This window comes from Endozoicomonas sp. ALE010 (genome assembly GCF_049310165.1).
Lineage (GTDB): Bacteria > Pseudomonadota > Gammaproteobacteria > Pseudomonadales > Endozoicomonadaceae > Endozoicomonas.
Genome location: NZ_JBLYNV010000011.1, coordinates 57,672 through 105,429, shown reverse-complemented (window position 1 = coordinate 105,429; position 47,758 = coordinate 57,672). Strand labels below are relative to the sequence as shown.

At 50.4% G+C, this 47,758-nt stretch carries 36 protein-coding genes and 2 tRNA genes; 14 read left to right on the top strand and 24 right to left on the bottom strand.

Annotated elements, in window-relative coordinates; all coding sequences use genetic code 11:
* The 3 genes from ACO6UY_RS07300 to purE all read right to left on the bottom strand — a co-directional run.
* A partial coding sequence (locus tag ACO6UY_RS07300; RefSeq protein ID WP_422489501.1) for a hypothetical protein occupies positions 1-2,789 on the bottom strand: 2,789 nt, incomplete at its 3' end.
* Positions 2,790-3,109: 320 nt separating this feature from the next.
* On the bottom strand, positions 3,110-4,258 hold the full coding sequence (locus ACO6UY_RS07295) for a 5-(carboxyamino)imidazole ribonucleotide synthase (protein ID WP_422448285.1): 1,149 nt from the start codon (positions 4,256-4,258) through the stop codon (positions 3,110-3,112).
* A gap of 11 nt (positions 4,259-4,269) precedes the next feature.
* Positions 4,270-4,752: a 5-(carboxyamino)imidazole ribonucleotide mutase gene (purE, locus tag ACO6UY_RS07290; RefSeq protein WP_101749099.1), complete on the bottom strand. Its 483-nt coding sequence runs from the start codon at positions 4,750-4,752 to the stop codon at positions 4,270-4,272.
* 299 nt (positions 4,753-5,051) lie between these two features.
* Here purE and ACO6UY_RS07285 point away from each other — a divergent pair, with 299 nt between their 5' ends.
* On the top strand, positions 5,052-5,681 hold the full coding sequence (locus ACO6UY_RS07285; RefSeq protein WP_422448287.1) for a hypothetical protein: 630 nt from the start codon (positions 5,052-5,054) through the stop codon (positions 5,679-5,681).
* 522 nt (positions 5,682-6,203) lie between these two features.
* Entirely contained in the window at positions 6,204-6,428 is a 225-nt protein-coding gene (locus ACO6UY_RS07280; RefSeq protein WP_422448289.1) for a hypothetical protein, read from the top strand.
* Positions 6,429-6,488: 60 nt separating this feature from the next.
* Here the strand turns inward: ACO6UY_RS07280 and ACO6UY_RS07275 are convergent.
* A tRNA-Val gene (locus ACO6UY_RS07275) sits at positions 6,489-6,564 on the bottom strand.
* An 81-nt stretch (positions 6,565-6,645) separates the two neighbouring features.
* Positions 6,646-8,658 (bottom strand): excinuclease ABC subunit UvrB, encoded by a 2,013-nt coding sequence (gene uvrB / locus ACO6UY_RS07270; protein WP_422448291.1) that lies wholly within the window; start codon positions 8,656-8,658, stop codon positions 6,646-6,648.
* A 309-nt stretch (positions 8,659-8,967) separates the two neighbouring features.
* Between uvrB and ACO6UY_RS07265 the strand changes: the two genes are divergently transcribed.
* Together ACO6UY_RS07265 and ACO6UY_RS07260 are read left to right on the top strand one after the other, a co-directional pair.
* Positions 8,968-10,116: a pyridoxal phosphate-dependent aminotransferase gene (locus ACO6UY_RS07265; protein WP_422448293.1), complete on the top strand. Its 1,149-nt coding sequence runs from the start codon at positions 8,968-8,970 to the stop codon at positions 10,114-10,116.
* 86 nt (positions 10,117-10,202) lie between these two features.
* Positions 10,203-10,278, top strand: a tRNA-Asn gene (locus tag ACO6UY_RS07260).
* Between the two features lie 249 nt (positions 10,279-10,527).
* Here the strand turns inward: ACO6UY_RS07260 and lapB are convergent.
* The 11 genes from lapB to ACO6UY_RS07205 form a co-directional block, all read right to left on the bottom strand.
* On the bottom strand, positions 10,528-11,700 hold the full coding sequence (lapB, locus tag ACO6UY_RS07255; protein ID WP_422460770.1) for a lipopolysaccharide assembly protein LapB: 1,173 nt from the start codon (positions 11,698-11,700) through the stop codon (positions 10,528-10,530).
* On the bottom strand, positions 11,693-12,052 hold the full coding sequence (locus ACO6UY_RS07250; RefSeq protein WP_422448297.1) for a hypothetical protein: 360 nt from the start codon (positions 12,050-12,052) through the stop codon (positions 11,693-11,695). The genes lapB and ACO6UY_RS07250 overlap by 8 nt, the downstream gene beginning before the upstream one ends.
* A gap of 15 nt (positions 12,053-12,067) precedes the next feature.
* Positions 12,068-12,367 (bottom strand): integration host factor subunit beta, encoded by a 300-nt coding sequence (gene ihfB, locus ACO6UY_RS07245; protein WP_209199672.1) that lies wholly within the window; start codon positions 12,365-12,367, stop codon positions 12,068-12,070.
* 340 nt (positions 12,368-12,707) lie between these two features.
* Entirely contained in the window at positions 12,708-14,387 is a 1,680-nt protein-coding gene (rpsA, locus tag ACO6UY_RS07240; protein ID WP_101749090.1) for a 30S ribosomal protein S1, read from the bottom strand.
* Positions 14,388-14,643: 256 nt separating this feature from the next.
* Positions 14,644-15,339, bottom strand: a complete 696-nt coding sequence (gene cmk, locus ACO6UY_RS07235; protein WP_101749089.1) for a (d)CMP kinase — start codon at positions 15,337-15,339, stop codon at positions 14,644-14,646.
* Positions 15,332-17,692, bottom strand: a complete 2,361-nt coding sequence (locus tag ACO6UY_RS07230) for a bifunctional prephenate dehydrogenase/3-phosphoshikimate 1-carboxyvinyltransferase (protein ID WP_422460774.1) — start codon at positions 17,690-17,692, stop codon at positions 15,332-15,334. The genes cmk and ACO6UY_RS07230 overlap by 8 nt, the downstream gene beginning before the upstream one ends.
* A gap of 11 nt (positions 17,693-17,703) precedes the next feature.
* A complete protein-coding gene (hisC, locus tag ACO6UY_RS07225) occupies positions 17,704-18,819 on the bottom strand; it encodes a histidinol-phosphate transaminase (RefSeq protein WP_422460775.1) in 1,116 nt (371 codons plus the stop codon).
* A 185-nt stretch (positions 18,820-19,004) separates the two neighbouring features.
* Positions 19,005-20,192 (bottom strand): ankyrin repeat domain-containing protein, encoded by a 1,188-nt coding sequence (locus ACO6UY_RS07220; protein WP_422489502.1) that lies wholly within the window; start codon positions 20,190-20,192, stop codon positions 19,005-19,007.
* Positions 20,193-20,226: 34 nt separating this feature from the next.
* Positions 20,227-20,385 (bottom strand): hypothetical protein, encoded by a 159-nt coding sequence (locus tag ACO6UY_RS07215; RefSeq protein ID WP_422460777.1) that lies wholly within the window; start codon positions 20,383-20,385, stop codon positions 20,227-20,229.
* Positions 20,386-20,645: 260 nt separating this feature from the next.
* Positions 20,646-22,163, bottom strand: a complete 1,518-nt coding sequence (locus tag ACO6UY_RS07210) for an ankyrin repeat domain-containing protein (RefSeq protein ID WP_422460779.1) — start codon at positions 22,161-22,163, stop codon at positions 20,646-20,648.
* Between the two features lie 78 nt (positions 22,164-22,241).
* A complete protein-coding gene (locus tag ACO6UY_RS07205) occupies positions 22,242-23,177 on the bottom strand; it encodes an ankyrin repeat domain-containing protein (RefSeq protein WP_422460781.1) in 936 nt (311 codons plus the stop codon).
* A gap of 362 nt (positions 23,178-23,539) precedes the next feature.
* Here ACO6UY_RS07205 and ACO6UY_RS07200 point away from each other — a divergent pair, with 362 nt between their 5' ends.
* On the top strand, positions 23,540-27,010 hold the full coding sequence (locus ACO6UY_RS07200) for a hypothetical protein (protein ID WP_422489499.1): 3,471 nt from the start codon (positions 23,540-23,542) through the stop codon (positions 27,008-27,010).
* A 179-nt stretch (positions 27,011-27,189) separates the two neighbouring features.
* Here the strand turns inward: ACO6UY_RS07200 and pheA are convergent, their stop codons facing one another.
* The 3 genes from pheA to gyrA form a co-directional block, all read right to left on the bottom strand.
* Positions 27,190-28,275, bottom strand: a complete 1,086-nt coding sequence (gene pheA / locus ACO6UY_RS07195) for a prephenate dehydratase (protein WP_422448311.1) — start codon at positions 28,273-28,275, stop codon at positions 27,190-27,192.
* Positions 28,275-29,405: a 3-phosphoserine/phosphohydroxythreonine transaminase gene (gene serC, locus ACO6UY_RS07190; RefSeq protein WP_422489497.1), complete on the bottom strand. Its 1,131-nt coding sequence runs from the start codon at positions 29,403-29,405 to the stop codon at positions 28,275-28,277. The genes pheA and serC overlap by 1 nt, the downstream gene beginning before the upstream one ends.
* Positions 29,406-29,527: 122 nt before the next feature.
* Entirely contained in the window at positions 29,528-32,131 is a 2,604-nt protein-coding gene (gene gyrA / locus ACO6UY_RS07185; RefSeq protein WP_269673938.1) for a DNA gyrase subunit A, read from the bottom strand.
* A gap of 382 nt (positions 32,132-32,513) precedes the next feature.
* On the opposite strand from gyrA, the gene ACO6UY_RS07180 reads away from it, so the two are divergent.
* The 6 genes from ACO6UY_RS07180 to ACO6UY_RS07155 all read left to right on the top strand — a co-directional run bounded on the left by ACO6UY_RS07180 (position 32,514) and on the right by ACO6UY_RS07155 (position 38,507).
* Entirely contained in the window at positions 32,514-32,927 is a 414-nt protein-coding gene (locus ACO6UY_RS07180; protein WP_422489495.1) for a hypothetical protein, read from the top strand.
* 189 nt (positions 32,928-33,116) lie between these two features.
* Positions 33,117-34,016 (top strand): hypothetical protein, encoded by a 900-nt coding sequence (locus ACO6UY_RS07175; protein WP_422448318.1) that lies wholly within the window; start codon positions 33,117-33,119, stop codon positions 34,014-34,016.
* 349 nt (positions 34,017-34,365) lie between these two features.
* Entirely contained in the window at positions 34,366-35,082 is a 717-nt protein-coding gene (gene ubiG / locus ACO6UY_RS07170; RefSeq protein ID WP_422449556.1) for a bifunctional 2-polyprenyl-6-hydroxyphenol methylase/3-demethylubiquinol 3-O-methyltransferase UbiG, read from the top strand.
* A gap of 60 nt (positions 35,083-35,142) precedes the next feature.
* On the top strand, positions 35,143-35,853 hold the full coding sequence (locus ACO6UY_RS07165) for an HAD family hydrolase (RefSeq protein WP_422448320.1): 711 nt from the start codon (positions 35,143-35,145) through the stop codon (positions 35,851-35,853).
* 49 nt (positions 35,854-35,902) lie between these two features.
* A complete protein-coding gene (locus ACO6UY_RS07160) occupies positions 35,903-36,646 on the top strand; it encodes a YciK family oxidoreductase (RefSeq protein WP_422448322.1) in 744 nt (247 codons plus the stop codon).
* 211 nt (positions 36,647-36,857) lie between these two features.
* Positions 36,858-38,507, top strand: a complete 1,650-nt coding sequence (locus ACO6UY_RS07155) for an HAD family acid phosphatase (protein ID WP_422460790.1) — start codon at positions 36,858-36,860, stop codon at positions 38,505-38,507.
* A gap of 174 nt (positions 38,508-38,681) precedes the next feature.
* On the opposite strand, the gene cydC is transcribed toward ACO6UY_RS07155, so the two are convergent.
* Together cydC and cydD are read right to left on the bottom strand one after the other, a co-directional pair.
* A complete protein-coding gene (gene cydC / locus ACO6UY_RS07150; protein ID WP_422489493.1) occupies positions 38,682-40,373 on the bottom strand; it encodes a heme ABC transporter ATP-binding protein/permease CydC in 1,692 nt (563 codons plus the stop codon).
* Positions 40,366-42,180, bottom strand: a complete 1,815-nt coding sequence (cydD, locus tag ACO6UY_RS07145; RefSeq protein WP_422489491.1) for a heme ABC transporter permease/ATP-binding protein CydD — start codon at positions 42,178-42,180, stop codon at positions 40,366-40,368. The genes cydC and cydD overlap by 8 nt, the downstream gene beginning before the upstream one ends.
* A gap of 192 nt (positions 42,181-42,372) precedes the next feature.
* On the opposite strand from cydD, the gene trmJ reads away from it, so the two are divergent.
* Together trmJ and ACO6UY_RS07135 are read left to right on the top strand one after the other, a co-directional pair.
* On the top strand, positions 42,373-43,113 hold the full coding sequence (trmJ, locus tag ACO6UY_RS07140; protein WP_422489489.1) for a tRNA (cytosine(32)/uridine(32)-2'-O)-methyltransferase TrmJ: 741 nt from the start codon (positions 42,373-42,375) through the stop codon (positions 43,111-43,113).
* Positions 43,106-43,552, top strand: coding sequence for a GNAT family N-acetyltransferase (locus tag ACO6UY_RS07135; protein ID WP_422489487.1), 447 nt, complete (start codon positions 43,106-43,108; stop codon positions 43,550-43,552). Before trmJ ends, ACO6UY_RS07135 begins: the two co-directional genes overlap by 8 nt.
* On the opposite strand, the gene ACO6UY_RS07130 is transcribed toward ACO6UY_RS07135, so the two are convergent.
* Positions 43,443-43,703, bottom strand: a complete 261-nt coding sequence (locus ACO6UY_RS07130; RefSeq protein ID WP_422489485.1) for a S4 domain-containing protein — start codon at positions 43,701-43,703, stop codon at positions 43,443-43,445. The genes ACO6UY_RS07135 and ACO6UY_RS07130 overlap by 110 nt on opposite strands.
* Positions 43,704-43,760: 57 nt before the next feature.
* Here ACO6UY_RS07130 and ACO6UY_RS07125 point away from each other — a divergent pair, with 57 nt between their 5' ends.
* Positions 43,761-44,561, top strand: coding sequence for a type IV pili methyl-accepting chemotaxis transducer N-terminal domain-containing protein (locus ACO6UY_RS07125; RefSeq protein WP_422489483.1), 801 nt, complete (start codon positions 43,761-43,763; stop codon positions 44,559-44,561).
* A gap of 48 nt (positions 44,562-44,609) precedes the next feature.
* Here the strand turns inward: ACO6UY_RS07125 and mazG are convergent, their stop codons facing one another.
* Positions 44,610-45,416: a nucleoside triphosphate pyrophosphohydrolase gene (gene mazG, locus ACO6UY_RS07120; RefSeq protein WP_422489481.1), complete on the bottom strand. Its 807-nt coding sequence runs from the start codon at positions 45,414-45,416 to the stop codon at positions 44,610-44,612.
* A 77-nt stretch (positions 45,417-45,493) separates the two neighbouring features.
* Entirely contained in the window at positions 45,494-47,746 is a 2,253-nt protein-coding gene (relA, locus tag ACO6UY_RS07115) for a GTP diphosphokinase (RefSeq protein WP_422489479.1), read from the bottom strand.
* Between the last annotated feature and the right edge of the window lie 12 nt (positions 47,747-47,758).

Below are 47,758 nucleotides of genomic sequence, written 5' to 3'. Positions count from 1 at the left end.
TGCTCAAGCCTGTCCTGCCTTTGTTCCAGCCCATATTCCTGATATATTCTTGGTCCGTTCCACACATCCCTTGTGTAGTTTTGCAGATGCAGCACATTCTCCCTGGCTCCAGTCAGGCCGCTGCCGGTCATAAAATGGGGAGTAGTAGCAGCATCACCAGCAGCAGTGATCATCACTTGACGGGAGCCTGATTTTTTCTTTATCACATTTCGCCCAACCCGGCGTTGCTGTAAATAGAATACCGCCACCGATGAGTCATCAATCATTTCCTGAGTAACACCCAGCGACTGGTCAATACCATAGCTGTGTGCCACTGTTTGGAACCAAGCCTTGGAAAGCGCTTTCTGCACCTTGGCTACGCGCTGATTACGCCAAGCTTTCTGGTCGGCTGCTGATCGTTTATCGCCATTTTGATCCAGATCTGGCACCGGTAATGCAGCTAACTTTTGCTTAACCTTATGGCAGAATTGAGTAAATGCTTCAGGCAACTCCATCCCGATATAAACCAGGTTGTTATTGTCAAAACACCGGGTCTTCATCACTCTTCCATGGATGGATGACTGCAGGCTGCGAACACCGCTGGACTGCTCATGGGTTTGCTGGCCAAGCAATCTTCGCTCATCTGAACTCAGCCCCTCAATCCTTTCCACCTGAGATAGCATCTGCTCCTGGAAAAACTGCTGAAACTGTTGATTAAGTACCACCACCCCGCGAAAATCCGGAAAAGTTTCCAGCCGATCATTTTGCAGGGGCTGGTCCTTTGGGCCTTCCCAGGAACAGACACCATAGCTTCGGGCAGACGTTACGGCCCTGTCCCGCATATATTTATTACGCAGCTGACTATGTTTACCCCCGGCGCAAATCACTAAATCCACAGGACGGGTTACCGTTGCTTCAGGTTTCTGATAACCGGCAGGTGGCTTTTTCTTGCCGCTGGCAAAGGGAGAGGGATCATTCCCGGGGTGATATTTAGCCTGTACTGTATAGCCTTGTTCACCGGCCTCTACCCTGGTCATTTCATAGGCAGCTAACCGCTCCAATCGGTTTTTCTGCGGGTCATCACGCTGGGAAGTATGATCGTAATTGCGTGCCATCAGGTCAGCCAGTCTATGATTCAGAGCCTCTTCCAGCCGGTGAGTGACAATTTCGCCTGCCTTTTCTCCCAAACCATCCGTACGAACCATACCCTTTCCAGCCTGTCCATTTTCACCGAACAGGTCGTAGTAATGTTCTCCAAGATAAAATTTCAGCATATCCATCCATTTAGGGTCCAGTCGAACCACTTGCACCCGGTTATATGCAGTGCTCCGTTTCTCAAACACTGAGACATTGGCCCCCTCCTGAAACTGGGTGAAAGCCAGCATCAGCCCTGTTGGCCCAGCGCCTTCAATGGCAACATTCGGATGTCTGTTGGCTTTCTTGTTCTGCGCTATGATCCAGTCCAGCTGGGCTAAATCCACTTGTGGTCCTCTTAACTGAGCCAAATCCAGCAGCTTTTTGAACATCTGCTGATTGTGTTCAGAATCAGTACCATAGATATTGGCCTTTCCTATACCTTCTAATAACAGATTTAACTCCCAGAGCCGCCCTTGAGTCAGCTGAACATGCAATAATGCCGCCCGACCCTCTGCTATCAAGGCCCGATGTGTTTTGCAACGGGCTTCGAGTGCTTTAAATTCCTGGTCTTGTTCCTGTTTTTCTGCGGACAAAGTGCTCCTTAAGGACTCATACTGCTGAAAGTCTTGTTTAACCCGGTCCAGATCAAGCGTTCTCAATTCACTGGGTAATCGACTTATTCTGGCCGCTACAGCACGACCGTCGGCAAACAGATTTTCCTCTAGCCGGTGTACTCGCGAGTAACGAAAAAATAGCCCCTGATAGCTATCTTTAAGCAAGGCCAGATCCCTGGCAGAAACCAACTCCCGTGGATGGCCCTGCACAGACGAACTACCCAGGCCATTACCAAAAATCAGGTTAAGTGCATTCCGCAAAGCCCGCTTACGAGGGGAGTATGGTTTGGTAAATACATTACCGATTCGTTTCGTTAATTGTTGATACTCTGCAAGCGACAGCTCCTCCCGAATGTCATGTAAAACGGACAGGGCGATGGTATCTTTCAGGTCAGTAAAACCAACCGATTGCCGGGTATTACGAAAATGCTTTTCCAGCTTTCTGAAAGCTTTGTGAGCTTTATGCTCATCCGGTAACAATTCCGGTGACAGAATAATGAGTTTATAATAGGCTTTCAGCACTTCTCTGCTATCATCCAACGTCACCCGGGGTAGGCGAGACAACAATCTGGAAAGTTCTTTTTTCAGAAATCCAGCGGCTTCACGGAAAATTTTACGTTCTTTCGGGTTAATTAGAATGGTATCCTGACTACTGACTATCGCTTTATACTCTGATTCTTTAAGAAAAGGCAGAACGCCATTTTCCACGGCCTGTATGACCTGTTTTTTTAGAATGTAAGGCGTTTTTTCAGTTTGGAGTAATTCCCATAACTGACCACGGAATAAAGCAGCCGCTTCATGATTTTGTCGGCGTTGCTTACGACCCTCTGTTGTGAAAAGGCTTAAAAAACGTTGCTGCAAAGAGGTATCAGATTGAACTACCTTAACTTTTCGATGCCATACCTCGCCCTCATGAGGATCGCCAGCGTGTTTCAATTCAAGGGAAATGTTCAGTTCTGCCAATTGATGATTCTTATGAATTGCTTCAAATTCTGCCAGCGTGTTTTTGATATAAGTATAGGATTCATTTAATAATCCTGGGGGTCTGCTGGTATCCATTACATTTCACCTTGTATGTTAAAAACTGTCGGACAGGTTCTATTCAGATCATTGGCTAGTTAACAATGTGCTTTTATATAAATCACTAACCGATTTGTCAGTTGTACTAACATCCTATGACTAACCCTGTGGAAGTTGTTCTGTTTCGATATTAATGGAGAATGGGTTGAAGTTATGCTTGATTGCAGTTCCTGATCAAAAAGCATCTTGCTTGAATAAAAAATGATAAGAGAGAATCAAGCCAAACTTCGGTAGATAATAGAGAAGCCGACATAACCATTCAGTTACATCGCCCCCGGTTTGAAAGGAAAATCTTTGAATTAGTCCAGTGATAAATCCAGACCTCGCCGGGCAACCCCGGGATAGTCATCTTCAGGTAAAAACGCAGAGAGAGCCACCAGCATTTCACCCAGCGCCTCTTCTGACTCAGCCACCAGATTGATGTGCCCCATTTTACGACCGGGGCGCTGGCTTTTGCCGTACCAGTGGCTGGTGACATTGGCAACGGACAACACTTCAGCGGGAATATCAGGCTGACCCAGAACGTTAATCATGGCACTGGGGCCAATGGCTTCAGTGGTGCCAAGGGGTAAACCGGCAATGGCCCTGAGATGGTTTTCAAATTGACTGCACAGGGTTCCCTGCTGGGTCCAATGGCCGGAGTTATGCACCCGGGGGGCTATCTCATTCACCATCAGCTGGCCATCCACATCAAAAAACTCGATGGCCAGGACCCCGACATAGTCCATTTCAGCAGCCAGCTTGCTGAAGGCGTCCACCGCCTGTTGATGAATCCCGGTAGAGATGGATTTCGCAATAGATAGCGTCAGAACCCCATTGGTATGCTCATTCTCAGTGACCGGATAAATAGCCATATTACCCTGTTTGTCCCGGGCACCAATGACCGACACCTCGCGCTGAAAGGGAATCATTTTTTCGGCAATAATCGAGTGGGGTGAATGTTCACTGCCAACAGCCAGAAATTCTGACATTTCCGACCAGATCTGCTCAATATCACTGTCTGACCAGACCCGCCACTGCCCTTTACCGTCATAGCCGGCCTGACAGGTTTTAATAACCAGTGGCAGCCCAAGCTTCTTGATGACTGCATCAAAGTGAGAACGATCGGTGATCAGCTGGTAAGGCGCACAGGGCACACCGGTTTTATCCAGTAACGCTTTCTCCATGCTGCGATCACCGCCGACTTTAATGGCCTGCTTACCAGGATAAAACTTTCCGGAGGCAGCACACAGAGTCAGCACATCGTCAGGAATATGCTCAAACTCAGCGGTGATGGCGTCACATTCAGCAATAGCCTGTGAAAGGGTTTGATCGCTGACCTGAAGCGTCAGGGGATGCATCAGCTTTGTGGAGCCGACATCATAGGAGAGGATATTGATATTCAGCGGTGCGCCCGCAAGACTCATCATGCGTGCAAGCTGGCCCGCGCCTAACACTAGAATATTCATACTGCTTTTTATCACTCGGCAGGATCAGGATTCGCTAATACAGTTTCGGTTTGCAGCTTCCTGAAATCATCAATTCTGGCCTGCAACTCTGGCTGCTGACAACCAAGAATCTGTGCTGCCAACAGACCGGCATTGGCCGCCCCGGCATCGCCAATGGCCAGAGTACCGACTGCAACACCTTTGGGCATTTGGCATATAGACAATAACGAGTCGATACCGTTCAATGCCCTGGATTTAACAGGAACCCCCAGCACCGGCAGGCTGGTAAAGGCGGCAGCCATTCCCGGCAGGTGTGCAGCCCCCCCGGCACCGGCAATAATCACTTTGATTCCCCGGGCAGCAGCCTGAGAGGCATAATCTGCCAGTAGTTGTGGAGTGCGATGGGCAGAAACAACCCTTGTTTCGTAGTCGATGCCGAAATTTTCCAACATTTCAGCTGCATGCTGCATCGTGGGCCAGTCGGACCTGGACCCCATTATAATAGCAACGGTCATAACCACTCCTTTATTCTGAGCGGCAATAATAGCACATATAACCCGTTTGCCTTCAGGGAAAACAGACCAAGTCGTGGCCAGCAGGCTTGCAAAAGAATGGCTCTGCAATTTACAGACAAGGCATCCTGGCAGCCATCCGTCACTTTTAAAACTGAAAGCAACCACCTGATTTAATATAATTCTATATAGATCAATAGATTAGCTTATTTTTATAGAGAAATGATACTAAAGTATAATTTTACCTTTACTCATTATTCCATATATTGACGAAAAAATTGGTCTAGAAAGGAGTACGGACTATGTTTGTTTTTTTCAAGGGAACAGGGCATACACCACCGACGCAGCCTCAATTTGAAAATCGTGGGGCTAGACTCGGAAAAACAAATAAACAATCTAAAGAATTTAAAAATAGCGCTGCATCATTTGCTCAAGCCGCTAGTGAACTTAACAATAAAATCGCTGGAAAAGCTGAAAAAGCTGAAAAAGCTGGAAGAGCTGGAAAACCTAAAGACACTAAAAAAACTGGAAGAGGTAAAGCATTTGACCGAGAGACTGAACAAGTACATGCTAAAAGAGCACCTCAACCAGGCAAGGTTGAAATTGGCGGAAAAGATCTTTCCAAGCGTAAAATTGTCTGGCTAGAAAAGTTTAAACATTACTTTAAAATATTTACTTGCAATGTGAGTTTAACACTTCACTTTTATCGTAGTCAGGAAGCACGAGCAGCCCTTAAAAAATCCAGAGATGAATCAAAATCAGAGTTGGCTATCCTTACAAACGAAGAAGCAATGAGGACAAATACCTCAAAGATGAAGGAAGAGCTAGCGGATGGGCAATACTTACAGGCAGCTAAGAGAGCCGGGGCTGCTAGTGAAGCTGCTTTTAAAGCAGGAAAAGGTCGAATTGAAAGTTGGTGGGCACGTGTTTAAGCTGATGCTTATCAGACTGAAAATTTAAATCCTTTTCAGGAAAATATAAGTTTACTGTCGTAAAAAAAGCATGAAATGCTGCCTTAAACCCTGGGCAGCAATAAATCTTCTTTTACTATCCATCGATCAATCTCATGGTACCCTCCAAAGAGCCATTATTGACATAGAACTCATCTTCACTGATGGACCATCTTGATCAGATGCAGCCGATCGCGTTAACGCAAAGTCTCCCCCAATATCTGCCGTGCTATCTACTGGCGAAGTCAGGCTGACCTGCGGTCGAAGGCAGTTCAGTCCCCTGGTAAAGTCAATTCCTGATAAGCCGATGTAAACTGTTCAGCGCAAACAGGCTGGATAGTCTAAATATGAATAGTTCCCAAGGAATGTAATAGCTTGTTTCACGCCAATGAAACCGCTTTGAGAAACCCGATATATTATTTATAGTCTCAGCAGTCAGCCTTACAGGCAATACAGCAACATGCGAAGTCGATTACTAAACCAGGTAAATATCAGAAGTCTGCCATGAAAATGCCTTTTCAGCCTGGAGACCAGGTGACCACTCATTTTTATCCGGTCCAGAAAAACCGCCGCAGAACCGTCATCCGCTGCTATCGTTCTATTGACTGCCCATCTGGCTGGCTGGTTGATACAAAAGACGACAGCGGAAAACTGTTGAAAGCACTGGATGCGAAGTGGTATCAGCTAATGGAAATGGAAGAGGCACCTGACCCAGAGACCACCCGGTAGCAAAAAAAAAAATTTGTTTAGGAGTGAACGAGGGAGCAGGAATGCAGGATGAAGAAAAAATGGTAGTCGGTACTGGACTTGAACCAGCGACCCCCACCATGTCAAGGTGGTGCTCTACCAACTGAGCTAACCGACTGAAGTGGTGCGTATATTATCAATGCAGCTAAAAAATGCAACACTTCAATCAGCTTAATTCTAACAGTGTAAATACCTACTCTCAGTGTTTTAAAACCTGCTCTCTGAGCAAGACAATTTCATCCCTGACAGCAGCAGCCTGTTCAAACTCCAGGTTACGGGAGTGCTCCATCATTTTTGCTTCCAGCTTCTTGATGGTCGCGGCCATGACGTCCGGGGTCATGGGAACCTGATACTCAGTTCCCGGCTCTGCCACTGCTCTATGAGCTTTAGTGCCTTTCTTCCGTCCGGGCACAACAGCCCCTTCAAGGATATCAGCCACCGATTTGACAACACCTTTTGGCGTAATATTGTGTTTCTTGTTGTAGGCCATCTGCTTTTTGCGACGCCGCCTGGTCTCGCTGATTGCCCGCTCCATGGAGCCGGTCATCCGATCACCATAGAGAATTGCCCGGCCATTAATGTTTCGGGCGGCACGGCCAATGGTCTGAATCAATGAACGGTCAGAACGCAGAAAGCCTTCCTTATCGGCGTCGAGAATAGTGACCAGGGAGACCTCTGGCATATCAAGGCCTTCCCGCAGCAGGTTGATACCCACCAGCACATCAAAGGCACCAATACGCAAGTCACGGATAATCTCTACCCGTTCCACCGTATCAATATCTGAATGCAGATAACGTACCCGGACACCCTGCTCATGCAAAAACTCAGTTAAGTCCTCGGCCATACGTTTGGTGAGCACCGTGACCAGCACCCGCTCCTCTTTGGCAACGGTTTTATTAATCTCCATCAGCAGATCATCCACCTGGGAGGAGGCCGGTCGGACCTCAATTTCCGGGTCCACCAGACCGGTAGGCCTGACCACCTGATCAACCACCTGCCCCTGGTTCTCTTCCTCGTACTTACCCGGTGTCGCAGAGACAAAAATAGTCTGCGGCCGTCGTCCTTCCCACTCTTCAAATTTCATAGGACGGTTATCCAGGGCAGAAGGCAGGCGGAAACCATACTCCACCAGTGTCTCTTTTCGAGAGCGATCCCCTTTATACATGGCACCGATCTGCGGCACAGTCACATGGGATTCATCAATCACCAGCAATGCATTATCCGGGATGTAGTCAAACAGGGTTGGCGGTGCCTCGCCGGGTTTATTGCCGGAGAGATAGCGGGAATAGTTTTCAATGCCGGTGCAGTAACCCAGCTCAATCATCATTTCCAGATCAAACTGCGTGCGCTGTTCAAGTCGCTGAGCTTCCACCAGCTTGTTGTTATCGCGCAAGGCATTGAGCCTATCCACCAGCTCAACCTTAATGGCTTCCACTGCATCCAGGATGGTCTGTCTGGGGGTCACATAGTGAGTTTTTGGATATATGGTCGCCCTGGGCAATTTTCTCAGAACCTCGCCAGTCAACGGATCAAACTCGCTGATGGCTTCCAGTTCATCGTCAAACAGCTCCAAACGGACCGCCTCTTTTTCCGATTCAGCGGGAAAAATATCAATAACATCACCACGAACACGGTAAGTGGCCCGCCGAAAATCCGCATCGTTGCGCGTGTATTGCAATTCCGCCAGGCGACGCAGAATGGTTCGCTGATCCACCCTGTCTCCACGGTCCAGATGCATCATCATTTTCAGATAGGACTGTGGATCACCCAGACCATAAATGGCCGAGACCGTTGCCACAATAATCGCATCCTGTCGTTCCATCAGGGCCTTGGTGGCAGAGAGACGCATTTGTTCAATATGTTCATTAACCGATGCATCTTTCTCGATATAGGTATCTGACGTAGGTACGTAGGCTTCTGGCTGGTAATAGTCATAGTAGGAGACAAAATACTCCACGGCATTGTCTGGAAAGAACTCCTTGAACTCACCATAGAGTTGTGCGGCCAGTGTTTTGTTGTGGGCCATGATGATCGTCGGCCGCTGTATTTTTTCGATCACATTGGCCACCGTGAAGGTCTTGCCGGAGCCTGTTACCCCCAGCAATGTCTGGCAGGCAAGGCCAGCATCAATGCCCTTGACCAGCTGTTCAATAGCAACCGGTTGATCACCGGCAGGACCGAAGCGGGAAGAAACTTTAAACGATCGACTCATGCTACCCTTCCATCTGGAGCAGAAAAATTTGCCAACGGTAACCGACAAACGCATACCAACGGTACATCGTATTGTGTATGATGCCTTCTGTTGGTCGCATGACGGATAATTGCTACTCATCACCGTTATAGTACAGCTATTGGTAGATAGTTTCCGCCACAGGAAGTCTAACCAAACCAGCAGAGAGCTTACACAGACTCCGGGAGAACTTCTCCAGCCAATAGCGGAAGGCAAACAGCATTATAATTCTCAGTGTTACAACCATAAATGAGGAAAACTGTGACTGGTCATCCATCCCAACGCGTGCAAATGGTCAAGCCATCTCCAACTCTGGCAGTCACCGCCAAGGCTGCCGAACTGAGAGCTGCCGGACATGACATTATTGGCCTGGGTGCCGGAGAGCCCGATTTCGACACTCCGGAGCATATTAAAGCCGCAGCGGTCAAAGCCATCGCTGAAGGGAAAACAAAATACACTGCCGTGGATGGAACCACCGAGCTGAAACAGGCCATTATTGATAAATTCAAGCGGGATAATGGCTTTGAATACAGCCAAAGCCAGATTCTGGTTTCCTGCGGCGGCAAACAGAGCTTCTTCAACCTGGCCCTGGCACTGCTGAACAAAGGTGATGAGGTCATTATTCCAGCCCCTTACTGGGTATCTTACCCGGATATGGTGGTCATCGCCGAGGGTGTGCCGGTTATCGTAGAAGCCGGTCTGGAAAACCGCTTCAAAATCACTCCCGGGCAACTGGAAGCCGCCATCACTGACAAAACCAGACTGGTGGTACTCAACAGCCCCTCAAACCCGACCGGAACCGCTTATAACCGCAAAGAGCTCGAAGCGCTAGGCAATGTGCTGAAAAAGTACCCGGAGGTAATGATCGCCACCGATGATATGTATGAGCATATCCTCTGGACTGAAGAGCCTTTCTGCAACATCCTGATGGTCTGCCCTGAACTCTATGACCGCACGATTGTTCTGAACGGCGTCTCCAAGGCTTACTCCATGACCGGCTGGCGGATCGGTTACGCTGGCGGGCCAGAGTGGCTGATCAAAAACATGAAAAAAATCCAGTCCCAGAGCACCTCCAACCCCTGCTCTATCGCCCAGGCTGCTGCCGTTGAGGCACTGAATGGGTCACAGGATTGCGTGAAAGCGATGGTCAAGGTGTTTAAGAAGCGCCATGACTACGTTGTTGGCCGATTGAATCAACTGCCGGGCGTGAGCGCTATTGAGGGTGACGGTACTTTCTACGCTTTTGCTGATTTCAGTGAAGCAATGAAAAAGCTGGGCTTTACCAAGGATACGGATCTGGCAGCTCTCTTCCTGGAAAAAGGCGTTGCCCTGGTTCCCGGCTCTGCCTTTGGTTCTGATGGCTGCATGAGACTATCATTTGCCACCAGCGATGAAGCGCTGGAAAAGGCTCTGGACAGACTTCAAGCGGCCCTGACCTGACCGACTATTTTTACTGAGTACCAGCTTCTGGTACTCAGTAACTTGACAGGCACAACAAGCAAGGTATCATTCACCTTATCTTTTGATCCCCGATAGCTCAGTTGGTAGAGCAAATGACTGTTAATCATTGGGTCGCTGGTTCGAGTCCAGCTCGGGGAGCCACACTTCTATCAGTACACTGCGCTCTACCCTTATGGTTCATCAAAAGTGAACTTTACCTCGTTGGAACTATCCAGTTAACTTTCTTCCCTGGTCAACCCGGTCCCTTCCAAAAAAACGTGATGCGCCGTTGGCAGTCCTGAGTCTGGTTCAAAGCTAGAATAACGTTTTGAAGTCCTGTCAAAACAAGAAGGGATTAACAGAAATTCTCAAGAAACATATTCAGACTAATACAGTAAATAAATACTGGAGCTACTCTCCCTCAAAACCCTGAATCGGTTTCACTGTTCCCCAATGATGACAGCGGGGACATTGCCAGTGCATTTCTTTCCCGGAAAAACCACATCGACCACAGGAAAAAACCGGTTTAAACTCAAGCATCCGCGCCGTAAGATGGTGAATCAATTCCAGTACATTGTCCGACAGGTCACCCTGAAACTGACGACGAAGACCAATCAGCTCATTCAAGCCTCTCAGTGTAGGATGACGCTCAAGTTGCGCCGTTAGAAAGTTAACAGCCTGAGACTCCCCTGACTCCCTGAGCAAAAGACGAGTCATTGCAATGATAACCGCAGTACCGGGACGCTCATTCAGGCAACGGCCAAGATAAGCGCCAAGCCCTCTCACACTTCCCGTATGCTCAAAAGATTTCTCCAATAATGGCAGCGAGAGGGGCATGAAGCTGATATCCTGAACCGATATTCTCTGCAACACTTTAATTGCCTCTTTGTAGCTGCCTTCGTCAAATTCCATTTGACCCAGCAAAAGGCTGGCCCTGACACTGTTCTTATCCCGGGAAAACGCCTGACGTATCAGGCGGCGTGCATTTACCCGGTCATTCTGCTTAAGGGCTGTTTCGCTCTGCTCGCAGTAATAATGTGCCAGAATGACAGCAAAGTGCTCTCCCCGGCCCGGCCTCAACCTTTCTGCAACTTCTGCTGCCTTAACCCACTCCCGTTCCTGTTCATAGACACGCAACAATTGCTGCAAGGCCTGGTCCCGCAGCTCATGATTCTGACGACTGAGATCAATCAGAATGGATTCAGCACGATCCAGCAGACCAGCAGAAGAGTAGTTTTGAGCCAGGGCAAGCTGAACCTGGAAAGACTGGATGGACGTCAGGCTTGGGCGCGCCAGCAAGTCCTGATGAACACGGATGGATTTTTCCACTTCTCCGCGCTTGCTAAACAGGTTTCCCAGCGCCAGATAGGTATCAACGGTGTCATTATTGATATCCAGGGCTTTGATAAAGACATCAATAGCTTCATCCGTCTGCTCATTAATCAAATAATTCAGACCAACAAAATAGTCCTTCGACAGCTGGCCAGAGCTATTCACCCGCCTTCTCTTCTGATCACGCCAGCCCAGAAAATAACCAATGACGATTGCAGCTAGAATAAGGCCCAATAACGCAATATCAGGCATCCGTTAACCCTTTCAGGGCACTGGATCTCAACTTCTGGAGTTCGGCGTCACGCCGCGCAAGCTTTCTTCTCAGGCTGGCATTAGCCAGTCGCAAACGGATAACCAGCATCAGGGAAACCAGCAAACCGGCAAAGCCACCCAGTACAAAGGGCACCATAACCAGCGTGGAACTGCTTACGGTCGGCATCATTAACCCACCCATTTCAAGGCTGATCTGCTCGGTATTGGAGAGGGTAAAGTTGACGAAAAACACCAGTAAAACAACAAACAACGCCAAAACCAGAAGACGTTTGAACCACACGACTATTGTCGTAAAACTGCTCTTGACAAGAGGCAACTCGTAGCTCGCCATAAACTTAATTCACGATCAATCCATTTCTGCCTGTAAGCCACGATTCACCCTTTCCCGCAGCTCTTTGCCCGGTTTGAAATGGGGAACATATTTGCCATCAAGGCTCACAGCTTCACCGGTTTTAGGGTTACGCCCGACTCTTGGGGCACGATAATGAAGGGAGAAGCTACCAAACCCCCTGATCTCAACCCGCTCGCCATTGGCCAGCGAATCGGACATTTGCTCAATGATAGCCTTTACAGCTAACTCAATATCCTTGATAGAGAGCTGCGGTTGCAACTCGGCAATCCGCTCAATCAGTTCAGACCGGGTCATCGTCGTTTTTCCTTTCCCTGCCATTCCCGGAATGTCTAAAAGATCCTGCAGACCTTCTTAGACACCGCTTATTGTTTAAATGCGCCTTAAATAACCAGACTGTTTCTACACTAGCTAACCCACACCGAGAAATCAAGCAACCCTTTGATTAGCCCACACATTTCATAAGAATACCTGCCACTTCCTGTTCCCGGCTGAGAGCGAAGCAATACAATGGCTAAATCTCACACAACCTTTTGATCAAAAAAAACCGCGAGGCAAAAGCACTCGCGGTTTTCTTTGCTATCAGTGGCAGTTTTTCAAACAAAAGCACCCCTTGAGCAATCAGGAACAGGATGGATTATTTGTTTTCCATCTGCGCCTTGATCAGATCACCAATGGTGGTCGGACCGGCAGCTTCTTCGTCCTGCTTGGTACGCAACTCTTTCATCGCTGCTTTTTCATCGGCCTGGTCTTTCGCTTTGATCGACAGGCTGATGTTGCGGTTCTTGCGGTCGATGCTGATGATACGAGCTTCGACTTCTTCACCTTCTTTCAGGACGTTAGTTGCGTCTTCAACGCGGTCAACACTGATTTCAGAAGCTTTCAGGGTAGCCAGAACGTCTTCCGCCAGCTCGACAACAGCCGCTTTGGCAGTGACTTCCTTAACGATACCCTTAACAACAGAACCTTTTTCATTCAGGCCAGCGTAGGCATTGAACGGATCTTCAGACAGTTGCTTGATACCCAGGGAGATACGCTCACGCTCAGCGTCAATCGCCAGGATAACCGCTTCTACTTCGTCGCCCTTACGGTACTGACGAACAGCTTCTTCACCGGTTTCGTTCCAGGAGATGTCAGACAGGTGAACCAGACCGTCGATACCACCGTCCAGACCGATAAAGATACCGAAGTCAGTGATAGACTTGATCTTGCCAGCCAGCTTGTCGCCCTTGTTGAAGGAGCCGGAGAAGTCTTCCCATGGGTTGGTCTTGCACTGCTTGATACCCAGAGAAATACGACGACGCTCTTCGTCAATGTCCAGAACCTGAACTTCAACTTCGTCACCCAGGTTAACAACCTTGGATGGGTGAATGTTCTTGTTGGTCCAGTCCATTTCAGAAACGTGTACCAGACCTTCAACACCTTCTTCCAGCTCAACGAAGCAGCCGTAGTCAGTCAGGTTGGTTACGCGGCCAGAAGCACGGGCACCTTCAGGGAAGCGCTTGGTGATAGCAACCCATGGATCTTCACCCAGCTGCTTGAGACCCAGGGATACACGGTTACGGTCACGGTCAAACTTCAGGACCTTAACGTTGATTTCGTCACCAACGTTAACGATTTCGCTAGGATGCTTGATGCGTTTCCAGGCCATGTCAGTGATGTGCAGCAGGCCGTCGACGCCGCCCAGGTCAACGAAGGCACCGTAGTCAGTCAGGTTCTTGACGATACCCTTAACTTCCAGACCTTCCTGCAGAGAGCCCAGCAGCTGCTCACGCTCAGCGCTGTTTTCAGCTTCCAGAACGCTGCGACGGGAAACCACCACGTTGTTACGCTTCTGGTCCAGCTTGATAACCTTGAACTCAAGCTCTTTGCCTTCCAGGTGCGCCGTGTCGCGAACCGGACGAACGTCTACCAGAGAGCCTGGCAGGAACGCACGGATAGTCGCCACGTCAACAGTGAAGCCACCCTTGACCTTGCCACTGATAACACCCTTAACAACGTCTTCAGCTTCGAAGGCTTTTTCCAGTTCCTTCCAGGCTTCCATACGCTTGGCTTTTTCACGGGACAGACGGGTCTCACCGAAACCGTCTTCTACCGCGTCCAGAGCTACCTGGACTTCATCACCAATAGCGATGGTCAGTTCACCGTTCTCATCCTGAAACTGAGCCTTGGGAATAACACCTTCAGACTTCAGGCCAGCATGAACAGTTACCCAGTCACTGTCGATATCAACCACAACACCACTGACAATGGCGCCTGGCTTCATTTCGATTTCTTTCAGGCTCTCTTCAAACAGTTCTGCAAAGCTTTCGCTCATGATTTTTCCTGTGACAGTGTACGCATCTGCAAAGTCCCTGCCTTATCAGCAAAAACCAGCCAATGATAACCGGATAACGTACACTGGTTGTCATCCACACCGCCAGCCGGAGTGGGTTACTTTAATCAGGTTCGAATCTGCAATGCTGGCTTAACGCCAGAAACGAACCTCCAGATAATGTTGAGTGCAACTTATGGCGCACTCAGGTTTGCTGAAGTGGCGAACCCACTTCCCTGGCAGGCTGTCAGGAAAATCCCTAAACCAGCCCTCTCAGGCGCATCTGTTCCAGCACCTTATTGAATACCTCCTGGATACTCATGCGGGTACTGTCGAGAATGATGGCATCATCGGCAGGCTTGAGCGGCGCTACAGCTCTTTGACTATCTCGCTCATCTCTGGCCTGAATATCTGCCAAAAGGCGATCAAAGCTAGCATCAATCCCTTTTTGATGCAACTGGTCATAACGTCTTTTGGCCCGCTCTTCGGCGCTGGCGGTCAGGAAGACTTTCAGCGCCGCATCGGGAAACACCACCGTCCCCATATCACGGCCATCAGCCACCAGACCCGGCAGCTCGGCAAAGTCGCGCTGGCGTTGCAACAGTGCCGCCCGAACACCCGGCAGTGCCGCAACCCTGGAAGCCATGGCACCCACCTCTTCCGTGCGCAGACTGGCACCCACCCGCTCACCTTCAAGAATGATGGTCAGACCTGCGCCTGATTCTGATGGTAAGAACTGAACATCAAGGTGGCCTGCCAAAACCTCCAGGGATGACTCATCGGCAAAATCAACCCCATGATTCATCGCTGCCAGGGCGGTTAACCGATACAACGCCCCACTGTCCAGCAACCTCCAGCCAAGCTCTCTGGCCAGCAGGGCTGCAATCGTTCCCTTGCCAGACCCGCTGGGACCATCAATGGTGACCACTGTCACTGGTGTCTGAGACTCACTCACTGGTATTTACCTTTACCACAATACGCATACCGGCTCGATTGGCCAGGCCTGCAAAATCCGGGAATGAAGTCGCCACATTTGCACAGTCAAGAATGCGAATATCGTCCTTTGCCCGCAGTGCAGCTACTGCGAATGACATGGCAATCCGGTGATCGCCATGGCTGTCAATAGTGCCACCGTTAAATACAGGCTTCCCCTTCTTTTCAGAAGCAGCATTACCGGAACCATTGATCATCATACCATCAGACAATGGTTGTGCATCAATACCCAGGGCAATCAAGCCATCGGCCATGGCCTGAATCCGGTCACTCTCTTTCACCCGAAGCTCACGGGCACCCGTGAGCAGCGTTCTGCCTTCTGCACAGGCTGCTGCAACAAAAAGCACCGGAAATTCATCAATGGCGATGGGCACCAGACGCTCAGGAATATCAATACCCTTCAGCGGCGCGGAACGCACCACCAGGTCGGCCACGGGCTCGCCACCCACAACGGACTCGTTTTCAAGGGTAATATCCGCCCCCATCAGCTGCAGGATCTCAACCACACCAGAACGGGTCGGGTTCATGCCAACATGGCAAAGACGAACCTCTGACCCCTCGGCGATTGAGGCTGCCACCATAAAGAACGCCGCTGAAGACACATCGGAGGGCACATCGATTCGGGTAGCTGTCAGCTTGCCCCCTCCTTTAATCGCGACCCTGCTGCCATCCTCACCATCGACCGAGACCGTATAACCAAAGCCATTCAGCATACGGTTGGTGTGGTCACGAACAATACCCGGAGCAACCGTCACCGTTTCACCATCTGCGTACATGCCCGCCAGCAACAGGCAGGACTGCACCTGGGCCGAAGCCATTGGCAGATGATACTCAATACCCTGCAACCGTCTACCGCCTTTGATCTTCAGTGGTGGGCGACCACCTTCTGAGGTCTCGATGGTGGCACCCATCTGGCCAAGCGGGTCCACCACCCGATTCATGGGGCGACCGGACAGGGAGTGATCACCGGTTAACGTAACATCAAAGGACTGGGCTGCCATCAACCCGGCCATCAAGCGCATGGCAGTACCGGCATTACCGAGATAAAGCGGCCCTTCCGGCGGCTTGAGGCCATGCATGCCAACTCCCTGAATGGTGACCTTGCCAAGATAGGGGCCATCAATCTGAACCCCCATATCCCGAAATGCCTTCAGGGTTGCCAGGGCATCCTCGCCTTCGAGAAACCCTTCAATCACTGTTTCCCCCTCCGCCAGGGCACCGAGCATGATGGAACGATGAGAGATAGACTTATCTCCGGGAACACGCAACTCACCGGAGATAGATCCTCCCGGGCTGGCAATAAATGTCTGGGTACTTTCTTTCATAGTGTCCATAACGTCTTTATCTGAATCTTCACCTTCAATCAGCACAGAGCCCGAAAAACCAGACGTCATGACAGAATCAGGCAATGGCTTCACCCGCTGCTTCCTGCTCTCCAGCAGAGAAGAGAAATGCTGACGCGCTGATTGCGCACGACTGAATATTCCCAGCAGCGACTGACTGTTTTTCTGCACAATCGCTTCCCGGAGTACCTGAAGGCCCTCGGTAAATTCATCCAGCGCTTCCAGCACCGCCTGATGATTACCCAGCGCCACATCATGCCACATAATAGGATCACTGCCAGCGATCCGGGTAAAATCCCGAAAGCCGCCCGCAGCAAAGCGAAAAATATCCTGATTATCCGGATTCCCGGCCAGCGTATCCACCAGTGAGAACGCCAGGAAATGGGGAAGATGGCTGGTCTTTGCCAGAACCTCATCATGATGACAGGGATCCATACTGGTGACCACTGCCCCACAGGCCTCCCAAAGCATCCTGACCTTTGCCAGTGCCAGAGAGTCGGTATTTGCCAACGGGGTCAGGATGACATCATGGGCCTGAAACAGGGTAGCTTTTGCGGCACCAACACCACTTTTTTCCGACCCCGCAATTGGATGGCCGGGTACCAGCCAGGAGGGAACTTTGCCAAAAACCTCACGGGCAGCATCCAGCAGCGCTTTTTTACTGGACCCGGCATCAGTAATCACTTTTTCAGCAGGAACGCCATCGGGCAAAAAGGAAGATAGCTGCGCAAGAACGGGCTTCATTGCCAGCATGGGCACGGCCAGCATAATCACATCAGCAGCGGCAACACCGGCGGAGAGGCTTTCGCAGCCATAATCAATGATCCCGAGCGCCTCGGCCTCTTCCAGTGAGGCTTTATTCTGGTCATAACCATACACTTGCCGACACGCACCGGCAGACTTTACCGCCGCTGCAAAAGATCCCCCGATCAGGCCCAACCCAACCACCAGCAGTGTATCAACTGTTTTCACAAACGAACTCCTTACGACGACTGACCAAGAACCTGGCTCAGCGCTTCCAGACAACGACGATTTTCTTCCGGCAAACCAATGGAAATACGGAGGTGTTCAGGCATGCCGTAATTGGCCACTGGCCGAACAATAATGCCTTTGGACAACAACCCTTCATAGACCGGCATGGCATTCCGCTTGAGATCGACGGTGATGAAATTACCCGATGAAGGGATCCAGTTCAGCCCAAGGCCAGAAAACCCCTGCTCCAGGAATACCATCCCCTGCTGATTAATCTCAACGGACTGCTGCAGATAAGCTTCATCCTTCAGCGCGGCAACCGCACCGAACTGAGCAGGAAGATTCAGGTTAAATGGCTGCCTCAATCGGTTCAGTACATCGGCTATTTCAGGATTGGATATCGAATAACCGACCCGGGCCCCCGCCAGCCCATAAGCCTTGGAAAAGGTTCGGGTCACCACCAGATTGGGATAGCGGTCAAGCAGGTCGATACCATCAGGCAGGTCACCACCCACCCCATACTCAAAATAGGCCTCATCAAGGACAACGATCACCTCTTTTGGCACCTTACCCAGAAAACCCAGCAGATCCTGTTCACTAAAGCTGGTACCGGTGGGATTATTAGGATTTGCCAGGAAGACAATCCGGGTATTGGCCTGAATCGCTTCCGCCATGGCATCCAGATCATGACCATAGTTCAGCGCTGGAACCACAACACTCTCAGCACCGACGGCCTTCACAGCCAGAGGATAAACAACGAAAGCATACTGAGAAAAAACCGCAGAACTGCTGGTATCCAGAAACGACTCCGCCAGAAGCACCAGCACATCATTGGACCCATTGCCCAGGGTTAATTGCTCCGGTGCTACCTTCAGTTTTTCTGCCAGCGCCTGTTTTAACTGATAACTGCTGCCATCGGGATAACGGGCCAGCTCTGCCAGGGATTCGGCCATTGCTTTCAGCGCAGCAGGTGGTGGCCCCAGAGGGTTTTCATTACTGGCCAGTTTGACAATATCCTCAACCTTCAAGCCCTGCTCCCTGGCAAGCTCCTCAATAGGCTTGCCTGGTTGATAAGGACTCATTCCTCTTACTCCGGGTACCGCCAGCTGCAGAAAATCACAGGACATAATTTGACCTTCAGTTGGGTTATTAAACTTGAAAACGGGCTCTCTCATTTCAGCCGATGAAAAAGCCATTTCAACTCGTGGCAATTTTTATTGATTATGGAAAATTTCAGCGGTAATACGCTTTTCGGGCAAAAACAGCCTGAAAATGTTGTTATCAGCTTCAACTATTGTCAAGAAGATAATCCCTAGGGAAGTTTAAGTACTGACGACAAATACAGTCCCTGGTTATAGATAAGTTCCCAACTCAGGGGCCTATAGAGATAGGCTTTCAGCGTCGGATCCAGCGGCAGATCCTGCACCGATTCCGACAACGGTTGTCCGGTTTTTTTCCGGCGTTCAACCAGGCGCGAGCGGATAGCGGTGCGAGCGCAGGCCTGAAGTGAGTGGGGCTGAAAATTACACGGAATAAGGCAACTCCTTCTGCCAGTCAGTCTGCGATTACATCTGGCACCTGAATCCAACAGAGCTTTTAAGCCTTCGTTGCTGCCACCTATAACGTCCAACGGTGTCACGCCCCTGCTGTTTTTTGCGTTATAGTTGGCCCCCTCAGCCAGCAGCACTTTTATTTTCTTGCCGAAAGCCCCCATTGCCGCTTTATGCAACGGGGTCCATTGCCTGTTACCAGCTCTGGCTTCAAGGTTGGCCCCTTCAGACAGCAGCACACCGATATGCCGCAGGTCGCATCCACCATTACCAGCCGCATGGTGCAATGGCGTCCAGCCTAATTGATCAGTAGCCTCAAGATCGGCACCCGCGGCCAATAGTGCCTTGATCACCTCCGGCTCGTAAGCACCTGAAACCGCTAAAAGTAATGGCGTTGCCTGATAATTATCCCTGGCCTCAATATCGGCTCCCCAGGCCAGAAGCTCTTTCACAGCCCCATGGCTACGTGCCTCATGCAACGGAGTCTGGCCATAGTTATTGCGGGCTTTAACACTGGCACCTGCGACCAGAAGCGCCTTTAATTCTTCCAGATTGTATTGAACCGCCAGTGGCGTGTCTCCGTTATTATCCCTGGCCTCAATATCGGCACCCCGGGCCAGAAGCTCTTTCACAATCGCCTGGCTACGGACATTATGCAACGGAGTTCGACCAAGACGATTGCGGGCATTAACGCTGGCACCTGCGACCAGAAGTGCCTTTACAGCCCCAAAGCCGCCTCGATAAGAAACCACAGACATCAGTGGAGTCTCTTCACACCAGCCTTTGGCCTCAATATCAGCTCCCCTGACCAAAAGCGCTTTCACAATCGCCTGGCTACGGGCCTCATGCAACGGAGTTCGATAATCACGATCGCAGACATTAACTCTGGCCCCTGCGTCCAGAAGAACGTTGACAACATCCGGATTTTCCGACATTACCGCCAGCAACAGCGGGGTTCTGCCCGCCCGGTCCCTGGACTCAATATCAGCCCCCCTGTTCCAGCAACGCCTTCACCGATGCCAGATCTCCATGACTGGCTGCATCAAGCAAATGAAAATTACTGTCGTTTAATATTTCGCTAATTTGCTGCGCTTTCAGTGTTTGCTTATCGCCTGGTTCAGACCTGCTTGATGGGGTATTCATCAATAGCTCCAACAAATTATTGTCAAAAAGATAATCTCAGGAGGAGTTCAAATACCGACGATTAAAACAAGTAGTCGCTGATTATAGACAAGGAATTGTCCTTAAATAATTCCGACATTTTAAACTCGGTCTCCGTTCATCCTGAGCGGAGTCGAAGGGTGACTGGCACGATAATCGAGGCCGGAGTACACGCCCTTCGACAGGCTCAGGACGAACGGAGTTTGAGGCTCAGAAATGTCGGAATTATTTCGGGCCAATTCCTAAATTCCCATGAGAGGCTTATAGAGATAGGCTTTCAGCGTCGGATCCAGCGGCAGATCCTGCACCGATTCTGACAACGGTTGTCCGGTATTTTTCCGGTGTTTAACCAGGCGCGAGCGGATAGCGGAACGGGCGCAGGACTGAAGTGATTGGGGCTGAAAACTAACCGGCTCATCATCCGAGTCAATGTTGTCAAATCTGCCAGTCGCTGCCAGCAGGTCGTCCATTTTGTCAATTCTGCCCATGGCCACACCCAGCGGTGTACTCCCATGCCTATCTCGCGCCTTATAGTTGGCACCCTCAGCCACCAATAATTGGACTTTCTTGCCCGAAGCACTTAATGCTGCTTCATGCAACGGGGTATATCGTGTAATTTTTTGCCTGGCTTCAAGATTGGCCCCCTCGGACAGAAGCACCTCCATATACCGCAAGTCGTGACGCATATCGCCAGCCGCAAGATGCAATGGTGTCCGTTGAAATTCATCAGCAGCCTCAATATTGGCACCTGCGAACAGAAGCGCCTTGGCCGCCTCAAATTTGCCATAAATAATAATCGCACAAATTAGTGGTGTTGCTTTATCATTATCCTTGGCCTCAATGTCGGCACCCCAGGCCAGCAGCTCGTTCACAATCTCACTGCTCCTGGCCTTATGCAACGGAGTCCGGCCTAAATCATCCCGGGCATTAACGCAGGCACCTGCGGCCAAAAGTACCTTTAACTCCTCCAGACTGTCTTGATGACAAGCCGAAAACAGTGGAGTTTCTCCGGTATGATCCCTGGCCTCAATATCGGCTCCCCAAGCCAGAAGTTCTTTCACAACCTCCTGGCTATGGGCAAAATGCAACGGAGTTCGACCAAGACGATTGCGGGCATTAACGCTGGCACCTGCGACCAGAAGTGCCTTTACAGCCCCAAAGCTGCCTGGATTAGAAACCACAGACATCAGCGGAGTTCCGTTACACCTGCTCTTGGCCTCAATATCAGCACCCCTGTCCAGCAGCGCTTCCACTGTCTCTTTGCTACGAGCCTTATGCAGCGGAGTTTCACCAACATCATCGCGGGCATCAATATTGGCACCTGCATCCAGAAGAACGTTGAAAACTTCCGGGTTTTCTGAACTAGCCGCCAGGCACAGCGGGGTTCTACCCTTCATATCCCTGGCCTCAATATCGGCTCCCCTTGCCAAAAGCGCTTCCACAATCGCCCGGCTACGGGCTTCATGTAACGGAGTTCGATGACCACAATCGCAGGTATTAACTCTGGCCCCTGCGTCCAGAAGAACGTTGACAACGTCCGGATTTTCCGACATTACCGCCAGAAACAGCGGGGTTCTGCCCGCCCGGTCCCTGGACTCAATATCAGCCCCCTGTTGCAGCAACGCCTTCACCGATGCCAGATCTCCATGACTGGCTGCATCAAGCAAATTAAAATTACTGTCGTTTAATATTTCGCTAATTTGCTGCGCTTTCAGTGTTTGCTTATCGCCTGGTTCAGACCTGCTTGATGAGTTATTCATCAATAGCTCCAACAAATTATTGTCAAAAAGATAATTTCAGGAGGAGTTTAAATACCGACGATTAAAAGTAGTCGCTGGTTATAGATAAGTTCCCATGAGGGGCTTATAAAGATAGGATTTCTGCGTCGGACCCAGCGGCAGATCCTGTACCGATTCTGACAACGGTTGTCCGGTATTTTTCCGGTGTTTAACCAGGCGCGAGCGGATAGCGGTACGGGCGCAGGCCTGAAGTGATTGGGGCTGAAAACTAACCGGCTTATTATCCGAATCGATACTGTCAAACCTGCCGACCGCTGCCATCAGTTCGTTCATTTTGTCAATTCTGCCCATGGCCAAATGCAACGGTGTTCTCCTATTCCAATCTAGCGCCTTATAGTTGGCACCCTCAGCCACCAATACTTGTACTTTCTTGCCCGAACCACTAAATACTGCTTCATGCAGCGGGGTGTATTGTGTAGTTCTTTCCCTGGCTTCAAGATTGGCTCCCTCGGACAGAAGTACCTCCATATACCGCAAGTCGGAGCACTTAGAGATAGCCGCAAGATGCAATGGTGTCCGTTGAAATTCATCAGCAGCCTCAATATTGGCACCTGCGAACAGAAGCGCCTTGGCCGCCTCCAGTCTGTCATGATGTGTAATCGCACACATTAGTGGCGTTGCTTTATCATTATCCCTGGCCTCAATATCGGCTCCCCAAGCCAGCAGCTCGTTGACAATCTCACGGCTACGGGCTTTGTGCAACGGAGTTTGACCATAACAATCGCGGGCATTAAGGCAAGCACCTGCAGCCAGAATAACGTTGAGAACTTCCGGGTTTTCCGACATTACCGCACGAAATAGCGGGGTTTTGCCAGACCAGTCCCTGGCCTCAATATCAGCCCCCTGATCCAACATCGCCTTCACCGATCCCAGGTCGCCATTCCCAGCCGCCTTGAGCAGATTTTTGTCCTCCGGGGACAGTTCGTCTGCTGCGCCAAACAGAGCATTTGTAACGACTCTCAACAGTGTCATCATAACGACTTCCACATCGTCCAGTGTTTGGTTAACGCCGGGACAAGACTGCTTTCTGGATCGTCAGCTCCAGCTATTACTGCCAGGAAGACAGTCTCGTGAGGCGTTTAAGTAATGACGACTGAACTTTTTTTCTGTCCGATCGTCTAAATCATTTGTACGGCTTTTTCAGTGCTAATTCTCCAAGCCAGGCATAACAATTTAATGCAGGAGCAATTGCTGCACAGCACAGATTATTACCGGACAGCCTCCCGGAGAGTTTGGCATATTCATTATGCAGGGTGACCGAAAACACGGATTACCAATCCCTATTAACAGCCGTGTGCCGCTGGACATTGAACAATGAAAATTTTGGAGACAGTTTCATGATTAATTCAACCGGTCATCAACCGATCCCTCCATCTGATCCACCTGCCAGGCTCCCGGGATTGGCAGACCACGGGCCATCAAGCCGTTATTCGTCAATTTCCCCTTTTGCCGGAAAGCGTGTCGCCGTTGCCGGGGGCGGCTCTGAACCCATTGAGCCAGCATCATCAACATCTGCAATTGCCATATCTGCACGGAGTCTTGAATCCGGCTTTGCCTCTGACCCACTGCCTGCAAAACAACCGGGTGACTTTGTCAAATGGGGAGAGTTGGACCAGCAAATCAGAGAAAGCCTAACGTTCTTCAATGTGTATGTGTTCGCTATTTATCTGGATCTTCCGTTAAATCAATTATTTAAACTCGAGCAAAAATTTCCGAATCAGCATGATGCAACTACACCTTTTCATCTGCTGGAAGATTTTTTAACTCTGGAAAATCATAAGTTAACCTATGAACAATGGCTCATAGTGCTGGCGAATACCTCAAGACCAGAACTGGTGAAATTGTATTGTGAAAAGTCGGGTGTTGCCATTGACCAGAGTCAGTTCCTGTCTGACTGGCCTGCCTGTGTACAGGCTGCAGATAATGATGCTGCGCTAAATCACAAGCTGAATATTTTCAAGCTGATCAAGATCTTTCAAATAGAAAAACGCCCTTTTTTTTATAATATTCCGACGGCAACATTAGCCTATGCTGCCGGATACCCGGACCTGATGGATGATCAGGATATTAAACAATGCTTTGACGTAGCAAACTTTTATGTAAACACACTCCTGTTTAAGAAAATCCTGGATAAACACGGTGGGAGCATTACCACAAATGAAATAGTTAAAATAATGCACAATCCTGAGATTATGATTATCAGCTGCGCGTACCGCCTCATTGAATCGCTGAAAGGCAACACCATACCTTTTTTCCGCAGCCATAACTTAAGCTGGAATAAGCAGATTGTCGATCTGACATTCCAGGTTTCAGTGCTTGGGATAAACGCTGAACATTTGGGCCGGGCACTGGGGGTACCGTTGCATATCATCCAGAAAATTGTTGATAGAGATTATAACTTGGTAAGCAATCAAGAAATGTTCGATGATTTATTCAATCAAGCAATCCTTTGCTCACCCCGACTCACACCCGGGCACATTATCCATGCACTGCGGGAAGCAGGCAGTGCCAGTGGTTGTCGCGAAGAGTTAGAAAAATGGATAGAAAAGGATAAAAAATCAGACAAAAGGAATACATGTTTACCCTGGCTAAACGAATTCACTCCTGAAGAGTTACCTGAACTCAAACCACTCTATCGGCCGGAAGATGACAACTCTAACGGGATTGTCAGTTCGCAACCGTTGACCCTGGATTTTTTGCGTAACCTGCCATTAAGCCATAACTGGTTTTTGATTGGTTTAACCATGGGGCTGTCAGGGGATGAGCTGGAAAGGATTGGTTCCAGAACGATCTTTGAAAACGGTGCGCCAGACAAAAAAAGGCTGAGCCTTGCAGCTCCGGAATTATCCCGAACACTGGTTCTAAAGAGGTTGGAAACAGGTCATCTTTACCAGGCACTGAAGATTCTGGATGATCAGGCAACACTGGCTTACTTTCCAAAGCATGCGGATGACCAACCTGAAAAAAAATTACCCGGGAAGATCGCTAAAGCCACCAGACAGGGACAATTAATGGCCCGGGTTGTTCCTTATTTCGGTTCGGAAAGCATAAAATTTCTCAACGCTATGATGAGCACAGTTGCAACAAGTCGAATTACTTTCAAATCATTGAAAAGGCCACCCACTGTCAATCCAGCTACTGAATCGCCCCCCCCGAAGTCAGTAAAAACAGAGCCTTCCATTGTTAATGCAAACAACGTCGCCCCGATGCTTGAACGGAGTGTCATCTCCGGCACTGAATATTCCCGGTTGCCTGACACACCACTGGACGGCACTGTATACTGGAATAATTTGGGCGATAAATTTACCCGGGGCATATCACCCGAGGACCAGGTACTGTTTGCCATATATCTGGGATTTCCAATAGCCGATATTGCCAACATTTTAGAAACTGCAAGTCATCAGCAATATGCACAGGCTAACTATTTATCCCTGCCTGTCGTCAATCGACAAGATAAAGCAATCATGGAAAAACTGCTGATAACCCATAAAAAACTGCATACAATGCTGTTGGGTATTTCAAGATTTGATCTGGTTAATTTGCACTGTAAAGATTTTGGTATTGTATTTGACCAGAGTCGGCTCGGGACTCAATCGCCTCCCTTTGTAGAGACTGTTGATGCCAATGCTGAGCTGGATTATCAGCTGGATTTCTTCAAGTTACATAAGATCGTCAAAAAAGATGACTATCAGGTTTGCACAGTTCCGAAGGCAACAATTGCCTTTGCGGCCGGATATCCGGAACTGATGATGGATCAGGATCTGCAATCTATCCCAAAAAGAGTCAACCGATTTTCAACCATGATTTTGATGAAGAGGATTCTGGACAAACAAGGGGGGGTCATGACCACAAATGAGCTGGTAAAAATAATGAGCCACCCTGAGATTATGGCCATCCGTTGTGCACATCGTTTCATTGAGGCCTTAAGAGGTCATCCAGTGACTTTTAGCCTTGTAAATGAAGGCAATTTGTCTAGACAAATGCTTTGTTTGGCTAACGGAATTGCAAAGATCAAGATACCTGCTGACGCCATTGGTAATGCCCTTGGGGTGTCATTGCCAATAATCCAGAGCATTCTCAAGGAATCATTTGTTGATGAAGCCGACCATGATCAGATATACGAACTACTGCTTGCAGCAACTCATTGTCAGCCCGGGCTGCTGACTCCGGCACATATCTTATATGCTCTACGCGAAGCTGCAGGACCCAGACTGGAAGGAAAGTTAAATCGCTACATTGCAATTAACAGAAAGAAATTGTCTTTATTTCTGGAGCCCGTTCTGGAGCCCGGTTCTGAGCAGCCCCCTGTCATCAAACCACTCTATCGCCAGGATGATGACAGCTCTGTCACCACGACCAGTTCACTACCGCTAACCCCGGATTTTCTGCGCCGTTTACCATTGAGCCATAACTGGTTTTTGATTGGTTTAGCCATGGGATTACCCGTGGATGAGTTACGGGAAATGGACCAAAAGACCAGAGATAAAAATAATGAGGTTAAGCAAACGAAGCAGAGCATTGCAGCCTGTTACCTGTCCCATAAACTTGCGGAACTGGGTAAGAGGGGCGTAGAAACAGGTCACCTCTTTCGGGTATTGCACAATTTTGATGATCAGATAGCACTGCATTATTTTCCGGAGCATCTGTCAGCTGCGCCTGAAAAAGAATTACCAGTGGACATTGCTAACGCCATGGAACAGGCACAATCTGCACTCAAGTTGCTCAACACAGTTGATCAAAAAGAGTTGGAAAAAATTCTGTCTGGTTACAATCGTTATAATCAGATGGAACTAGAGTTCTGGATGTAGGCCGGAAATGCCTCCCGTGGAAATCCCCAAGTAAGGCAGGTAGCAACTTGCCCTGCACTTTGACCGCAAGCATATTCATTGTGCAGGGTGGTAGAAAAGTTAGCTTATAAGGCTCATCACCGGTCATGAGCCTTGGGCATTTAACCGCCATCATTCCTGCCCGCTTAATTCAACAACGATCAGAGAACACCCTTGGGGTAAGAACCAAGCACACGGAGATCATTGGCACGCTCACCCAGCTTCTCCAGCACCTTGCCAACAACAGGGTCATCCTGATGACCTTCAAAATCCACAAAAAACACATAGTTCCAGATGCCGGTTCTGGATGGGCGGGTCTCAACCCGTGTCAGGTCGATATTGTGCACATGGAAAGGCTCAAGAATCGCATGGAGCGCACCCGGCTGGTTGCGCATACTGATGACCACTGACGTTTTGTCATCACCACTGGGTGGAACCGGCTGATTGCCAATGATCAAAAACCGGGTTGAGTTATCAGGACGGTCTTCAATTTTCTCGGCAATTTTTTCCAGACCATACATTTCTGCCGCCATATCACCGGCAATGGCCGCAGAATTCCACTCACCCTTGACCCGCTTCGCTGCTTCTGCGTTGGAGCTGACCGCTACCCGCTCGGCCATGGGCCAGTGGGAGTCCAGCCACTTGCGACACTGGGCAAACGACTGGGCATGGGAGTAGATCCGGGTAATATGATCCCGCCGGGTGTTTTCTGAAATCATCATGTGTTGATGGATGCGCAGTACCACTTCACCACAGATCTTCAGTGAAGAGTCCAGAAAGCTGTCCAGGGTATGACTGACCACACCTTCCGTGGAGTTTTCCACCGGCACCACACCATAGTTGACCGCACCGGCAGCCACTTCCCGGAATACCTCATCAATGGCCGCCATGGGCACGCAAACCGCAGAGTGGCCAAAGTGCTTCAGGGAAGCCTGCTGGGTAAATGTGCCTTCCGGCCCCAGAAAAGCCACCTTGACCGGCTCTTCCAACGCCAGACAGGCGGACATGATTTCACGAAACAGACGGGCCATCTCTTCGTCATTCAAAGGCCCGTCATTTTTCTTCATGATATTACGAAGTACCTGGGCTTCGCGCTCAGGTCGGTAAAACACAGCAGAGGGGTCAGCTTCTGTTTTTACACGGGCCACTTCCCGGGCACATCGCGCACGTTCGCTGATCAGATCAAGGATTTGCTGATCCAGCGAATCAATTTGAATTCGCAACTGCCCCAACTTCTCTTCTGCCATTATCCATACCGCCGTTCAAATTCTTTCATGAAGTCAATAAGAGCAGCCACATGCTGCTCTGGCACTGCATTATAGATACTTGCCCGCATACCGCCTACTGCCTTGTGCCCTTTCAGATAACGAAAGCCTGCCTGTTCGGACTCGGCAAGGAACGTTGCATCCAGCTCCGGGTTGATCAGTGTAAACGGCACATTCATGCGGGAGCGCCACTTTGGGTCCACCGGGTTCTGATAAAAACCGGAGCCATCAATCTGAGCATACAGCTTGTTGGCCTTGCGCTCATTGAGCGCATTGATCGCTGCAAGCCCACCCTGTTTTTTCAGCCATTTAAAGACCAGACCGGCAAGATACCAGGCAAAGGTTGGTGGCGTGTTGTACATGGAATCATTGCCCGCTTGCAGCTTATAGTCCAGCACCGCAGGGCACATCAGGGAACCACGCTCCAACAGGTCTTCACGAACAATCACCACGGTAAGACCGGCCGGACCAATATTCTTCTGGGCACCGGCATAAATAACACCAAACTTGCTGACATCCAGCGGGCCGGACAAGATATTGGAAGACATATCCGCAACCAGCGGCACATCACCCGACTCCGGTATAAATGAAAACTCAAGACCACCGATGGTCTCATTGGGCGTGTAGTGCAAATAAGCGGCATCTTTACTTATCCGCCACTGGTCTTCGGCAGGCATCGCATTAAAGCCCCTGTCCTTGCCATCAGCAACAATATTCACATCCAGGTAGCGCTGGGCTTCTTTAATAGCTGACTGGGCCCAGTAACCACTGTTGACATAGTCAGCAAAAACCTTGTCTCCCTTAAGGTTCAGTGGCACCGCCGCAAACTGCCCCCGGGCTCCCCCTTGCAGAAAAAGCACCTTGTAGTTATCAGGGATCATCAACAGATCACGCAGGTCTTTTTCGGCCCCATGGGCAACCGCGAGAAACTCCTTGCCCCGATGGCTCACTTCCATCACCGAAGCGCCCACATCCTGCCAGTTCATCATCTCATCCCGGGCCTGCTGCAGCACCTCATAGGGAATCGGTGCAGGTCCGGCTGAAAAGTTATAAACCCGATTATCCAGCTGCGCCAGAACATCATTTACACCATCTGTTACACAAGGCTTCACAATGACTCCCTCGCCACTAAACGGCGGTTTACCCCGGTCATTACCGACAAACTCTCTGACTCCGGGTGAGTAACTGTATCATGATGAAAAACGCCAGCACTGGGCTGGCGTTTTTCAAACTATCAGGATTCTACCGTCCCTTCGCTGGCAATGGGATCATCCTGCCCTTCAGTCTCAAGCTCAGGCGCATCCACAGCCTCAGGCTCCTCAACGCGGGCAACACCCACCAGTTTTTCACCGTCAGAGACACGGATCAGCGTAACCCCCTGAGTATTACGACTCAGTGAAGAGACGCCATCAACCCCGGTTCTAACCAGTGTTCCCTGGTCAGAAATCAGCATAATCTGCTCGCCACTCTTCACCTGGATAGCACCTACGATTTCACCGTTACGCTCCGTGCACTGCATGGAGATAACCCCCTGACCACCACGGCTGGTGAGTCGGAACTCATCGACGGCAGTTCGTTTACCGTAACCTTTGGCACTGGCCGTCAGAATCTGGGTATCTTCCTCCGGAATAATCAGAGAGATAATCCGCTGACCTTCAGGCAGCTTCATACCACGAACACCACGGGCTGTCCGGCCCATGGCACGAACGTCAGTCTCCTCGAAACGAACCGCCTTACCACCATTAGACAGCAGCATTACCTGCTTTTCTCCGGTAGTAATTTCAGCCCCCACCAGGGTATCTCCTTCATCCAGACCCAGGGCGATCAGGCCGGAAGAGCGTGGGCGGGCAAACTGCTCCAGAGGTGTCTTCTTCACCGTACCATTGAGCGTCGCCATAAAGACGAAATGGCCTTCGGTAAACTCTTCCACCGGCAGCATGGCGGTGATTTTCTCATTCTGCTCCAACGGCAGAATATTAACGATCGGTCGACCACGGGAGGTTCTGCCAGCCTGGGGGATCTGATAGACCTTCAACCAATAGACCTTACCCTTGCTGGAGAAGCAGAGGATCTGGGTATGGGTGTTAGCCACCAGCATGTGCTCGACATAGTCCTCTTCCTTAACGGAAGCCGCTGACTTGCCACGACCACCACGACGCTGTGCCTGATAGGTATCCAGGGGCGTGGTCTTGGCATAGCCACCGTGGGACAGGGTGACCACCATATCCTCCTCATCAATCAGATCTTCAACCGTCAAGTCACGACGGGAGCTGGTGATCTCGGTACGACGCTCATCACCAAACTCATCCCGAACCTGCTCAAGCTCTTCCCTGATGACGGCACGCAGCTTCATTGGGTCACAGAGGATCAGAATCAGCTCGGCAATTTTCTCCAGCAGCTCACGATATTCAGACAGCAGCTTCTCATGCTCAAGACCGGTCAGTCGGTGCAGTCGCATTTCCAGAATGGCCTGAGCCTGAACCGGAGACAGGTAATAAAGCCCATCCCTGAGACCATAAGCCTCAGGCAGATCATCCGGACGACAGGCATCGGCACCGGCACGCTCGGCCATTTCCATCATGTGGCCGGGATTCCAACCCTTGGCAATCAGCTTTTCTTTAGCCTCCGCCGGTGTTGGCGAGTCCTTGATCAGCTGGATAACCGGATCAATGTTGGACAGGGCAACGGCCAGACCTTCCAGAATATGACCACGCTCACGGGCCTTTCTCAGCTCATAAACGGTCCGGCGGGTGACCACCTCACGGCGGTGACGGATAAAGGCTTCCAGGAACTCCTTCAGGTTGAGCAGTTTAGGCTGACCATCCACCAGGGCCACCAGATTGATACCGAACACGGACTCAAGCTGGGTCTGGGCATACAGGTTATTGAGCACCACCTCGGCATTTTCACCACGGCGAAGCTCGATCACCACACGCAGGCCATCTTTGTCAGACTCATCGCGCAGCTCGGAAATACCCTCAATCTTGCGGTCTTTTACCAGCTCGGCAATCTTCTCAATAAGGCGCGCCTTATTCAGCTGATAAGGGATCTCGGTGACAATAATGGTGCTTTTATTTTTCTTTTCATCGTGCTCGATATCGGCCCTGGCACGAATGTAGATGCGACCACGACCGGAGCGATAGGCCTGAAGGATACCAGCCCGGCCATTGATAATCGCCGCGGTAGGGAAGTCAGGACCCGGGATGTACTCCATCAGGTCATCAACCGTCAGCGCTTCATCATCCAGCAGCGCCAGACAGCCATTCACCACCTCGGTCATATTGTGAGGCGGGATATTGGTGGCCATGCCCACCGCGATACCGGCCGAGCCATTCACCAGCAGGTTAGGAACACGGGTGGGTAAAACGGCAGGAATCTGCTCTGTGCCATCGTAGTTAGGCACATAGTCTACGGTTTCCTTGTCGAGATCTGCCAGCAACTGATGGGCAATCTTGTCCATCCGGATTTCCGTATAACGCATCGCTGCGGCGGAGTCACCGTCAATGGAGCCGAAGTTGCCCTGACCATCAACCAGCATATAACGCAGGGAAAATGGCTGCGCCATCCGGACAATGGTGTCATAGACCGCAGAGTCGCCGTGGGGATGGTATTTACCGATCACATCCCCGACCACACGGGCAGATTTTTTGTAAGGTTTGTTCCAGTCGTTGCCCAGTTCGCTCATGGCGAACAGTACGCGCCGGTGCACGGGCTTGAGCCCGTCACGTACATCAGGCAGGGCACGACCAACGATGACACTCATGGCGTAGTCCAGATAGGACTGCTTGAGTTCATCTTCAATATTTACCGGGAGAATCTCTTTGGCAATTTCAGTCATGGAAACCCAGTCGTCCTTTTGCTTACGGCCAACAGATAGCGGTCAGCATCCATCCCAGTTCTGTGGACCAGGACACCGATAATAAAGTCTTATCCAAACAGAAAAAATGCTCTTTCCCAGAGCATCTCAATGGAATGATCGCCTAAGGTAATTGATTTTCAAAACCGCGATGTTACCACAATTCATGCCTTATCCGCGAGATACATCAATCACTTTGGGAATATGTTTTTTGCCGGTCCATCAATGGCACAGGGCGGACAACCGCTTTCAGGAAATTGTCAAAAAAGTACCAACTGGGTAAACCTGTGTTTTTTCCTGAACCGGACTAGATTTGAAGTAAGCACTGACGCTTGATACTTAAACTCAACAAAGGATTGTTACCATGAAGATAGGAGAAGAATTCCTCCGTGGAATGGGTATAGACCCGAATGTATATAACAAAGTTTCTGAGCACGTAGACTTGGCAGTTGCTTGTTCACGCAAAGTAAAGCAGGCATGGTTTGAGAATAAATGGTCTGTCGAAGCCAAAAACGAATTAAGGAACCTTGTCAATTATCTGGCTTCTGCAATTGACGATGGTACAGAAGTAAAAGAGGATGTCAAAAAAGCACTTGCCGACCGTGCCCTTCAGAATGCTGAGGCGGTAAGTAACAAAACAAAAGCAACTAAAACAGCACCTGATGAAAAAAATGAGCCTGCCGTTGTAGCGACTAAACCGGTTAAACCAGGTAATCCCGGAAAGCTGGACCCCAGTCGTCTCGCCCCCTATGAAAAAAATAACAGCGGTGACTATTGACAGCCTTAACGTTTTTTATAAACCAGGCCAGTTGAGGGGGTCGATGGAGAGATTACCATCCCACAGGCCTCAGGAGAGTTCAACGTGCAAGTCCATGTCAGCCCGGACAAGGCGGTGTATCTCCCATGGCATGGATGAGTCAGGTACTGCCCCCCGTTACTGAACCTCACCCGGAAAAGGAGATCCCCAATGAACCCCACATCAGCAAGGACTGAAGCAACAACACAGGCCATTGAGCGCTACCTGGCGGACAACCCCGGCAATGAGCCACTGAACACCCTTGGCATGACGGCGGACGGACGGATTGTGCGGTTGGCAGAGCAGGAGGAGGGCCTGCGGCCGGAACTGCACCGGGTGTTTAAACACCAGCTTGGGGCTCTGATACCTCAGATGAAACATTTTGACGATCCCTTCGGAAAACCGGTGCGCAGGGAGCGGATGGTTGAGAGAACTCTGAAGGCTGACGTGCAAACTCTGGGCGATTACCGTGACAGAATCTGGTGGGACCAGCAGATACGAAACCGGCTATCCACTTTGAAGGCAAAGTATGCCACTGAATTTTCCAAACTCGATAAGCTGACCAGATCTCACATCCAAACCTTCACCAAAGATGCGGAAACTACTGGCCCCAACTATCGTTTTGTCAACAACTTTACCCAACACCTCTGGACATTTAAAGATAACCACAAGACCGGGGAGGCTGCCAAGGCGAAAGACTTCTTTATGAGCAATGTGATTATCCATCAGTTTATGCTGAGTTTTGACACGCTCGAGTTGTTACTGGAGCTGCCGGAGGTCATTGAACGGAATTCGATAACTAATAAGAAAACTATCGATACTCTGATACAACATAAAAAAGATTACCGTTCGGATGATTTTCGAACGGCCTTCCTGGAAACGACGGACAACGGCAAGAGCACCGTTAGAGTTGCAAGGGACCTTGGACTGACTATTAAATCAATCAGCGTTACATATAAGGGACAGCCAGTGGACAGCATCAATGACCCGATTGACGGCGAGGATCTGGAGCAAAAGTTTTGTGTGAAGGTCCATGTCAGCCCGGACAAGAAGGTGTACGACTCACCATGAAGCAGGTGAACCACCTGCTGATCGCCGGGTCGGTCACTGCCGTTTATGACGTGCGACTGGTGCCACCCACCATTATCGGGGCCTCGGCACCGGGCTGGATGTAGTGGGTGCTGAAGGCAGTTGGCAGAACAGTAAAACACCGGACAGCGACATAAAGGCTGTATTTGAAGGTTCAGCCTTATCTCTTCTTAATCACATTAAATTCAGTACTGAAGTTCAATTTTTCACTCCCGGGCAACTCCAAAACTCAACACTGTGGTCGGCTGCAGGATTAACGGTATAATCCGCAGATATGGCAGCCCTGACTGCCTCAATTACACTGCTTTGACGGATCAGAACAATGCCCGACATGCGCTCAGCCCAAAATGTGGACCTCGGAGAAATCGCCAAGTTTGAAGAACTGGCCAGCCGCTGGTGGGACCCGGACAGTGAGTTCAGGCCACTTCATGAGATCAATCCCCTGCGTCTGAATTATATTGATGAACGTGTTGGACTGGCCGGAAAACAAGTGATTGATATTGGCTGCGGTGGCGGCATTCTGAGTGAGTCCATGGCGCAACGGGGTGCCCATGTCACTGGTATTGATATGGGCGAAGCCCCCCTGTCTGTTGCCCGCCTGCACAGCATGGAAAGTGGTGTTGAGGTGAACTATCGCCGAATTACCGCTGAGGAGCTGGCCGAAGAGATGCCCGGCCAGTTCGATGTGGTGACCTGCCTGGAAATGCTGGAGCACGTTCCCGACCCGGCTTCCGTCATCAAAGCCTGCAGCAAACTCCTGAAACCCGGTGGACAGATCTTTTTTGCCACTATCAACCGCAATCCCAAATCATTCCTGTTTGCCATTATCGGTGCGGAATACATACTCAAACTGCTGCCAAAAGGCACTCATGAGCACAAGAAATTTATCAAGCCCAGTGAACTGACCCGGGACATGAGAAAAGCGGGACTGAATATCCATGACATGACCGGGATGACCTACAATCCATTGACGAAAGTGTACCGGCTTAACCCGAAGGATGTAGACGTCAATTACCTGATTTATGGCTCAAAGTCAGCCACCCCTTAACTGATGGCTCAGTTTCTGGCAACGAGAACCACTGCCATCCGGGAATAACCAAGAGTAACGATGATGAAAGCCATTGAAGGCGTTTTTTTTGATCTGGACGGCACCCTGCTGGACACCGCAGAAGATTTTGTGATTACCGTGAATCAAATGCTGGCAGATCACCAGCACCCGGCAATGGATAGCCATTTGATTCGGCAAAATGTTTCTGCCGGCTCACGGGCGCTGATGAAGCTTGCCTTCAATCTTGCGCCCGGCGATGAGCTGGAACAGAAAAGGGCCCTGTTTCTGCAATACTATGATCGGCATATCCAGGACCACAGTCGTTCATCATTTGCCCGGCCCTACCCCGGCATACTGTCACTGATCGGGGAACTTGAACGTCGGGATATCGCCTGGGGTATTGTCACCAATAAACCCAGACCCTATGCCCTCTCATTGATTCGGCAAATTGGCCTGCTGGAACGAAGTCATGCCATTGTCTGCCCGGAGGATGTCATAAAGCCGAAACCAGACCCGGAAGCCCTCTTTCTTGCCTGCCGACAGTCCGGAAGTTCACCGCAGCTCAGTGTCTATATTGGCGACCATATTCGTGATATCGAAGCTGGAAAACAAGCAGGCATGATCACCGTTGCCGCGCATTATGGCTACATTGCTGAGGGTGAAGATCCTGCACAGTGGGGTGCGGACCTGAATATCGACCATGTCCAGCAGCTGCACCGCTGGTTTGAACAGCACAACTGGCAAATCATCAAAGACAGGTCCCATGCCTGAGAGGCTGTTTGAAAATCGCGCAGCAAACTAAAAACCAGGGAGTAACATCATGTTTTCCTACCAGGCTCCGAAAGACCTGCTGAAGGATAAAGTCATACTGGTAACCGGAGCCGGCAGTGGTATCGGCCGGGTCGCCGCCCTTACCTATGCCCGCCACGGTGCCACCGTCATTCTGCTGGGCAGAAGCACTGAAAAACTGGAAGCGGTGTACGATGAAATTGAACTCAATCAGTGGCCGCAACCAGCCATCTATCCACTAAACCTGGAAAGCGCGGGTGATATCGATTTCAGTAATCTGGCTGAAACCATTGAGAACGAATTTGGTCGGCTTGACGGTCTGTTACACAACGCCAGCCTTTTAGGTGAACTGAAACCCATCAGCCAGTTTCCCACAGAAACCTGGCTGCGCATCATGCAGGTTAATCTGAATTCAGCCTTTATCATGACCCGGGAACTGCTGCCCCTGCTCCGCCTGTCAGAAAAGGCGTCGATCATTTTTACCTCGTCCGGCGTGGGTCACCAGGGACGGGCGCACTGGGGAGCCTATAGCGTGTCAAAATTTGCCACTGAGGGTCTGATGCAAATCGTGGCGGATGAGGAAGACGGTATCAGCTCTGTGCGTGCCAACAGCATCAACCCCGGTGGCACCCGTACCTCAATGAGAGCGGCGGCGTTTCCGGGAGAAGACCCGGAAACACTCCCCACACCGGAAGACATAATGCCGGTTTACCTTTACCTGATGGGGGACGAAAGCCGGGACATCAACGGCCTGGCTTTTCATGCCCAGCAGTAACAATGCAGCCACTGGCCCTGACTGAACGTCGGGGCTCAAACAACTGTTTCAACGGCGTTGTCAATAAAAAAGAACTTATTCATCAGTACACTGAGAACAAACACTTCCATAGACTTTATTTCTTTTCGTCTATTCTGATGCGGTCATTCTTATCTCAAATAGAATTATCACAATCAGAATTATGAAAATTCGACGTTTTAAAGAAAAGAAAATGGACATGAAAGTTTTGGCCGCTCTATTACTTTCACCATTACTCAGCTTACAGCCCCTCTTTGCTGATAGCGTTGATCAGAAAGCTTTAAACAACGAAGTTATCATTGCCGCAAACTGGCAACAGCATTCCGGGGAATACCGCGCTTACTTTTACCAGAGTTTTAACGGCGCAACCGATCAACTGGAAGCGCTTTTGACAAAAACGCCTGAAGGTAAAAAGCCTGCAATAATCACCGATATTGATGATACTCTGATATCAGGCACCCGTTATTTTACCAGTATGGTTGACACCCATGAATCCCGAAGTATCGAGCGGTCCAGGTTCTGGTGGAATCATCAAGAGACGAAAGCACTGCCAGGGTCCGTTGAATTCCTGCAAAAAGCCAATAGTCTGGGCATTGAAATTTTCTATATCAGCGGCCGTTTTAACGATGTAAAAACCATTACTATTAATAAACTGAAGCAATTGGGTTTTCCGGTCATCAGTGAAATAAATGTGATTCTCCAGGCAGAAAAAAACATTACCCTCAGCAAAGAGGACAAGCGCCAGCAGATCATAACAGCGGGCTACCACCCGATCATGCTGTTTGGTGACCAGCTGGACGATCTTGGTGAGGTAGTTAAAGGCCTCTACCCTGAAAAGAAAAAGTGGGTCAGTCAGCATCAGGATAAACTTGGCAGCCAGTGGTTTATTCTGCCAAACACCGTTTATGGATTCTGGGAAGAAGCCATCAGCAAAGACTACCGAACACTGAGCCCGGCAGAAAAACACCGGGTTCGCATCCGCCAGGTTAACGACACAGAGTTACCAGTGCCTATTCCCGAGAGCTACCGGCAGCATATTATCATGGCCGATCTCTGGGTCAGGAAATCTGCTGATTTCAATGCCACCGCTATTCAAACTTATAACCTGGCCAGCAAGGCTCTTGAAGCCCCTGAAAACCGCTACGCCACTGATCGGGCAATTATTGTTGATATTGATGGCACGCTGATAGACTACCCTCCGAATCATTTAATCCCACCTCTTTGCAAAGCATTCCCTGAACCTGAAGCGAAGATGAGGAACTACGAAAAACAGCTTCAATCCACCTCCATTCCCGGTGCCAGAGAGTTTTTAAACAAAGCGGCAGCCTTGGGTTATGAAATCTTTTATCTAACGGCCCGGGAGCACTCTTCCGGCCGTCCGGGTCATAAAGGGGATGTAGAAAACTTCACCTTAAAACAACTGGCTGCCAATGGATTCCCCAAAGTTACTCAGACCAATTTGCTGAACCGCTCCAAATATTGTCCGGTCAATAAAAAAAGCTGTGATAAGGAGCACCAGCGAAAAGCCATTATGTCCGGAAGGATCAATGGAAAAAAATACGATGTCAGACTGTTTGTCGGTGACCTTCTGGATGACTTTGATTTAAAAGAGCAAGGGTTATCCCCTTTTGACCGGGCTTCCGTTGAAAAAACCAGAAACCTGTACGGAAGAAAATATTTTATTATTCCCAATCCGGTCAACAAAACCTGGATGCGGCATTACTATTCACAGATTGCAGGAAAAGATATTTGCCAGTTGAGTGATCAGGAACGTTCTGATATTCGCAGAAGCTTAATAAAAGATTGGCCTGAAAAAGATCTACATAAAGCGGCACAGCGCTAGTACATGGTTTCAATGTAATTGATGGTTCCTTTATTGGCTCCCAAGCTCCGTTCGTCTTGAGCGGAGTCGAAAGGCGTAAACTCAATACCCTGAATACTGTGCCAATCACCCTTCGACCGTGCATCAGGGTGAGCGGAGATTGTACACATCAAACTCATCGACCAGGGTTTGTCATTACCATTTAATCAAACTGCCATTTTCCATTCGGAAGACCTGATCCATCTTTCCCAGGGCAGTTCGCCTATGGGTGATCATAATGATGGTACTGTCTTTGAATTGACCCAAAACGGTATCCATCAATGCCCGTTCGCTGTGAACATCCAGCCCTTCCCCCGGCTCATCCATCACCAGTATCGGGGCCGGTTTCAGCAAAGCCCGGGCAATGGCCAGACGACGCTGCTCTCCACCGGATAAGGCAATACCGCCCTGCCCCAGCCAGACATCCAGCAAATCACCATTATTCTCCCTGGCAGCAACAAGCCTATTCAGACCTGAATCGTTAACAACGGTTAACAGCTGCGCATCCGTTGCTGCTGGTGCAGCCAATAGCAGATTCTCCCTGAGCGTGGCACTGAACACGTGCGTTTTCTGGGGAACAAATGTGATGGCCCGGTAAAGTGCCTGTTCTGACAATTCCTGAATCAGCTGCCCATCCAGTAAAATCCTGCCACCAGAGGGCTCCAATCCACGGTTCAATAACTTGATCAGCGTTGATTTACCGCATCCGGTTTTACCAAGCAGAGCAATATGGCTGCCTGCAGGAATGTGAAGTGACAGCTTATTAATGACTGGCTGATTATTGGCATCGCTGTTATTGACATAGCTACAGGAGACCTCAGTAAACTGAATCTCACCTTTTAATACTTCTCCGGTTGCCTTTTCTGGAAATACAACCACCGGCGACTTCACCACCTGGCGCAAACGACTGGCCGCCTGTCGTGTATGACTGAGAAACTGAAAAGCAACAGGCAATGGCATCAGCGCTTCAAAACTGGCCAGCATTCCAAACACCATCATAACCATAACCGGCCCACTGAACAGGCCTGCACTCATCTCACCACTGGCGATATACAACACCAGTAATGCCGCCGCACCGGAGCCGGAAACAAACAGGGCGGAACCGAAGCCTTCCATCACTGCCATGCGGGACTGGTCGGCAACCAGTTTCTGTTCCGATTCAGCCATCGTGGTACGGCTACTGGCATCACTGCCATAGATCTGCTGTTCCGCCATACCCTGCAGATAATCCAGTACCTCCTGACGCAAACGTGCCTGCCTGACACCCATTGACTCCCCGGTCCTGCGACCCAGGACATAAAACAGCAACGGCATGGAGATAATCCAGAGCATCATCACCAGCAACACCACCATGGCCACCGCAACACTGAAAAAAGAGATAAACAGTGAAAACAACAGAGCAACACTCACAGCAGACAGCAATGGGCTGACCAGCCTCAGATAGAGCTGATCCAGGGCATCAATATCAGCCACCAGCCGATCAAGCAGCTCACCTTTACGGTACTGTCCGAGCTGCTCCTGGGAGAGCGGAATCAATTTACTGAAAAACCAGCTGCGCAGGCCTGACAACAGTCGGAACGTGGCATCATGGCTAACCAGACGTTCTGCATAGCGGGCAGCGGTACGGGCAATGGAAAAGCCCCGAACGCCCGCCCCCGGGGTAAAGAAGTTAAAGGTCTGGGCCGTGGTAAAGGTCAGCCCGGCGATGGCAGTGGCGGTAATAAACCAACCGGACAGTGAGAGCAGGCTGAGGCTCGCCAGCAGGGTAACTATTGCCAGCAGAATTCCCAATGACAGCATCCCCAGATGCTGACGGTACAATTTCAGGAAAGGCCACAGGTCATTCATTATCCAGACTCCCCTGATTACAATGCATACTGATAAACTGCTGATACGGAGCACTGTCCCTCGTCAGCGCTGCCGGAGAGCCGTCAGCCACCAGCCTCCCTTTTTCCAGCAGCAGGATCTGATCCATGGCCTTGAGCTGGCTGATTCGGTGGGTAATGGTGATAACAGTGCAATCGTCAGGTATGGCATCCAGGGCATCCAGCACCAGGCTCTCACTGACAGAGTCCAGGCTGGCTGTCGGTTCATCCAGAATTAATAACCGCACCGGCAACACCAGGGCCCTTGCCAGGGCAATCCGCTGGGCCTGACCAACCGACAGGTTACCGCCCTGCTCTTTAAGGACACCGTCCAGCCCATCCGGCAGGTTTGCCAGAATATCCATACCCTGGGCCCTGGCCAGGGCGTCGAGGCACTGCTCACGGGAAACTGCGCGTCCAAAGGAAATATTGTCATAAACGGAGCCATGGATAATCAGTGGCTGCTGGCCCAACCAGGCAATCGCTTTACGCCAACTGTCAAGCCGGGTATCCGCCAGCGATTGCCCGCCTGCCTTTATTTCACCCTGGTAGTTCCAGAAGCCCATCAGCGTATTGATCAGCGTTGTTTTACCGGCACCGCTGCTGCCAATAATACCGACCCGGGTTCCGGGTTCGATCTTAAACGACAGACGATCCAGTAACAGTGGCTGTTTGTTGTCTGAAGCACCTGCCGACAGCGGGTTAACTGTGGACTTTATGGTTGCCGACACGGATAGCTCTTTTACCTCCAGAGTCAGCGGCACTACCTCTGGCAAAGACAACCCGCCATGGTGTGCCTCCGATTCTTTCCGGGATAATATGTCCAGAATCTCTTCCGTCGCACCAACCGCTTTGGCCCTGGCATGATAATAGGTTCCCAGCTCCCGCAGCGGCTGATAATACTCAGGTGCCAGCAGTAACAGAAACAGCCCGGTATACAGTGTCACTTCACCACCAAAGGTAATATGACCCAGAAAACTCATCCCCAGAAACACCGCTACCAGCGCAATGGACACCGAAGCAAAAAACTCCAGCACCGTTGATGACAGAAACGCCAGACGGAGTACCTGCATGGTCTTTATCCGAAAGTCTTCACTGGCATCAGCTAACTGTGTTTGTGCAAAGCTTGTTCGCTGAAAGAGTTTCAGCGTTTCCAACCCTTGCAGCCGATCCAGAAAGAAGCCCCCCAGGCGTGAGAGTGCCTGAAAGTTTTTCCGGTTAGCCTGTGCGGCTTTCATTCCTACCAGAACCATAAAAACCGGAATCAGCGGCGCTGTTCCCAGAAAAATAATGCCCACTACCCAACTTCGTGGGAAAGCAACCACCAGCATAATGGCCGGTAACATCACCGCCAGAGCCATCTGAGGCAGGTATTTGGCAATAAATTCCTGAAGCTCTTCCACCTGTTCAACAACAATCGCCGACCAGCTACCGGCAGGCCGCTCAGCAATCACCAGCGGCCCAAGGCGACGTAACTTATCCAGCAATAGTTTACGCACTTCTACCCGAACACAGGCACCTGCCCGAAAACCACAAAACTCACGCCCCCAGGTACAGGCACCACGGGCAACAACCAACACCAGAACCCGGAAAAAATCCTCCGTCAGCATCTCCCGGGTGGCCCCCTCCATCACCAGCTGATGGATCATTCCTGCCATGATTGAAGCCTGCATAATCAGCAAGACGCCATTGAGCAAACCCAGGCCCATGGAGATCAGTAGCCAATGCCGGGCTGACCCTATCTGCCGTAACAACCAGCGATAGGCTTGCTTTTGTGTAGTTTGACTCATCTTTTCAATGTATTTCCCGGACTACTGACCACTGCGGTGCATTGTACATAACTCGATCGGTACTCACCACGAGGACTGGTTTTCAAGTACTTTCGCCCCCTATAATTACGGGTCAAATTTATTTTGTGGATCAGCTCTTGCTAAAGAGTGTCCAAAAGGACAGCCTCTTCCGTTATTCAACCATTGGTCTCCATGCTTCAAAATATTCGCATCATCCTTATCAATACCTTCCACCCCGGCAACATAGGCTCCGCTGCCCGGGCCATGAAAACCATGGGCCTGAGTGACCTCTGCCTGGTGACACCGCAACGATTTCCCGCGCCGGAGGCGGACTCCATGGCGGCCGGTGCCCTGGATGTGCTGGAAAACGCCCGGGTCTTTGACTCACTGGATGCAGCCATTGCCGATTGCGCCCTGGTCATCGGCACCAGTGCCAGAACACGCACCCATTCGTTTTCACGCCCGATGCTCGGGGCTGAAGCGTGCGCTGAGAAACTGCTCTGTGAATCCCGCCAATCGCCCGTTGCCCTGGTATTTGGCCAGGAAACCATGGGGCTGACCAACAGCGAACTGGAAAAGTGCCACTTCCATACCAGCATTGATGCGAACCCGGAGTACCCGGTACTTAATGTCGCCTCAGCCATTCAGATTCTCTGTTATGAGATCTTCAAGGCGTCACTGAATAAAGAGAACCACTGGCATGGTGAAACACCGGAACAGGAATACCCTCTGAATCAGGAGCTGGAAAAGTTCTACGAGCACCTGGAAACCACATTGACCGACATCAATTTTATTATTCAACAGCACCCGGGGCTGGTCATGACCCGGCTTCGTCGCCTGTTCAACCGTGCCCGCCCCGAAGCCAAAGAGCTGAATATGTTGCGGGGCATTCTGGGAGCCGCCCAGAAAGCATCCGGAAACAGCCGTGACTAAGTATGCTGTGCATACCGTTGAGGAACTCAACCCAATTGCCTTTCCCCTGGTTAACCGCTTTTTTAAAGAGAACGGGCACAAGGGAAAAGCGTCGAGTGAGGAGCGGGTCTGGGTAGCCCGCTGCGCAAAGGGAAACATTATCACTGGCCTGAGGGCCAGTCCAAAATCCGACGGTTATCTGCTGAGAAGCGTCCAGGTCGCCAGCAATGCCCAAAGAAAGGGTATTGGCTCGTTCTTTTTGAGCGAAGTCCTGAAAGATCTAAAAGCTGTCAACTGCTGGTGCTACCCCTATGCTCACCTTGAACTTTTTTACCAGAGAGCAGGCTTTTTCAGCCCGGAGCCGACCAGTGTACCTTCTGATATCCTGGATCCTTACCTGCGGTACCGGCAACAGGGGCACACTTTCTTATTGATGGCCCGTTGCCCGAAGCAGGCCTGAAATTTCTTCGCCCCGAAGCAAGCGATGCTATTCGATCAATATGCAATCCCGGCCTGCCATTAACCAGCACACACTCGCTTTCTATCAGTCGTGAAGCCTGCCGCCGTGAGCAATAACCAGCATCCGCAATAAATTTGGAAAGGCGAATCATAAGTAATTTTCAGGTATTATCCGCCTTTTAAATCAATAACAATTCATAGATACGGATATGTTAAATCAGATTTTCAAGATTTCAGGCCTACTCAGCATCCTGTTCACTCTGGTCATAACTTCGCTGCCTGCAGCGGCAACCATTAATGATGCAGAAGCCATTAACAAGGCAGGTCGCCAGCGAATGCTCAGTCAGAGGATCGCTAAAAGTTACATTATGATTGGCTCCGATGTAAATCCGGATCAAGCGACAGCTGACCTGGATACCAGTATGGCCCTGTTCGAGCAGCAATTTCTTGAACTTATGGATTACGCCCCTGACGATGAGATTCGCAACAGCTTGAATGATGCCGCCACCACCTGGCAGGAGTTCCGTTTAAAAGTCCTTGAGACCCCAACGCGCGAACAAGCGTTGACCATTCTGGCGCTGAGTGATGAACTTCTGGCTCGCAGTGAAACCGTGGTTAAAACCATTACTGAACACGCCGGACATAAAGCCGGTCAACTGGTGAATATTTCCGGCCGACAGCGAATGCTCAGTCAGCGTATCGCCAAACTCTACATTACCCGGGCATGGGGCGTTAAGGATCCGTCGGTTGATCAATCTTTGGATCTGGCCATTGATGAGTTTGGCAGCGCACTGACAACGCTCCGTCAATCAGAGTTGAACTCCAGCGATATCAAACAAAAGCTGGCGAAAGTCCAGAGCCAGTGGGACTTTACCAATGCCGGATTCAAAATCAGTCACCAGGGCCATTTTGTTCCCACCATGGTCTCAGTAACAACTGAATCGATTTTGAAAAAAATGAACGACCTGACCTACGACTATGAACAGCTAATGATAAAATCCAATGACTGACAGAACATAACGTGCCTCCGGTTAACAACGGAGGCAGCTGCTCCAAAGTCATTGTTTACACTGCTGCCAGTAGTTCTCCATCTCTTCCAGCGTCAGCTGTTCAAAACGTTCCTCATGTTCGGTAGCAAGAGCTTCCATTTTCCGGAACCGATGATCAAATTTATGGCAGGCCTTACGCAATGCCATATCGGCATCAACACCGAGGTGCCGGGCAAGATTGACACAGGCAAATAACAGGTCACCCACCTCTTCCGAAATACGCTCCTGACTTTCACTTCTGGCGGCACGGATTTCATCCAGCTCTTCGTAAATCTTGTCAAACACCGGCTCTGGCTCCGGCCAGTCAAAACCCACTCTGGCCGCTGCTGCCTGAATTTTTTCGGCACGCTGCAAGGTTGGCAGCATTGTCGGCAAATCATCAGGCATGGCTGAGTGACTCTTTTTGGGGCCTTTCTGTTTTTTTTCTTCGGCCTTTATCTCCTGCCACTTCTGCTTGACCTGTTCAGGCGTCAGCTGTTGCCCGCTAGCAAACGACTCCAGACTTCCATCAGGAAAGACATGGGGATGTCGGCGCAGCAATTTTGCCAATATCCCCTCACTGATGTCGGCAAAGTCAAAAAAGCCGTTTTCTCTGGCCATCTGGGCATGGAAAATCACCTGAAACAGCAGGTCACCCAGCTCTTCTTTCAGGTTGTCGTAATCTTCCTGCTCAATGGCTTCGGCAACTTCGCAGGCCTCTTCCAGTGTATAGGGGGCAATGGTGGCGAAGGTCTGTTTCAGATCCCATGGACAACCATGTTCTCTATCTCTGAGTCTGGCCATCAAAGTAATCAGATCATCAATGGAATGTGACAAACCCGGCTCCTGGAAGAATGTAAACGGATGAAAAAGAAGGGGATTCCCACGCCAGGCGCGGGAATCAGCAGAATAACTTAACTCATTTTACGATGACGAACAGCATCGATAACATTGGGCAACTGACTGACCTTGGCAAGGATGCGTCCCAGGCTCTCCAGACTCGGAACTTCCATGGTCAGCAGCATGCTGGCTAAATGCTCTTCCTTGCTGGTCCGGGTCTGCATAGACAGAACATTCACCTTATCGTTAGCCAATACCACGGTAATATCTCTTAACAGGCCCGGGCGGTCATAAGCCGTAATGATAACATCAACCGGGTAACTGTAGTCCGGACGGGTTCCCCAGTTAACTTCTATCAGGCGCTCCGGCTCACGACTACGCAAAGAGAGCGCCGTGTTACAGTCTTCCCGGTGAATGGTTACGCCACGGCCAACGGTGATATAACCGATAATCGGATCCCCCGGCACCGGCTGGCAGCAACCCGCCATCTGAGTCAGCAGATTACCAACACCATCAATGGTAATGGTGCTGTCCGATAACCGTTCCTGTTGTGGTTTGGTGCGAATTTCAAACGTCTTCTCCTCTTCCGGCGCAACCTGCTTCTGTGCCAGGGAAACCACATGGCGAAGTTTTATGTCACCGGCACCGATACCGGCAAACATATCATCCGGTGACAGGCAGTTAACCGCCTGGGCAAGCTCCGGGTAATTAACACTCTGCAACGCCTGACGCTTAAGCTCCAATTCCAGCAGGCTCTGACCATCGGCAATATTGGCGTCCCGATCCTGCTTTTTGAACCAGCTGGTGATCTTGGCCCGGGCACGACTGGTGGTGACATAACCAAGATCAGGGTTCAGCCAGTCCCGGCTGGGATGGGCATTGGGAGCAGTAAGGATTTCCACCTGATCGCCGGTTTTCAGTTTATGGGTTAACGGGACAATACGACCGGCAACTTTCGCGCCTCTGCAGCGGCTGCCCACTTCTGAGTGAATCCGGTAGGCAAAATCGATCGGGGTGGCTCCCACCGACAGATCAACCACATGCCCATCTTTGGTAAACACATAGATTCGGTCTGGCTCGACATCCGCACGCCACTGACCACCAAGCTCGCCCAGATCACCAAGGTCTTCATGCCACTCCATCACCTGACGCAGCCAGGAAATTTTTTCCTCGTAGCTGTCACTGCGGCTATTAACGTCAGTGCCCTTGTACTTCCAGTGTGCGCAAACACCCAGCTCTGCTTCCTCATGCATATCATGGGTGCGTATCTGAACTTCAAGGGTTTTGCCTTCAGGGCCAAACACCGCCGTGTGCAGGGAGCGGTAGCCATTCTCTTTCGGAGTGGCAATGTAATCATCAAATTCTTTGGGAATATGATTCCAGAGCGAGTGCACCACCCCCAGTGCCGCATAACAGTCGCGGACTTCATTGGTGAGAATACGGACGGCACGAATATCGTAGAGATCACGGAAATCGACGTTTTTCCGTTTCATCTTCCGCCAGATACTGTAGATATGCTTTACCCGGCCACTGACATCCCCCTCAATCCGTGCATCCGACAGCGACGCTTTCAGGGCATCTACGACGTTGGTAATGTATTTCTGGCGATCCAGTCGTTTGCCATCCAGTAGCCTGGCAATTTTCTTATAGTCCTGGGGTTTAAGGTAACGGAAGGAGAGATCTTCCAGCTCCCACTTGATATAACCAATACCCAGCCGATGGGCCAGCGGCGCATAAATTTCAAACACCTCCCTGGCAACCCGCTGACGTTTCTCCTTACTGGCATGCTGAACAGCCCGGATAGCGCAGGTTCGCTCAGCCAGTTTGATCAGGGCAACACGGACATCATCAATAATGGACACCAGCATCTTGCGAACTTTTTCCAGCTGGTCCTGACGATGATCGAGAACCTGCTTTCTCGGGTTCTGGATATTGCTGATGGCCGCCATGCCCTGAACGTCTTTGATCAGACCGGCAACCACCTTGCCAAAATTCTCTTCCATCTGGTCAAGAGAGAGCTTGGTTTCACGGACAGCCCGATAGAGGACCGCAGCAACCAGGGTATCCATATCCAGTTTCAGCTCGGCCAGGATCTCGGCCATTTCCAGACCGATCCGGAAACACCCTTTTCCCGTAGGCCAGACTGTTTCTTCAGATTCGAGAGACCGCTGCAATGCCAGCAGCTCAGCCTGTTGGGCCAGCTCGCAGGCCTCCCTCAGACTATCCGTATCACCAACGCCGTAACGTTCCTGCAGGCGATTCAGCCAGGCACCCAGGTCGACACTGCCGTCGAAGAGCTGGGGCTGATCCTCTCTGACCTTGACCATCTATTCCATTCC

Excerpts from the sequence above, each read along its gene's own strand:
- ACO6UY_RS07295 (WP_422448285.1), bottom strand. The coding sequence starts at position 4,258 with ATGAATATTCTAGTGTTAGGCGCGGGCCAGCTTGCACGCATGATGAGT.
- purE (WP_101749099.1), bottom strand. The coding sequence starts at position 4,752 with ATGACCGTTGCTATTATAATGGGGTCCAGGTCCGACTGGCCCACGATG.
- ACO6UY_RS07285 (WP_422448287.1), top strand. The coding sequence starts at position 5,052 with ATGTTTGTTTTTTTCAAGGGAACAGGGCATACACCACCGACGCAGCCT.
- ACO6UY_RS07280 (WP_422448289.1), top strand. The coding sequence starts at position 6,204 with ATGAAAATGCCTTTTCAGCCTGGAGACCAGGTGACCACTCATTTTTAT.
- uvrB (WP_422448291.1), bottom strand. The coding sequence starts at position 8,658 with ATGAGTCGATCGTTTAAAGTTTCTTCCCGCTTCGGTCCTGCCGGTGAT.
- ACO6UY_RS07265 (WP_422448293.1), top strand. The coding sequence starts at position 8,968 with ATGGTCAAGCCATCTCCAACTCTGGCAGTCACCGCCAAGGCTGCCGAA.
- lapB (WP_422460770.1), bottom strand. The coding sequence starts at position 11,700 with ATGCCTGATATTGCGTTATTGGGCCTTATTCTAGCTGCAATCGTCATT.
- ACO6UY_RS07250 (WP_422448297.1), bottom strand. The coding sequence starts at position 12,052 with ATGGCGAGCTACGAGTTGCCTCTTGTCAAGAGCAGTTTTACGACAATA.
- ihfB (WP_209199672.1), bottom strand. The coding sequence starts at position 12,367 with ATGACCCGGTCTGAACTGATTGAGCGGATTGCCGAGTTGCAACCGCAG.
- rpsA (WP_101749090.1), bottom strand. The coding sequence starts at position 14,387 with ATGAGCGAAAGCTTTGCAGAACTGTTTGAAGAGAGCCTGAAAGAAATC.
- hisC (WP_422460775.1), bottom strand. The coding sequence starts at position 18,819 with ATGTCCTGTGATTTTCTGCAGCTGGCGGTACCCGGAGTAAGAGGAATG.
- ACO6UY_RS07215 (WP_422460777.1), bottom strand. The coding sequence starts at position 20,385 with ATGAATACCCCATCAAGCAGGTCTGAACCAGGCGATAAGCAAACACTG.
- ACO6UY_RS07210 (WP_422460779.1), bottom strand. The coding sequence starts at position 22,163 with ATGAATAACTCATCAAGCAGGTCTGAACCAGGCGATAAGCAAACACTG.
- ACO6UY_RS07205 (WP_422460781.1), bottom strand. The coding sequence starts at position 23,177 with ATGATGACACTGTTGAGAGTCGTTACAAATGCTCTGTTTGGCGCAGCA.
- ACO6UY_RS07200 (WP_422489499.1), top strand. The coding sequence starts at position 23,540 with ATGATTAATTCAACCGGTCATCAACCGATCCCTCCATCTGATCCACCT.
- pheA (WP_422448311.1), bottom strand. The coding sequence starts at position 28,275 with ATGGCAGAAGAGAAGTTGGGGCAGTTGCGAATTCAAATTGATTCGCTG.
- gyrA (WP_269673938.1), bottom strand. The coding sequence starts at position 32,131 with ATGACTGAAATTGCCAAAGAGATTCTCCCGGTAAATATTGAAGATGAA.
- ACO6UY_RS07180 (WP_422489495.1), top strand. The coding sequence starts at position 32,514 with ATGAAGATAGGAGAAGAATTCCTCCGTGGAATGGGTATAGACCCGAAT.
- ACO6UY_RS07175 (WP_422448318.1), top strand. The coding sequence starts at position 33,117 with ATGAACCCCACATCAGCAAGGACTGAAGCAACAACACAGGCCATTGAG.
- ubiG (WP_422449556.1), top strand. The coding sequence starts at position 34,366 with ATGCGCTCAGCCCAAAATGTGGACCTCGGAGAAATCGCCAAGTTTGAA.
- ACO6UY_RS07165 (WP_422448320.1), top strand. The coding sequence starts at position 35,143 with ATGATGAAAGCCATTGAAGGCGTTTTTTTTGATCTGGACGGCACCCTG.
- ACO6UY_RS07160 (WP_422448322.1), top strand. The coding sequence starts at position 35,903 with ATGTTTTCCTACCAGGCTCCGAAAGACCTGCTGAAGGATAAAGTCATA.
- ACO6UY_RS07155 (WP_422460790.1), top strand. The coding sequence starts at position 36,858 with ATGGACATGAAAGTTTTGGCCGCTCTATTACTTTCACCATTACTCAGC.
- cydC (WP_422489493.1), bottom strand. The coding sequence starts at position 40,373 with ATGAATGACCTGTGGCCTTTCCTGAAATTGTACCGTCAGCATCTGGGG.
- cydD (WP_422489491.1), bottom strand. The coding sequence starts at position 42,180 with ATGAGTCAAACTACACAAAAGCAAGCCTATCGCTGGTTGTTACGGCAG.
- trmJ (WP_422489489.1), top strand. The coding sequence starts at position 42,373 with ATGCTTCAAAATATTCGCATCATCCTTATCAATACCTTCCACCCCGGC.
- ACO6UY_RS07130 (WP_422489485.1), bottom strand. The coding sequence starts at position 43,703 with ATGATTCGCCTTTCCAAATTTATTGCGGATGCTGGTTATTGCTCACGG.
- ACO6UY_RS07125 (WP_422489483.1), top strand. The coding sequence starts at position 43,761 with ATGTTAAATCAGATTTTCAAGATTTCAGGCCTACTCAGCATCCTGTTC.
- relA (WP_422489479.1), bottom strand. The coding sequence starts at position 47,746 with ATGGTCAAGGTCAGAGAGGATCAGCCCCAGCTCTTCGACGGCAGTGTC.